Origin of the sequence: Halovibrio salipaludis, assembly GCF_002286965.1 — a bacterium.
Taxonomy (GTDB): domain Bacteria; phylum Pseudomonadota; class Gammaproteobacteria; order Pseudomonadales; family Oleiphilaceae; genus Halospina; species Halospina salipaludis.
This window is the reverse complement of record NZ_NSKD01000002.1, coordinates 1-57045: the sequence shown is the minus strand read 5'-3', so window position 1 is coordinate 57045 and position 57045 is coordinate 1. Positions and strand designations below refer to the sequence as shown.

Annotated in this window: 51 protein-coding genes, 2 tRNA genes and 3 pseudogenes (1 of these 56 only partly in view); 15 read left to right on the top strand and 41 right to left on the bottom strand. The window is 62.4% G+C overall.

The genetic code is table 11. The features are described 5' to 3' along the window. The 4 genes in view from CK501_RS05075 to sdhC are tightly spaced (at most 15 nt apart) and all read right to left on the bottom strand, a layout consistent with a single transcriptional unit that may run on beyond the window. Positions 1–294, bottom strand: the beginning of a protein-coding gene (locus tag CK501_RS05075; protein ID WP_095616668.1) for a succinate dehydrogenase iron-sulfur subunit. Its footprint begins 411 nt before the window's first position; 294 of the gene's 705 nt are visible here — the first part of the coding sequence; its start codon is at positions 292–294; its stop codon lies beyond the left edge, outside the window. Positions 295–309: 15 nt separating this feature from the next. Then, complete coding sequence (gene sdhA / locus CK501_RS05070; RefSeq protein ID WP_095616667.1) at positions 310–2082, bottom strand: succinate dehydrogenase flavoprotein subunit; 1773 nt, start codon at positions 2080–2082, stop codon at positions 310–312. A 3-nt stretch (positions 2083–2085) separates the two neighbouring features. Next, the gene (gene sdhD, locus CK501_RS05065; RefSeq protein ID WP_095616666.1) at positions 2086–2433 is read right to left on the bottom strand and encodes a succinate dehydrogenase, hydrophobic membrane anchor protein; all 348 of its coding nucleotides are present in this window, start codon (positions 2431–2433) and stop codon (positions 2086–2088) included. Then, complete coding sequence (gene sdhC, locus CK501_RS05060; protein WP_095616665.1) at positions 2427–2801, bottom strand: succinate dehydrogenase, cytochrome b556 subunit; 375 nt, start codon at positions 2799–2801, stop codon at positions 2427–2429. The genes sdhD and sdhC overlap by 7 nt, the downstream gene beginning before the upstream one ends. A 387-nt stretch (positions 2802–3188) precedes the next feature. On the opposite strand from sdhC, the gene gltA reads away from it, so the two are divergent. Next, entirely contained in the window at positions 3189–4463 is a 1275-nt protein-coding gene (gene gltA, locus CK501_RS05055) for a citrate synthase (RefSeq protein ID WP_095616664.1), read from the top strand. A 68-nt stretch (positions 4464–4531) separates the two neighbouring features. Then, on the top strand, positions 4532–5404 hold the full coding sequence (locus tag CK501_RS05050) for an NAD(P)-dependent oxidoreductase (protein ID WP_095616663.1): 873 nt from the start codon (positions 4532–4534) through the stop codon (positions 5402–5404). A 66-nt stretch (positions 5405–5470) separates the two neighbouring features. Here the strand turns inward: CK501_RS05050 and topA are convergent, their stop codons facing one another. The 3 genes from topA to fadB form a co-directional block, all read right to left on the bottom strand. Next, on the bottom strand, positions 5471–8164 hold the full coding sequence (topA, locus tag CK501_RS05045; RefSeq protein WP_095616662.1) for a type I DNA topoisomerase: 2694 nt from the start codon (positions 8162–8164) through the stop codon (positions 5471–5473). Between the two features lie 149 nt (positions 8165–8313). Then, on the bottom strand, positions 8314–9489 hold the full coding sequence (gene fadA, locus CK501_RS05040; RefSeq protein ID WP_095616661.1) for an acetyl-CoA C-acyltransferase FadA: 1176 nt from the start codon (positions 9487–9489) through the stop codon (positions 8314–8316). Between the two features lie 32 nt (positions 9490–9521). Next, complete coding sequence (fadB, locus tag CK501_RS05035; protein WP_095616660.1) at positions 9522–11669, bottom strand: fatty acid oxidation complex subunit alpha FadB; 2148 nt, start codon at positions 11667–11669, stop codon at positions 9522–9524. Between the two features lie 241 nt (positions 11670–11910). Here fadB and CK501_RS05030 point away from each other — a divergent pair, with 241 nt between their 5' ends. Together CK501_RS05030 and CK501_RS05025 are read left to right on the top strand one after the other, a co-directional pair. Continuing rightward, positions 11911–12774 (top strand): hypothetical protein, encoded by an 864-nt coding sequence (locus CK501_RS05030; RefSeq protein ID WP_095616659.1) that lies wholly within the window; start codon positions 11911–11913, stop codon positions 12772–12774. 23 nt (positions 12775–12797) lie between these two features. Continuing rightward, positions 12798–13232: a universal stress protein gene (locus CK501_RS05025; RefSeq protein ID WP_095616658.1), complete on the top strand. Its 435-nt coding sequence runs from the start codon at positions 12798–12800 to the stop codon at positions 13230–13232. On the opposite strand, the gene CK501_RS17220 is transcribed toward CK501_RS05025, so the two are convergent. The 5 genes and pseudogenes from CK501_RS17220 to CK501_RS05010 all read right to left on the bottom strand — a co-directional run bounded on the left by CK501_RS17220 (position 13233) and on the right by CK501_RS05010 (position 16295). Then, the gene (locus CK501_RS17220) at positions 13233–13640 is read right to left on the bottom strand and encodes a hypothetical protein (RefSeq protein ID WP_408607570.1); all 408 of its coding nucleotides are present in this window, start codon (positions 13638–13640) and stop codon (positions 13233–13235) included. A gap of 150 nt (positions 13641–13790) precedes the next feature. Next, positions 13791–14318, bottom strand: a pseudogene (locus CK501_RS17215) (ATP-binding cassette domain-containing protein); the annotation flags it as partial. Beyond that, positions 14304–15137 (bottom strand): annotated as a pseudogene (locus CK501_RS17210) (ABC-F family ATP-binding cassette domain-containing protein); the annotation flags it as partial. The pseudogenes CK501_RS17210 and CK501_RS17215, both read right to left, overlap by 15 nt. Positions 15138–15178: 41 nt before the next feature. After that, positions 15179–16111, bottom strand: a complete 933-nt coding sequence (locus CK501_RS05015; protein WP_095616657.1) for a chemotaxis protein — start codon at positions 16109–16111, stop codon at positions 15179–15181. A gap of 108 nt (positions 16112–16219) precedes the next feature. Continuing rightward, positions 16220–16295, bottom strand: a tRNA-Gly gene (locus CK501_RS05010). Between the two features lie 318 nt (positions 16296–16613). On the opposite strand from CK501_RS05010, the gene CK501_RS05005 reads away from it, so the two are divergent. After that, entirely contained in the window at positions 16614–17624 is a 1011-nt protein-coding gene (locus CK501_RS05005; protein ID WP_095617147.1) for a zinc-dependent alcohol dehydrogenase family protein, read from the top strand. Between the two features lies 1 nt (position 17625). Here the strand turns inward: CK501_RS05005 and CK501_RS05000 are convergent, their stop codons facing one another. The 5 genes from CK501_RS05000 to CK501_RS04980 all read right to left on the bottom strand — a co-directional run bounded on the left by CK501_RS05000 (position 17626) and on the right by CK501_RS04980 (position 22266). Next, positions 17626–18729, bottom strand: a complete 1104-nt coding sequence (locus tag CK501_RS05000; RefSeq protein ID WP_095616656.1) for a sulfate/molybdate ABC transporter ATP-binding protein — start codon at positions 18727–18729, stop codon at positions 17626–17628. A 9-nt stretch (positions 18730–18738) separates the two neighbouring features. Then, positions 18739–19566 carry a sulfate ABC transporter permease subunit CysW gene (cysW, locus tag CK501_RS04995; RefSeq protein ID WP_095616655.1) on the bottom strand — a complete coding sequence of 276 codons (828 nt, stop codon included), beginning with the start codon at positions 19564–19566 and terminating at the stop codon, positions 18739–18741. Then, positions 19563–20438, bottom strand: coding sequence for a sulfate ABC transporter permease subunit CysT (gene cysT / locus CK501_RS04990; RefSeq protein WP_095616654.1), 876 nt, complete (start codon positions 20436–20438; stop codon positions 19563–19565). Before cysT ends, cysW begins: the two co-directional genes overlap by 4 nt. Before the next feature lie 17 nt (positions 20439–20455). Beyond that, positions 20456–21487, bottom strand: coding sequence for a thiosulfate ABC transporter substrate-binding protein CysP (gene cysP / locus CK501_RS04985; protein WP_095616653.1), 1032 nt, complete (start codon positions 21485–21487; stop codon positions 20456–20458). 176 nt (positions 21488–21663) lie between these two features. Beyond that, positions 21664–22266 (bottom strand): DUF924 family protein, encoded by a 603-nt coding sequence (locus tag CK501_RS04980; RefSeq protein WP_095616652.1) that lies wholly within the window; start codon positions 22264–22266, stop codon positions 21664–21666. Between the two features lie 129 nt (positions 22267–22395). Between CK501_RS04980 and CK501_RS04975 the strand changes: the two genes are divergently transcribed. The 6 genes from CK501_RS04975 (at position 22396) to pta (ending at position 29915) form a co-directional block, all read left to right on the top strand. Continuing rightward, positions 22396–23295 (top strand): TIGR01777 family oxidoreductase, encoded by a 900-nt coding sequence (locus tag CK501_RS04975; RefSeq protein ID WP_095616651.1) that lies wholly within the window; start codon positions 22396–22398, stop codon positions 23293–23295. After that, on the top strand, positions 23292–23894 hold the full coding sequence (locus tag CK501_RS04970) for a hypothetical protein (RefSeq protein ID WP_095616650.1): 603 nt from the start codon (positions 23292–23294) through the stop codon (positions 23892–23894). Before CK501_RS04975 ends, CK501_RS04970 begins: the two co-directional genes overlap by 4 nt. Positions 23895–23946: 52 nt before the next feature. After that, a tRNA-Glu gene (locus CK501_RS04965) sits at positions 23947–24021 on the top strand. Between the two features lie 144 nt (positions 24022–24165). Next, positions 24166–26568, top strand: coding sequence for a bifunctional diguanylate cyclase/phosphodiesterase (locus tag CK501_RS04960; protein WP_095616649.1), 2403 nt, complete (start codon positions 24166–24168; stop codon positions 26566–26568). 9 nt (positions 26569–26577) lie between these two features. Then, positions 26578–27780, top strand: coding sequence for an acetate/propionate family kinase (locus CK501_RS04955; RefSeq protein ID WP_095616648.1), 1203 nt, complete (start codon positions 26578–26580; stop codon positions 27778–27780). Next, positions 27780–29915, top strand: coding sequence for a phosphate acetyltransferase (pta, locus tag CK501_RS04950; protein WP_095616647.1), 2136 nt, complete (start codon positions 27780–27782; stop codon positions 29913–29915). Before CK501_RS04955 ends, pta begins: the two co-directional genes overlap by 1 nt. Before the next feature lie 6 nt (positions 29916–29921). Here the strand turns inward: pta and der are convergent, their stop codons facing one another. From der to trmJ, 13 genes are all read right to left on the bottom strand, one after another. Continuing rightward, positions 29922–31349: a ribosome biogenesis GTPase Der gene (gene der, locus CK501_RS04945; RefSeq protein ID WP_095616646.1), complete on the bottom strand. Its 1428-nt coding sequence runs from the start codon at positions 31347–31349 to the stop codon at positions 29922–29924. A gap of 5 nt (positions 31350–31354) precedes the next feature. Next, positions 31355–32518, bottom strand: coding sequence for an outer membrane protein assembly factor BamB (gene bamB / locus CK501_RS04940; protein ID WP_095616645.1), 1164 nt, complete (start codon positions 32516–32518; stop codon positions 31355–31357). Next, positions 32518–33165: a YfgM family protein gene (locus tag CK501_RS04935; protein ID WP_095616644.1), complete on the bottom strand. Its 648-nt coding sequence runs from the start codon at positions 33163–33165 to the stop codon at positions 32518–32520. Before CK501_RS04935 ends, bamB begins: the two co-directional genes overlap by 1 nt. Positions 33166–33169: 4 nt before the next feature. Continuing rightward, a complete protein-coding gene (hisS, locus tag CK501_RS04930) occupies positions 33170–34441 on the bottom strand; it encodes a histidine--tRNA ligase (RefSeq protein ID WP_233128848.1) in 1272 nt (423 codons plus the stop codon). A 66-nt stretch (positions 34442–34507) separates the two neighbouring features. After that, a complete protein-coding gene (ispG, locus tag CK501_RS04925; RefSeq protein ID WP_095616642.1) occupies positions 34508–35626 on the bottom strand; it encodes a flavodoxin-dependent (E)-4-hydroxy-3-methylbut-2-enyl-diphosphate synthase in 1119 nt (372 codons plus the stop codon). Positions 35627–35667: 41 nt separating this feature from the next. Beyond that, positions 35668–36624 carry a RodZ domain-containing protein gene (locus CK501_RS04920; RefSeq protein WP_158223049.1) on the bottom strand — a complete coding sequence of 319 codons (957 nt, stop codon included), beginning with the start codon at positions 36622–36624 and terminating at the stop codon, positions 35668–35670. Beyond that, a complete protein-coding gene (gene pilW, locus CK501_RS04915) occupies positions 36617–37417 on the bottom strand; it encodes a type IV pilus biogenesis/stability protein PilW (protein ID WP_158223048.1) in 801 nt (266 codons plus the stop codon). The genes CK501_RS04920 and pilW overlap by 8 nt, the downstream gene beginning before the upstream one ends. A gap of 30 nt (positions 37418–37447) precedes the next feature. Further along, complete coding sequence (rlmN, locus tag CK501_RS04910; protein ID WP_095616639.1) at positions 37448–38575, bottom strand: 23S rRNA (adenine(2503)-C(2))-methyltransferase RlmN; 1128 nt, start codon at positions 38573–38575, stop codon at positions 37448–37450. Positions 38576–38605: 30 nt separating this feature from the next. After that, positions 38606–39037 (bottom strand): nucleoside-diphosphate kinase, encoded by a 432-nt coding sequence (gene ndk / locus CK501_RS04905; RefSeq protein WP_095616638.1) that lies wholly within the window; start codon positions 39035–39037, stop codon positions 38606–38608. A 68-nt stretch (positions 39038–39105) separates the two neighbouring features. Next, positions 39106–40281: an IscS subfamily cysteine desulfurase gene (locus tag CK501_RS04900; protein ID WP_095616637.1), complete on the bottom strand. Its 1176-nt coding sequence runs from the start codon at positions 40279–40281 to the stop codon at positions 39106–39108. Positions 40282–40322: 41 nt separating this feature from the next. After that, positions 40323–40808, bottom strand: a complete 486-nt coding sequence (locus tag CK501_RS04895; RefSeq protein ID WP_095616636.1) for an Rrf2 family transcriptional regulator — start codon at positions 40806–40808, stop codon at positions 40323–40325. Between the two features lie 60 nt (positions 40809–40868). Then, a complete protein-coding gene (gene cysE, locus CK501_RS04890; protein WP_095616635.1) occupies positions 40869–41675 on the bottom strand; it encodes a serine O-acetyltransferase in 807 nt (268 codons plus the stop codon). Further along, positions 41668–42462 carry a tRNA (cytosine(32)/uridine(32)-2'-O)-methyltransferase TrmJ gene (gene trmJ, locus CK501_RS04885; RefSeq protein WP_095616634.1) on the bottom strand — a complete coding sequence of 265 codons (795 nt, stop codon included), beginning with the start codon at positions 42460–42462 and terminating at the stop codon, positions 41668–41670. Before trmJ ends, cysE begins: the two co-directional genes overlap by 8 nt. Positions 42463–42646: 184 nt before the next feature. On the opposite strand from trmJ, the gene CK501_RS04880 reads away from it, so the two are divergent. Beyond that, the gene (locus CK501_RS04880) at positions 42647–43450 is read left to right on the top strand and encodes an inositol monophosphatase family protein (RefSeq protein WP_095616633.1); all 804 of its coding nucleotides are present in this window, start codon (positions 42647–42649) and stop codon (positions 43448–43450) included. Positions 43451–43463: 13 nt separating this feature from the next. Here the strand turns inward: CK501_RS04880 and secF are convergent, their stop codons facing one another. The 5 genes from secF to queA are packed head-to-tail and all read right to left on the bottom strand — an operon-like array spanning position 43464 to position 48841. Continuing rightward, positions 43464–44420 (bottom strand): protein translocase subunit SecF, encoded by a 957-nt coding sequence (secF, locus tag CK501_RS04875; protein ID WP_095616632.1) that lies wholly within the window; start codon positions 44418–44420, stop codon positions 43464–43466. 10 nt (positions 44421–44430) lie between these two features. Beyond that, complete coding sequence (gene secD / locus CK501_RS04870) at positions 44431–46284, bottom strand: protein translocase subunit SecD (protein WP_095616631.1); 1854 nt, start codon at positions 46282–46284, stop codon at positions 44431–44433. 27 nt (positions 46285–46311) lie between these two features. After that, complete coding sequence (gene yajC, locus CK501_RS04865) at positions 46312–46668, bottom strand: preprotein translocase subunit YajC (protein WP_077531782.1); 357 nt, start codon at positions 46666–46668, stop codon at positions 46312–46314. Then, positions 46668–47771: a tRNA guanosine(34) transglycosylase Tgt gene (tgt, locus tag CK501_RS04860; protein ID WP_095617146.1), complete on the bottom strand. Its 1104-nt coding sequence runs from the start codon at positions 47769–47771 to the stop codon at positions 46668–46670. The genes yajC and tgt overlap by 1 nt, the downstream gene beginning before the upstream one ends. Positions 47772–47785: 14 nt before the next feature. Continuing rightward, positions 47786–48841, bottom strand: coding sequence for a tRNA preQ1(34) S-adenosylmethionine ribosyltransferase-isomerase QueA (gene queA, locus CK501_RS04855; protein ID WP_095616630.1), 1056 nt, complete (start codon positions 48839–48841; stop codon positions 47786–47788). A 218-nt stretch (positions 48842–49059) separates the two neighbouring features. Here queA and CK501_RS16860 point away from each other — a divergent pair, with 218 nt between their 5' ends. Beyond that, entirely contained in the window at positions 49060–49779 is a 720-nt protein-coding gene (locus tag CK501_RS16860; RefSeq protein WP_095616629.1) for a THxN family PEP-CTERM protein, read from the top strand. A 10-nt stretch (positions 49780–49789) separates the two neighbouring features. Here the strand turns inward: CK501_RS16860 and CK501_RS04845 are convergent, their stop codons facing one another. Next, positions 49790–50791 carry an HDOD domain-containing protein gene (locus tag CK501_RS04845; protein ID WP_095616628.1) on the bottom strand — a complete coding sequence of 334 codons (1002 nt, stop codon included), beginning with the start codon at positions 50789–50791 and terminating at the stop codon, positions 49790–49792. Between the two features lie 164 nt (positions 50792–50955). Here CK501_RS04845 and CK501_RS04840 point away from each other — a divergent pair, with 164 nt between their 5' ends. Then, on the top strand, positions 50956–52488 hold the full coding sequence (locus tag CK501_RS04840; RefSeq protein ID WP_158223047.1) for a BCCT family transporter: 1533 nt from the start codon (positions 50956–50958) through the stop codon (positions 52486–52488). A 28-nt stretch (positions 52489–52516) separates the two neighbouring features. Here the strand turns inward: CK501_RS04840 and CK501_RS04835 are convergent, their stop codons facing one another. The 5 genes from CK501_RS04835 to CK501_RS04815 all read right to left on the bottom strand — a co-directional run bounded on the left by CK501_RS04835 (position 52517) and on the right by CK501_RS04815 (position 56792). Beyond that, positions 52517–53119 (bottom strand): DUF2231 domain-containing protein, encoded by a 603-nt coding sequence (locus CK501_RS04835; protein WP_095616626.1) that lies wholly within the window; start codon positions 53117–53119, stop codon positions 52517–52519. After that, entirely contained in the window at positions 53116–55404 is a 2289-nt protein-coding gene (locus CK501_RS04830) for a heavy metal translocating P-type ATPase (RefSeq protein ID WP_095616625.1), read from the bottom strand. Before CK501_RS04830 ends, CK501_RS04835 begins: the two co-directional genes overlap by 4 nt. A 37-nt stretch (positions 55405–55441) precedes the next feature. Further along, entirely contained in the window at positions 55442–55651 is a 210-nt protein-coding gene (locus CK501_RS04825; protein WP_095616624.1) for a hypothetical protein, read from the bottom strand. Next, positions 55648–56037 carry a hypothetical protein gene (locus CK501_RS04820; RefSeq protein ID WP_095616623.1) on the bottom strand — a complete coding sequence of 130 codons (390 nt, stop codon included), beginning with the start codon at positions 56035–56037 and terminating at the stop codon, positions 55648–55650. Before CK501_RS04820 ends, CK501_RS04825 begins: the two co-directional genes overlap by 4 nt. A gap of 107 nt (positions 56038–56144) precedes the next feature. Further along, a complete protein-coding gene (locus CK501_RS04815; protein ID WP_233128847.1) occupies positions 56145–56792 on the bottom strand; it encodes a DMT family transporter in 648 nt (215 codons plus the stop codon). 75 nt (positions 56793–56867) lie between these two features. On the opposite strand from CK501_RS04815, the pseudogene CK501_RS16915 reads away from it, so the two are divergent. Further along, positions 56868–57045, top strand: a pseudogene (locus CK501_RS16915) (IS5/IS1182 family transposase); the annotation flags it as partial.

Below are 57045 nucleotides of genomic sequence, written 5' to 3'. Positions count from 1 at the left end.
CCGTACCACGGGCAGCCCCGGCAGTGGGCGCAGTACCAGCTTGTTATTCTTAACAACTTCCGACACCGGCGTGACGCATGCCAGCCGGTTCATGCCGTTGATATTCATCCCGTCCGAGCCGCAGACGCCCTCACGGCAGGAACGACGGAATGCCACACTGACATCATCCTCCTTGATCATGTGCAGCACGTCGAGAACCATCAGATCCTTGCCTTCCGGAAGCTCAACTTCGACGTCCTGCATGTACGGCACATTGTCCGTTTCAGGATTGTATCGATAGAGACTGACCAGCATCACAACACCTCTTTATTAGTACTTCCGGACTGTCGGCGGGAACGCATCCATCGAGCGCGGCGCAAAGTTGACCTCACGCTGCCCCAACCGCTTTTCAAGCGGGAAGTAGATGGAGTGCTTCAGCCACTGTTCATCATCACGCTCGGTGTAGTCGTTCCGGGCGTGGGCGCCACGGCTTTCACGCCGCTCAATGGCTGATACCGCCGTTGCATACGCAACCTCGTAGAGGTTCTCCAGTTCCAGCGCTTCGACACGGGCGGTGTTGAAGGCGTTGCTGGTGTCCTCGAGTTTCGTGTTGCGGATCTTTTCGCCGATCTCATCCAGAATTCTGAGGCCTTTCTCCATGGGTTCGCCATCGCGGAAAACCCCGAAGTAAAGCTGCATGGTGTCCTGGAGTTCCTTCTTGACATCGTAGACACGCTCGGTGCCCTCGCCGCTGTTGAGGCGATCCAGACGCGCCATGGCGCGCTCGATGTCGCTTTCACTCGCCTCCATGGCGTCGCCGCCCTCGCGCAGCTGCTTTTCGATCTGCAGGCCCGCGGCACGGCCGAACACCACCAGGTCCAGCAGGGAGTTACCACCCAGGCGGTTGGCACCGTGCACGGATACCGATGCCGCCTCGCCGCAGGCAAAGAGCCCTTCGATGGGCTGGTCATTGCCACTGGCGTCCTGGGTCATCACCTGACCGCCGATGTTGGTCGGCAGACCGCCCATCATGTAGTGGCAGGTCGGCACCACCGGAATCGGCTCCTTCACCGGATCCGCGTGCGCGAAGGTCCGGGAGAGCTCCAGAATGCCCGGCAGGCGCAGGTTCAGCGTCTCCTCCCCGAGATGGTCGAGCTTGAGGTAGACATGGTCCTTGTTGGGGCCACAACCACGGCCTTCCAGAATCTCCAGAACCATGGACCGGGCCACAACATCACGCCCGGCCAGATCCTTGGCGTTCGGGGCATAGCGTTCCATGAAGCGCTCGCCCTCCGAATTCACCAGATAACCGCCCTCACCGCGGCAGCCCTCGGTCACCAGGGTGCCCGCGCCATGGATACCAGTGGGGTGGAACTGCCACATCTCCATATCCTGAACTGGAATACCGGCCCGCAGGGCCATGCCCACACCGTCACCGGTATTGATCAGGGCATTGGTGGTGGAGGCGTAGATGCGGCCGGCACCACCGGTTGCCAGTACCGTGGCCTTGGACTTGATGTAGACGACTTCGCCGGTCTCCATCTCGATGGCGATGACACCCACCACCTGCCCATCCTGGTTCTTCACCAGGTCCACGGCATACCACTCATTCAGGAAGGTGGTACCGCCCTGAAGGTTCGCCTGGTAGAGGGTGTGAAGCAGTGCGTGGCCGGTACGGTCCGCTGCCGCGCAGGTGCGCGCCGCCTGACCGCCCTTGCCGTATTCCTTGGACTGACCGCCGAAAGGCCGCTGGTAGATACGGCCGTTCTCGAAACGGGAGAACGGCAGCCCCATGTGCTCCAGCTCATAGACGGCGCGCGGGCCGACGGAACACATGTACTCGATGGCTTCCTGGTCCCCGATGTAGTCGGAGCCCTTGACGGTGTCATACATGTGCCAACGCCAGTCATCGTTCGGATCCGCACTGGCAATGGCACAGGTAATGCCACCCTGGGCGGAGACGGTATGCGACCGGGTCGGAAAGACTTTCGAGATGCATGCTGTGTTGATGCCGGACTGGGTCAGCTGCTGCGCGGCCCGCAGGCCGGAACCGCCGCCACCGATCACAAGTGCATCAAACGACATGGTTCTAAGATTGGACATGATTCAGAGCCCCCAGAGAATCTCGACACCCCAGACGAGGTAGACAAACATGATCAGCCCGCAGCCGGCCTGGATGACAAACCGCAGCGCTGTCGGCTTGATGTAATCGGTAGTGATCGTCCAGAGACCGACCCACGAGTGGATACCCAGTGAGATCAGCGCCAGCAGGCTGAAGATGCGCATCCACATCTGGTCGAACAGGCCGGCCCACTGTGCGTAGTCGAGATCGGACGACCCCAGTACAAACCCCGTAAGAAACAGGGTATACAGCGCCAGCACCACGGCTGATACACGCTGCATCAGCCAGTCATAGGCACCAGTGCGCCCGAGGTTGGTGACACTCTTTACCATATCCAGACTCCCAGCAGAACAATCAGTACGGCGGAGACCACAAAGGTGATCTTGGTGCTGAGTCGACCGCCCTCAAGCGTCTCCCCAACGCCCATATCCATGACCAGATGGCGGATCCCCGCCACCAGGTGGTAGGCAAGCGCCGACAGCGTGCCCCAGACCACCAGCTTGCTCAGCGGGTGCGCCATGAGCTCCGCCACGGCAGCGAACCCGGCCTCACCGGCCAGTGACTGGTCGAGGCCATAGAGAAGGAATGCAATCCCGACGAACGCCACAATACCGCTTATGCGGTGCAGGATTGAGGCAATGGCGGGAATGGGAAAGTGGATGGTGCTGATTTCTAGGTTAACCGGTCGTTTGGTCGTCACGGCTCCTGACCCCTGTCTGGTGCGCCGGGCGGTGTCGGTCGGTCCCGACAGCCGGGCACAGTGTGTTGGTGGATCATTGTTCTGATCAGCGGGCGGGTTAGAACCGCCGTCTCTGGCGGGCTCCCGTCTACGGGCTTGGAATTATAGAGACTGCCCCCGGTGATTACAAACCGGCAAGAGGAGCTCCAGCGGCCCACAGGTAACAGACAGATTGACAATTGGTAACATCGCCCTATATTTTCGCGAACCGCGAAGGCGTTAGAAGCGACCCCGCCGACTGGCCCACCCCGACGCCTGATCCGTGACGTCCGGGTCAATCTTCTGCGATACTTGGGTCCGCTGTGCGTCATCTCCAGCACTGGTTTGCTGAACTGACAGGAGAACACCATGTCCAACGAGAAAGCAACGCTTTCGGTCGGAGGCCGAACCCTGGAACTTCCGGTCTATTCCGGTACACAGGGTCCTGATGTGATTGATGTGAGAAATCTGGTCACGGAAGGCTGGTTCACCTACGACCCCGGGTTTGTTTCCACCGCCGCGTGCGAATCGAAGATCACCTTCATCGACGGGGCGAACGGGGTTCTCCTGCATCGCGGTTACCCCATCGAGCAGCTGGCCAACAACGCGGATTACCTCGAAGTCTGTTACCTGCTGCTCCACGGCGAACTCCCCACCGCCGAAGAAAACGAACGCTTCCGCCGCACCGTCAATAACCACACCATGATCCACGACCAGATGAGCCACTTCTTCAACGGGTTCCGCCGCGACGCGCACCCGATGGCCATCATGGTCGGCGTGGTCGGGGCGCTCTCCGCCTTCTACCACGACACCATGGACCTGACCGACGAACACGAACGCGAAGTGGCGGCCCACCGGCTGATCGCCAAGATGCCGACCATCGCGGCGATGTGCTACAAGTACTCCATCGGCCAGCCCTTCATGTATCCGCGCAACGATCTGGGCTATGCCGAGAACTTCCTGTACATGATGTTCGGCGTGCCCTGTGAGGAGTACAAGGTGAACCCGGTCCTGGCCAAGGCCATGGACAAGATCTTCATCCTGCACGCGGACCACGAACAGAACGCTTCCACCTCCACCGTCCGCCTGGCCGGCTCCACCGGCGCCAACCCCTTCGCGGTCATTGCGGCGGGCATCGCGGCCCTCTGGGGTCCGGCACACGGCGGTGCCAATGAGGCGGTCCTCAACATGCTCAACGAGATCGGCGACGAATCCAACGTCGAACGTTGCGTCGAGCGAGCCAAGGACAAGGACGACCCCTTCCGCCTGATGGGCTTCGGTCACCGGGTCTACAAGAACTTCGATCCGCGCGCCCGGGTTATGCGCGACACCGCACATGAGGTACTCCAGGAGCTGGGGCTTGAGAACGATCCGCTGCTGCGCATTGCCCAGCGTCTCGAGCAGATCGCGCTGGAAGACGAGTACTTCATTGAGCGCAAGCTCTACCCGAACGTCGACTTCTACTCCGGGATCATCCTCAAGGCCATCGGCATCCCGACCTCGATGTTCACAGTGATCTTCGCGCTCTCGCGCACGATTGGCTGGTTCTCCCACTGGAACGAGATGGTCAGCGGCAACTACCGCATCGGGCGGCCGCGCCAGCTCTACAGCGGCTATACCAAGCGCGACTATCCCAGCGAGTAACAGCACCCCCGAAAACCCGCTTCCGAGCGGGTTTTCTCGTTTCAGGAGACAGGAGGAGGCAGCGTCCCATGCAGATTGCTTTCATCGGACTCGGGGTCATGGGCTTTCCCATGGCCGGGCATCTGGCCCGGCATGACGGGTTCAGCGTACGGGTCTACAACCGCACGGGGGAAAAGGCACGGGCCTGGGCCCGCGATTACCCCGGCGAAACCGCAGAAGGTATTGCGCAGGCCGTGATGGATGCGGATGCCGTCGTTACCTGCGTGGGAGCAGACCCGGATCTGAGAGCGCTCTACACCGGCGAGCATGGCATCATCGCCAATGTCCCTGAGGGCGCGCTTCTGATCGACCACACCACGGCGTCAGCCAGTGTTACCCGGGAACTGGCGGAAGAGGCGGCCAAGGCCGGGCACAGCTGGGTGGACGCGCCGGTCTCCGGCGGCCAGAAGGGGGCCGAAAACGCCCAACTGACCATCATGTGCGGTGGCGAGCGTGGCGCCTTCGACCGGGCCCTGCCCGTGCTCAACTGCTACGGCAAGGCGGTGCATTACATGGGGGGAGCGGGTCATGGCCAGCTCACCAAGATGGTGAACCAGATCACCGTCGCGGGTCTTCTGCAGGGGCTCTCGGAAGGGCTTCATTTCGCCGAGGAGGCGGGGCTTGACCCGGCATCGGTTGTGCAGGCCATCAGTGGCGGTGCGGCCCAGTCCTGGCAGATGGATAACCGCGCCCAGACCATGATCGAGGGGGAATACAACCACGGCTTTGCAGTGGACTGGATGCGCAAGGATCTGGGCATCTGCATCGCGGAGGCGCGGAACAATGGCGCCAGCCTGCCAGTCGCCGCATTAGTCGACCAGTTCTACTCCGACGTGCAGAACCTGGGCGGTGGGCGCTGGGATACCTCGGCGCTTCTGGAGCGGTTGCGGGCAAACTCCTGACCTACTGCAGGAGCGGACTTGCCCGCGCTTCGCTCGAGCGCCCGCAAGCGGGCGCCTACGGCACCATCAACTGGCCTTTCGCTTGCCGCCCTGACCACCGGATTTCTTCTTCTCCTGGGGCTCCCACCGGCCGTTGCGGTAGTAGGCCTGCCATCCGGTCGCCTTACCGTCCTTTTCGGACGCCACATACTGCTCCTTGGTCTTACGGCTGTAGCGCACCGTTGTCGGGTTCCCCTCGGGGTCGCGCTCGGGCGCATCCAGTATGTAGGCGTACTTGGGATCCAACTCCGCCGCGTGCGGCTTGATCTCGCTCACCAGCGGCGGCCGCGTCTCGCGGTTCTTGGGGAACTGGCTGGCGGCCAGGAACAGGCCTGAGGCGCCATCCCTCAGTACATAGGTGTCGTCCACCTTCTGGCACTGCAGCTCCGGCATCGGGATCGGGTCCATCTTGGGGGGCGCCGGCTCGCCGTTGCGCAGCAGCTTACGGGTGTTCTTACACTCGGAGTTGGTGCAGTCGAAGTACTTCCCGAAACGCCCGCTCTTGAGCTGCATCTCGCTGCCACACTTGTCGCATTCCAGCGTCGGGCCCTCGTAGCCCTTGATGCGGAAGCTGCCATACTCCAGTTCCTGGCCGTCACAGTCGGGGCTGTTACCGCACACGTGCAGCTTGCGGCTCTCATCGATCAGGTAGCTGTCCATGGCCGTACCGCACTTCGGGCAACGGTGCTTCTCGCGCAGCAGGCGGGATTCGCCCTCGCCGTCGTCATCCTCATCCGCGCTGACCGCCTCGTCACCGGGAATCAGGTTGATGGTCTTCTTGCACCGCTCCTTGGGAGGCAGCGAGTAACCGGAGCACCCAAGGAAAACCCCGGTGCTGGCGACACGGATCTGCATGTGCCGGCCGCAGTCCGGGCATTCGATGTCCGTGTCCGTGGGCGCATTGGTGCGCATGCCACCATCCGTGGACTCCGCCTGCTGGAGCTGCTTCGAGAAGCGCTCGTAGAATTCATTGAGAACCTGTTTCCAGTCCTCCCTGCCCTCGGCAACCTCGTCGAGTTCCTCCTCCATGCGTGCCGTGAAATCGTAATCCAGCAGGTTGGAGAAGGATTCGTGCAGCCGGTCCGTAACAATGTCCCCCAGCTTTTCCGCATAGAAACGCCGGTTCTCCAGGCGCACATAGCCGCGCTCCTGGATGGTCGAGATAATGGAGGCATAGGTTGAGGGCCGTCCGATCCCACGCTTCTCAAGCTCCTTGACCAGCGACGCCTCGGTGTAGCGTGGTGTCGGCTTGGTAAAGTGCTGGCTCGGCGTGAGTTCGCTCAGGATCAGGCGATCGCCTTCGGCAATATCCGGAAGCACCACGTCCTGGTCCTTCTTCCCGGAGGACGGCGCCACCTTCTGGAAACCATCAAACCGGATGATCCGGCCCCGGGTCTTCAGCTGGTAATCTCCTGCGACCACGGTCACGGATGTGCTCAGGAACTCGGCGTCCGTCATCTGGCAGGCCACGAACTGGCGCCAGATCAGGTCGTACAGGCGTTCAGCATCCTTCTCCAGACCGCTGATATCCTGCGCCCGGCGCTTGACGTCGGAAGGCCGGATCGCCTCGTGCGCTTCCTGGGCACCCTCCCGGGAGGTGTAATAGCGCGGCTTCTCGGGCAGGTACTCATCACCGAAGCTGGCCTGGATATAGCCACGCGCGGACTGGATCGCATCCTGGCTCAGGTTGGTGGAATCGGTCCGCATGTAGGTAATGTAGCCGGCCTCGTACAGGCGCTGGGCCAGCGTCATGGTCTTCTTCACACTGAAACCGAGACGGTTACTCGCCGCCTGCTGCAGTGTGGAGGTGATGAACGGGGCCGAGGGCCGGGATTTGGTGGGCTTGTCTTCGCGCTTGGCCACGCGGAAGGCCTGCTCATCCTCCGCCAGGGCCCTCAGGCGCTCGACATGCTCATTGCTCTGCTGCTCGTTCGTGGGCCTGTAGGGCTTGTCGCCATACTTTGCCACCTCGAACGGAATGCCCACACTCTTCTGTTCGGGCGGTGTCAGCAGTGTATCCAGCTCCCAGTATTCCTCGGGTACAAAGGCACGGATCTCACGCTCGCGCTCGACGATGAGCCGAACCGCCACGGACTGGACGCGACCGGCGGAAAGACCACGCGCGATCTTGCTCCACAGCAGCGGCGAGACCATATAGCCCACCACACGATCCAGGAACCGGCGTGCCTGCTGTGCCTCAACCCGGTGAGTGTCCACGTCCGTGGGTTCGGAAAAGGCCCCCTGGATGGCACGCTTGGTGATCTCATTGAACACCACACGACGGTACTTGTCGTCGTCACCGCCAATGGCCTCCTTCAGGTGCCAGGCAATGGCCTCCCCCTCGCGGTCAAGGTCCGTGGCCAGGTAGACCGCATCGGCGTTGTTCGCCAGCCGCTGCAGTTCGCTGACCACCTTCTCCTTACCGGGGAGTATCTCGTAATGGGCTTCCCAGTCGTTCTCCGGGTCCACGCCCATACGACGGATCAGCTGATCATGGGCCTTCTGCTGCTTGTAGCGGGCCTTGGTCTCGGGATCCATCTTGCGTGTCTCCGCAGCCTGGCGGGCACGCTCCTTGGGGTCCGTTTTGCGGTTGCCGGAACCACTCACTGGAAGATCGCGGATATGTCCCACGCTGGACTTCACGATGTAGTCATCACCAAGGTACTTATTGATGGTCTTGGCCTTGGCGGGGGACTCCACGATTACCAGACTTTTACCCATAACAGCGAAATCTTCCTCAGAACAGTGTGGTGACCATGGCGCCGACCATGGACGTGGCGACAATATATAGGGATTGGGTCATGGCGGGTCAAGTGACCACAAACAAAAAGCCCGGCGCGTGGCCGGGCTCAAGAGGGCTTGGAAGCGGATCAGATCCGCTCGAAGACGGTGGCCGTCCCCTGCCCCAGGCCGACACACATGGTGGCGACACCCAGGGTACCCTCGTTCTGCTGCATGACGTTCAGCAGCGTGGTCGAGATGCGTGAACCGGAGCAGCCCAGCGGGTGGCCGAGTGCAATGGCGCCGCCGTGCAGGTTCACCTTGCTGTCCATCTCGTCCAGCAGCTTGAGGTCCTTCAGTACCGGCAGGGACTGCCCGGCAAAGGCTTCGTTCAGCTCCCAGAAGTCGATGTCCTCGACCTTCAGACCGGCCCGCTTGAGAGCCTTCTTGGTAGCCGGAACCGGACCATAGCCCATGATGGCCGGATCCACGCCCGCCACAGCGGTCGCACGGACCTTGGCGATGGGCTTGAGGCCCAGTGCCTTGGCCTTCTCGTAGGACATTACCAGCATGCTGGAAGCGCCGTCGGTCAGCTGGGAGGAGGTGCCCGCGGTGACGGTGCCATCCTTCGGATCAAACGCCGGCTTGAGCTCGGACAGCCCTTCCGCCGTGGTTTCCGGGCGGATGGTCTCATCCTGCTCGATCAGCTTGCGGTAACCGTTCTCGTCGTGACCTTCAACGGGCACGATTTCATTATCGAAACCGCCGTTTTCACGGGCCTGTGAGGCACGCTGGTGGGACCGTGCACCAAACTGGTCCTGCTGCTCCCGGGTAATGCCATGCATCTTCGCCAGCATTTCCGCGGTCAGGCCCATCATGTTGGACGCCTTGGCGGAATACTTGGAGGACGCCGGGTTGTGGTCAAAGCCGGACTCCATGGGAATGTGACCCATGTGCTCGACACCACCGATCACGAACACTTCCCCGTTCCCGGTCTGGACCGCCTGGCTGGCGGTATGCAGCGCACTCATGGAGGAGCCGCACAGGCGGTTTACGGTCTGTGCCGCCGCCTCGTGGGGAATGCGGGTCATCAGCGACATCTGGCGCGCGATGTTCAGGCCCTGCTCTTTGGTCTGGTTCACGCAGCCCCAGATGACATCCTCAACTTCCTTCGGGTCCAGTTTCGGATTGCGGTCAAACAGTGCTTCAACCAGCGCCGCGGACAGGTCCTCGGCGCGCACATTGCGGAAACAGCCATTCTTGGCACGGCCCATCGGCGTCCGCACGCAATCGACTATGACAACGTCTCTCGGATTAAGGCTCATAGATTTTCTCCGTTCGGAAATCTGTTCAACGATCAGCCATGGAACTTTTTGCCGGCCTTGGCCATTTCACGCATGCCATCGGTCGGGTGATAAAGCGGACCCAGGTCCTTGTACTTGTCTGCCATCTGGCAGAACGCGTCCAGGCCAATGTCGTCGATATAGCGCAGCGCACCACCACGGAAGGGCGGGAAGCCGATGCCATAGACCAGCCCCATGTCCGCCTCGGCGGCCGTACCCACGATGTTGTCTTCCAGGCACCGCACGGTCTCGATGCACAGCGGGATCATCATGCGCTCGATGATCTCGTCGTCGGTGAACTCCTGGCTGTTGTGAACAACCGGCTTGAGCAGATCATAGGTGGACTCATCCACAACCTTCTGCTGCTTGCCTTTCTTGTCCAGCTTGTACTGGTAGAAACCAACGTCCGACTTCTGCCCCAGCCGGTCCTTCTCGAACATCACATCGATGGCGCTCTTGTGCTCATCCTTCATGCGGTCCGGGAAGCCTTCAGCCATCACCTCATTGGCGTGCTTGGCGGTGTCCATGCCCACCACGTCCAGCAGGTAGGCCGGGCCCATGGGCCAGCCGAACTTCTCCATCACCTTGTCAACTTTCTGGAAGTCGGCGCCGTCGCGTACCAGGCGTGCAAAGCCGCCGAAGTACGGGAACAGGATCCGGTTAACCAGGAAGCCGGGGCAGTCGTTGACCACGATCGGGCTCTTGCCCATGGCACGGGCGTAGGCAACGGTAGTCGCGACCGCCTTGTCACTGGTCTTTTCGCCACGGATGACCTCAACCAGCGGCATCATGTGTACCGGGTTGAAGAAGTGCATGCCGCAGAAGTTCTCCGGGCGCTTGAGGTTCTTCGCCAGGCGGTCAATGGAGATGGTGGAGGTGTTGGAGGTCAGGATCTTGTCCTCGCCGATCACATCCTCGGTCTCACGCAGTACCGAATCCTTGACCTTGGGGTTCTCGACCACGGCCTCGACCACCAGATCCACATCCCCGAAATCGCCATAGTTCAGCGTGGGGTGGATGTTGTTGAGCACATCGCCCATCTGGTCGGCGCTCATCTTGCCCTTCTCAACGCGCTTGCTCAGCTGCTTCTTGGCCTCGTCCAGGCCCAGCTTGATGCCGTCGCGGTTGATGTCCTTCATCATGATGGGCGTGCCCTTGAGCGCGCTCTGGTAGGCAATGCCACCACCCATGATGCCGGCACCGAGAACGGCCGCCATTTTCACCTGGTTGGCCTGCTTCTCGTAGTCCTTGGCCTTCTTCTTCAGATCCTGATCGTTCAGGAAGATCTGGACCAGGGAGGCCGCAGTGCCGGTCTTGGCCATCTTGGCGAAGCCTTTGGCCTCAACCTCAACCGCCTTGTCACGGGTCATACCGGCATGCTTCTGCATGACCTTGACCGCTTCCACCGGTGACGGATAGTTCGGACCGGACTGGCCGGCGACATAGCCCTTGGACGTCTCAAACACCATCATGCTTTCCATGGAGTTGAGCTTGAGCTTGCCGGTCTTCTCCTCGCGACGCGCCTGGTAGTCCAGCTTGCCGCTGTTGGCTTCCTTCAGGATATCAACGGCGGCATCCACCAGCTGGTCGGACTTCACCACCGCATCCACGGCGTGCGCCTTGAGCGCCTTGTCCGCTTTCTGCTCGCCACCCATGCAGATCCACTCGATGGCGTTGTCCGCACCGATGAGGCGGCTGAGACGTACTGTCCCACCGAAACCGGGGAAGATGCCGAGCTTGACTTCCGGCAGCCCGACTTTCGCCTTCTCGTCCATAACACGGAAGTCCGTGGACAGGCACATCTCGAAACCGCCGCCCAGTGCCTGACCGTTGATCGCGGTCACGGTCGGGAAAGGAAGGTCCTCAATGCTGTTGAAGATCCGGTTGGCCTTGAGGCTGTTGTTGACGAGGTCCTCTTCCGGGCCCGCGAACAGCTCGGTGAATTCCGTGATGTCCGCGCCCACAATGAAGGTGTCCTTGGAGCTGGTAACCACCAGACCCTTGAGCTTCTTCTGCTTTTCGAGGGCCTCGGCCGCTTCGCCGAGCTCCCCGATGGTGAGCTGATTGAACTTATTGACAGACTCACCCGTCAGATCGAAGTCGAGCTGTGCAAAACCGCCTTCGATCTCTTTAACCGTGATGGCTTTACCTTCGTAAATCATCAACTGTTCTCCAGGTTGTGATTGGTACGTCGCTGGCCGTAGCGCGATCCAAATTCATACAGTCGTTTGAATCCGGCGCCAACGATGAAAAAAAACCGAGCGTTTGTCAATTTGTTTATTCACCGCCATCCTGCGACATGGCCCCCAGATGCGCCGCCCCGCGGATTGGAAGAATGTGAAAGCTTGCTACACTGTGGCCAGAATCCAGAACACAGACAACAAAGGCGGAGACCAACCCGACATGATGACAGGCACCCTTCGAACACGTCTGCTGACGAGCTTCCTTGCCCTGGCGCTTCTTGCGCTGGGCGCTCTGCCCGCCCACAGTCAGCAGGCGGACGGCAGCAGCGAGGCGGAAAACGAAACCGAAGCCATGGCGGAGCAGCTGCTCGACCGGATTCACCGCTTCCGTCTGCGCAACTTCATGGCCCTGAACGACTACTACAACTACAGCATGGATCCGGAGGAGGAACTGGTTTCCGAGATCAACGATAACATGGAACGCTCGGACGCCCTGCTCGGCGAGATCGGCGACCTGGCCGGCGAGTCGCTCACCGGCTCCGAACTTGAGGATCTGCGCGGCGCCTATACAAGCTTCGAGGACCAGATGGACACCAACATCGAGGACGTTCGCGGCTCTGGTTACCCTGACCTGCGGCTTCTGTCGGACATGGCCAACCAGGCGCAGAACCTGAGCGTGCTGTCAGAAAAGCTCTATGACCAGGTGGCCGGCCAGGAAGCCACCCCCACCGTTACCGACCTGGAGCTCGCCCGGGAAGCCTCCATCACCATGGCCCTGATGGTCACACGCTACTCCGCACGGTCCTCATCGTCCGTGTCCCAGGTCTTCCAGGGTGCCGATTCGGATCAATCACTGGACGAGCTGGCCCGGAAGTTCGAGGACAGCCTGGAGGAGCTCCGCAAGCGCGTAGGGGACAACCAGCAGATCGACGCCACCCTTTCGGACGTCAACAGCAAGTGGCGCTTCATCCGTGGCTCCTACATCGAATATGATGAACAGAACGTGGCGTTCGTGATCAACCGCTATTCCACCAGCATCATCGAGAGTCTGGAGCAGACCATTGAACGCCTCAAATCAGCCTGAAGACCCACGGAGGAGCACCCACCATGAGTGACTATCAACGCATCCTGGTTGCCATCGACCTTACCGAGGAGGCACCGGAAGTGCTGGGCAAGGCGAAGCGGCTGGCGGAGAGCAACGCCGCAACCCTGGATCTGCTGCATGTGGTGGAACCCGTGGGCTACGCCTATGGCGGCGATCTGCCCCTGGATCTCAGTGACCTGCAGCAGCAGCTTGAGGACAATGCGCGCAGCAAGCTGGATGCGTATGGGGATGAGCACGGCGTTGGCCCCGACAACCGGCACGTGGTGGTTGGCCGACCCGGATCGGAAGTACGCAGGCAGGCGGAGGAACGGGGTTGCGACCTGATCGTGATCGGCAGCCATGGCCGTCACGGTATCCAGCTGTTGCTGGGCTCCACCGCGAACTCCGTGCTGCACGGCTCACCCTGCGACGTGCTGGCGGTACGCATCGGCGGCTGATCAGCCGCTGGCCATCTCCTCCAGTTCCACCCAGCGCTCCATGGCGGACTCAAGTTCGGACTCCTGCTCCGAGAGTTCGCCAAGCGTCTTCTGAACCGTATCATTATCCTGCTGATAGAAATCCGGCTCCGACACCTGCTCGTGCAGCTCCGCGATACGTGCCTCCAGGTCCCGGATACGCTGTGGCAGCTGCTCCAGTTCCAGCTTGTATTTGTAGCTGAGCTTATTCCCTCCAGACCCTGAACCGGAACCCGATGTTGGCGCCGCGCGACTGCCCGAGGACTGACTTGTCCCTGCACCGGAGTCGCTGCGGCGCCCGCTTCCACTTCCGGATACTGCGGGCTGTTCCGCCGGGAACTGACCGCCCTCACGGCGCCAGTCACTGAAGCCACCAATGGTCTCGTGCACACCACCAAGACCGTCCAGGAACAGCACGCTCCCGGCGACATGGTCGAGGAACTCCCGGTCGTGGCTGATCACGATCACGGTTCCCTTGAACTCCACCAGCTGGGCTTCGAGAAGCTCGAGTGTATCCACGTCCAGGTCGTTGGTGGGCTCGTCGAGCACCAGAATGTTGGCGGGCTGGCTGAACAGCTTCGCCAGCAGCAGACGCGCCCGCTCACCACCCGACAGCATCCGCACCTGGGTGCGTGCCCGCTCCGGTGTGAACAGGAAATCCTGCAGATAGCCCATGACATGACGGCTGCGCCCATTCACCTCAACGGTCTCACGACCCTCACTGAGGTTCTCGAAGGCGGTCTTTTCCGGATCCAGTTTGCCGCGCAGCTGGTCGAAGTAGGCCACTTCCTGGCGCGTGCCGCGGCGGATCTGGCCTTCGGTGGGCTCGAGATCGCCGAGCAGGAGCTTGAGCAGCGTTGTCTTGCCCGAGCCGTTCTCGCCGATCACGCCGATCTTGTCACCCCGCAGCAGCATGAAATCCAGGTTGTGGATCAGCGGCTGTTCCGCGTTCCAGGCAAAGCCGGCCTGCTGGGCCTCGGCGATCAGCTTACCGGAACGCCCGGCATCCTCCACCTCGATCTTCGCCTTGCCGGAGCGTTCACGGCGCTGGCGGCGCTCGGCCCGCATCGCCTCCAGCTCTTTCACCCGGCCCTGGTTGCGGGTACGGCGAGCCTTCACACCCTGACGGATCCAGCGCTCCTCCTGGGCCAGCTTGCGGTCAAACTCCGCACGCTGGCGCTCTTCATCCGCCAGCGCCTTGTCCTTGGCGTCCAGGTACTGGCCATAGTTCCCCGGCCATGACGTCAGTGCCCCGCGGTCCAGCTCGATGATGCGGGTGGCCATGGCCCGGATGAAGGCACGGTCGTGACTCACGAACAGAACCGCCCCCTGGAACTGGGCCAGCGCGCCTTCAAGCCACTGGATGGCGGGCACATCCAGATGGTTGGTGGGCTCGTCCAGCAGCAGCAGATCGGGGTCGGTGACCATGGCCTTTGCCAGCAGCACACGGCGCTGCCAGCCGCCCGAGAGCGTATCCAGGCGCGCTTCCGGATTGATCCGGTACTGCTCCAGAACCGTGCGGATGCGCTGGTCATAGAGCCAGCCGTCCAGGGCCTCAAGCCGTTCCTGGACCTTCTGCATCTGCTGCAGGTCATCCTCGTTGCTGGCGGTCATGGAAAGTTCATTGAACCGCTCCAGGAGTCGCCCTGTCTCCGGAAATGCCTGGGCCACCACCTGATAGGCGGTCAGATCCCGCTTCTCGGGCAGCTCCTGGGGCAGCTCGGCCACCCGCATGCCCTCGGGCACGGACACCTCGCCGGCGTCCGGCTCCAGCTCGCCGGTCACCAGGCGCAGCAGTGTGGATTTCCCTTCGCCGTTACGCCCGAGCAGCGCCACGCGTTCGCCACGCTCAATGCGCAGGTTCGCGCCGTCCAGAAGGGGTTGCATGCCAAAGGCGAGCTGGATGGAATCCAGTGTGAGAACGGTACTCATGAATTAGTGTCAGACACCTTGCGCAGATAGTTCTGGACAAGCTCCGCCAGTTCATCAGGGCGGAACTTGGAAAGAAAGTCGTCACAGCCCACACGGTCCACCATGGCCTGGTTGAAATCCCCGCTCAGCGAGGTGTGCAGAGCCACATGGAGATGCTTGAGCCGTGAATCCTCACGGATCTCGGTGGTCAGGCGGTAACCGTCCATTTCGGGCATTTCAGCGTCGGTGATCACCATCAACAGCTGGTCGATCCCGCCGTTCTGGGCCATGGCCTGAAGCCGCGCGAGCCCCTCGGCCCCATTGCCCGCCGTCACCACCTCGATCCCGAGCTGCTCGATGGTATCACGCGCCTGGTTCAGCGCCACCGGGGAATCATCGACCACCAGAATCCGTTTGCCCCGGGCCGATGCCACAACCTCTTCATCCACCAGCCCTTCGGAAAGCGAGGTCGTATAGGGCACGATCTCGGACAGCACCTTTTCCACATCAATGATCTCGACCAGCTTGTCGTCGTGGCGGGTGATCGCGGTCAGGTAATGCCCCCGCCCCGTGGTTTTCGGCGGCGATTCAATCTCTTCCCAGTTCATGTTCAGGATCCGCTCGACCCCGCCGATCAGAAACGCCTGGGTCCGGCGGTTGTACTCGGTGATGATCAGGCTTGCGTCGTCGCTGACCTCCTGGGGTTTCATGCCGATGGCCGCCCCCAGGTTGATCACCGGAACCGTGGTACCACGAAGATGGGTTACACCCTCCACGACCGGATGCCGTTGCGGAATCGCAGTGAGTTTCGGCATGCGGATGACTTCACGGACCTTGAACACATTGATCGCAAACAGCTGGCGGCCATGGAGCCGGAACAGCAGCAGTTCCAGCCGGTTGCGCCCGACCAGGCGCGTGCGCTGATCCACGTTATCGAGCAGTCCCGCCATAGGAGCCTCCGAAGGGCAAGGAATTCTCCGCACAGTGTAGCTCAGTGAACGCAGCGGAGGGCCGGAAACACAGAAGCCCGGCACTGGGCCGGGCTTCTGTGGGGAATCTGGAGCGGGAAACGAGATTCGAACTCGCGACATCCACCTTGGCAAGGTGGTGCTCTACCAGCTGAGCTATTCCCGCTTTGTCTGCCGGAAGCTGTGTTGCCCCCAACAACGGCTGTGTATTGTACTCATGCGCAGCCGGGCGTCAATAGATCTTTTCAGATTATCCGCCCACAAACGATGCCCTCTTTCATTTCGAACCCCGACCTTTCAGGCCTGAAGACCGGGCTGTTTCCCGAGCCGGCATCACTGCCCACAATCCGCTGTTTTCACGGATGAAGTCCGGTAACCGGAAAATGGCATGAAGCGTGCGTACTGAAAACGCTGGATCAGTGGCGCAGGCGGCACAACAACCTGTATGACCGCTCCATTCATTCACGACACGGGAACCACCACCATGAAACAGATCCGCCTCGGGTCATCATTCGGCACGGACAACCTTGAAGTCCACACCTGCGACATCCCTGCACCTGGCCATGGCGAGGTGCTGATCCGTATCAGGGCGGCATCGCTCAATTACCGCGACTGGGAGGTCATCAATGGCCAGTATCACACCGTCTATGGGCCTGGCCTGGTCCCGCTCTCCGATGGCGCCGGCGAGGTTGTGGACACAGGGCCGGGTGTCAGCGCCCTGCGTGCCGGCGACCCCGTTATTGCCAGTTTCTGGCAGGGCTGGCACTCGGGGCCACTGGCCGACTCACTGCACGCGGAAACACTCGGCGGCCCACTGGATGGCATGCTGAGCGAATACCGGGTTCTGCCACAACAGGGTCTGGTCAAAGCCCCTTCACATCTTGATTTCGCCCAGGCTGCCACCCTCCCCTGCGCCGGGGTTACCGCCTGGCAGGCGCTGGTCACTGAAGGCGGGATCCAGGCGGGGGATCGGGTACTGGTGCAGGGCACCGGCGGTGTCTCGATGTTTGCCCTCCAGATCGCGCGGATGCACGGCGCCCAGGTCATTGTCCTGTCCTCAAGCGATGCCAAGCTCGCACTCGCCCGCCACCATGGAGCCACAGCCACCATCAACTACCACAGCACGCCGGACTGGGCCGATGCGGTCACCGCTGCAACGAACGGTCATGGGGTCGATCACATCCTCGAGGTGGGCGGCCCCGGAACCTTCGCGCAGTCACTATCAGCCCTGGCCGTCGGCGGCCAGATCAATGTGATCGGATACCTGGGCGGGAAACAGGGGCAGATCAACCCGCTACAGATCCTTCAGGCGCACGCCAGGGTGCGCGGTATCGCGGCGGGGCCCACCAGCACACTGGAGCACCTCTGCATCGCCATTGAGCACAACGGAATCACACCGATCATCGACCGTGAGTTCGACGGGATGGCGTACGCGCAGGCCCTGAACCACCTGACTTCCGCTCAACACGTCGGCAAGATCGTACTGAACCTATGAACTACCCGGCCGAGTCATACCAGCTCAGGGTCTTCGGCTCACTCAGGTGATCGCAGAACAGGTGGCCCACATCCGGCACCGCGTAGCAGCGGTCGCCGCGCCCGGGCTGGCGGGCATTGAACGCGCTGTGGGTGATACCCACTTCCCAGAGTTCCTCGGATTCCCAGCCATCCGGCCTGAGTTCGACGCGCACCTCGGCGCCGATCACATTGATCGCCTCGATCCGGAAGGGCAGATGGGCGTTCTGTGAGGGCTCCTGCGTCAGGCGTACTTCGTGGGGGCGCAGGTAGAGCTCCGCGTCATCGTCATCACAGCTCTCGGGCAGCCTTACCCAGGCCTCTCCCTGGCGCAGCACGCCCCCGGAAATCGCACCGGGAAGCGCGTTGACCTGCCCCAGAAAATTGAACACAAAGCGGCTGTCCGGCTGCGAATAGAGCTCCAGCGGGGAATCCACCTGCTCCACACTCCCCTGACGCATCACAACGACCTGGTCAGAGAGCTCCAGCGCCTCTTCCTGGTCATGGGTGACGAACACACTGGTGAAATGCAGCTCGTCATGCAGCGAGCGCAGCCACCGCCGGAGCTCCTTGCGGACCTTCGCATCCAGCGCGCCGAAGGGTTCATCCAGCAGAAGAATCTCGGGGCGCTTGGCCATGGCCCTTGCCAGAGCAATACGCTGCTTCTGGCCACCCGAGAGCTGGGCGGGATAACGCCCGGCCAGGTGATCGAGCTGGACCATTTCCAGCAGCTCACGTACCCGCCTGCGGATCTCCGGTTTCGAGGGCCGTTCCCGGCGCGGCATCACCTTCAGTCCGAAGGCCACATTCTCGGATACGGTCATGTGGCGGAAGAGCGCATAGTGCTGGAACACGAAGCCGACGCGCCGCTCACGCACATGCAGCCCGGTCACATCCTCGCCGCTGAACAGAATGCGCCCCCGGTCCGGATTCTCGAGCCCGGCAATGCTGCGCAGCAGCGTCGTCTTACCGGACCCGGATGGCCCCAGCAACGCCGTAAGCTGACCATCAGGAATCGTCAGGTCGATGTCGCGCAGCGCCTGGAACTGTCCGAAAGACTTGTTGATCCCGTCGATTTCGATCGTCATCAGAACTCCTCAGACCCGACTCTGACGCCATTCCGCAATGGTTTTGACGGCCAGCGTGATCAATGCGATGCCGGCCAGAAGCGAGGCCGCGGTGAACGCCCCCACAATGTTGTGATCCTGGTAAAGCAGCTCAACATGCAACGGCAGTGTGTTGGTCTCGCCACGGATGCTGCCGGAGACCACGGACACGGCCCCGAACTCACCCACGGCCCGGGCATTGGTGAGAATCACCCCGTAGAGCAGCGCCCAGCGGATGTTGGGCAGCGTGACACGCCGGAACAGCTGCCAGCCACTGGCGCCCAGTACCACCGCAGCCTCCTCCTCATCCCGGCCCTGCTGCTGCATCAGGGGGATCAGTTCCCGGGCAACGAAGGGACAGGTCACGAAAACCGTCACCATTACGATGCCGGGCCAGGCAAACATCAGTTCCACGTCATACTGCCCGAGCCACTGCCCTGCCCAGCCGTTGCTGCCATAGAGCAGCAGATACAGCAGACCGGCAACCACCGGCGACACCGCAAAGGGAATGTCGATCAGGGATATGAGCAGCCGGCGCCCCGGAAAACTGAAGCGCGTCACCAGCCACGCCAGAAACACCCCGAACACGGTATTCAGTGGTACGGTCAGCAGCGCCACAAACAGGGTCAGACCGATGGCATGAAGCGTGTACTCATCCAGGATGTTACCGATGTAGCCGGCCCACCCCTGTGCGAATGCCTGGGTAAAGATCACCACCAGCGGCATGAACAGAAACAGGACGGTCAGGACCACGGCCAGCCCGATCAGGGTCCGGCGGATCAGGGGCCCATCGCCGACGCGGTGATGCTTCGAACTCATCCCCGGCCTCCGTGCAGACGCTTCAGGTAACGCCCCTGCCAGACGTTGATGGCCAGCAGCAACAGCAGCGACACGCCCATGACAACCGACGCAATCGCGCTGGCCGCCGCAAAGTCATATTCCTCAAGGCGCACGAAGACCATCAGACTGATCACCTCGCTCACATAGGGCGAGTTACCCGCAATGAACACAACGGCACCATACTCCCCGAGGCTGCGTGCGAACGAGAGACCACCCCCGGTCACCAGCGCCGGCCACAGCACCGGGAACAGAATGCGGCGGAAGACAGTCCAGTCGGAGGCACCCAGGCTGACCGCTGCCTCCTCGTCCTCAGCCGGCAGCTCCTCGAGTACCGGCTGAACCGTGCGTACCACAAAGGGCACGCTGGTAAAGGCCATCGCCACGACAATCCCCAGCGGCGTGTAGGCAACCTCGATACCGAACTCCGACAGGACGCGACCGTACCAGCCGCTCTCCGCGAAAAGGGTCGCCAGGGTAATGCCGGCCACCGCCGTCGGCAGGGCGAACGGCAGGTCCATGATGGCATCCAGAAGGCGCTTGCCCGGGAACTCATAGCGCACCAGCACCCAGGCCATCAGCAGACCGAACACACAGTTGAACAGCGAGGCTGCAAGCGCCGCCAGAACAGTGACCTTATAGGAAGCCACCACCCGAGGGTCGGTCACAACAAACCAGAACTGCTCCCAGCCCATGCCCGCGGTGTGGATCACCAGCCCGGAGATCGGCAGAAGCAGTACCAGACTGATGAAAAACAGCGTAATGCCGAGGCTCAGCCCGAACCCCGGCAATACACGTCTGGAAACGGGCACGCCCGGGCGTCGGGGGCGGGCCGATGGGTTGGTGTCAGCCATGGATCAGACGGGCACTCCTAGCGGCGCTGAAGCTGGTCCAGCTTGCCACCACTGGAGAAATGCGTCTCCATGGCATTCTCCCAGTCGCCGGCAATCTCCTGGATGGGCATCAGCTTCACTTCCGGGAACTGATCCGCTACTTCCTCTTTCACCGTCTCGTTGTGCACCCGGTAATTGAAGCCCGCCAGCATGCGCTGGGCCTCTTTGGAATACAGGTGCTCCAGATAGGCCCTGGCAACTTTCCCGTTGCCCTTCTTCTCAATATTCTCATCAATCCAGGCGACCGGGAACTCGGCCAGGAAGCTCACCTCCGGAACCACCACCTCCAGGTTCTCGTCCGGGTTGAGCTCCGGGATGTTCATCGCTTCGGACTCGAATGTCAGCAGCACGTCTCCAAGGCCGCGCTCCACGAAGGTGGTGGTGGCGCTGCGGCCACCGGAGTCGAACACCTTCACATGCCCCAGGAGGTCACTCATGAAGGTATCGATCCGATCCTGGTTCTCGCCGAACTCATCCTGGGCATACCCCAGGGCGGCCAGATAGGAATAACGGCCGTTGCCGGAGGTCTTGGGGTTCGGCATGATCAGTTCCACATCCTCACGCACCAGGTCATCCCAGTTCTCGATGTTCTTCGGATTCCCCTCCCGGACCACGAACGCCATGGTGGAGTAGTACGGTGAACTGTTGTTGGGCAGCCGTGACGCCCAGTCTTCCGGTATCAGGTTGCCGCGCTCAGCGAGAATGTTCACGTCAGTGACCTGATTGTAGGTCACCACATCCGCATCCATGCCCTGCAGAATGGAGCGGGCCTGTTTGGACGAGCCGGAATGCGACTGTTTGATATTGACCGTCTCGCCGGTTTTCTCCTCCCAGTGCTCGGCGAAGAGCTTGTTGTACTCGGCGAAGAGTTCGCGGGCGATGTCATAGGACGAGTTCAGGAGCTCCCGGTCCTGAGCCGAGGCCGGGCCAGCCAGCAGGAGAGCAATCGCAAGCACACTGAACCAGAGCCCCACGCGGGCCTTCAGGGTCACTACGGAATCATTGGGCATCGTCGGAAAACTCCCGGTTGGTCCTGAATAAAGGATATTCAAAAACGATATATTAAGCGGTTTCAGTCAGCGCGCAGAGAATAAGTGACAGCGCCTCAATCAACAATGGCCTGCATAGATGATTTTCGATTTTCATTGGAACCGGCGGTTATAGCACGGCCTGCAGGCGGTACCGGCTACTGGCCAAAGGTGGCGCCCTCTTCCAGGAACGCTGCTTCGGCTGCCGTACTCCGGCGGCCCAGTACCTGGTTGCGGTGCGGGAAGCGCCCGAAACGCTCAACGATCTCCGCATGTTCGCGCGCACTCCGGTGGAATGCGCTCAGCACATCCCGCAGGCGCCCCTCCGCGGTTTTCTCCAGCTGCTCGTAGAGGGCAACCCCTTCGCGCTGGATCTCACGGTTCTCGGCGTGCTGGTACGGCATATAGAAGAATGCCCGCTGGATCCTGGGGAGCGCGAGCTCGCGCCCCTGCGCCACCCCTTCACGTGCCAGGCGCTGGGCCAGGGGATCATTTCGGAAGGCCATGGCGGTACGGCGGTAGATGTTGCGCGAGAACTGATCCAGAAGCAGGACCTCGGCAAGGGCGCCGCCAGGCTCGTTACGCCAGTGATCAAGCCCCTCCTCGGAGGCCAGCAGGACCATGGAGGAAAAACGTCGCCGCATGGCCCGATCGAAACGCCGACTCTCGGTGAACCACTGTTCACGGTACGCTTTCCCGGGCACCCCCTCGTCATCGAGGGGGCCGAACCAGAAATCCAGAATATAGGGCCATTCGAACATAACAGGAGGATATCAGCGTACAGCAGGCGCGGCCATGTGGGATTCGTGAACCTTTTCCTGGCCTGCCGCCCCTGCCGATGCCACCATTGAGACCGGTTCAGCATGGATTGAACACAGCGGGAGTACCCTATGAACCAGCACATCCTGATCACCGGCGGCACCGGCTTCATCGGTCAGCTGCTCTGCCACCAGCTCCACTGCGAAGGCCGCAGCCTGACGGTGCTGAGCCGCCGGGAGGAGGCCGAAGTCCAGCGTCTCTGCGGCCGGGTCCAGGTGATCCACAGCCTGGATGAAGTGGCGACCATCCCAACCATTGATGCCGTGATCAACCTCGCGGGTGAAGGCATCGCCGAGAAACGCTGGACGCAGCAGCGCAAACAGACCCTCTGGGACAGCCGCATCACCTTTACGGATGAACTGGTGTCACAGCTGCAGCGCCGTGACGCCCTCCCGGCGGCTATGATTTCGGGGTCTGCCGTGGGCTACTACGGGGACCAGGGCGAAGCGGATGTCACCGAGGCCACGGAACCCCGTGACGAATTCACGCACCGCCTCTGTGCCGCGTGGGAGGCATCCGCCACCCGCCTGAGCGGCGAGACCCGCGTCTGTCTCTCACGTACCGGACTTGTCATCGGCCGTGACGGTGGCTTCCTGCAGCAGATGTTGCCCCTGTTCCGCCTTGGCCTGGGCGGGCGCCTGGGCAATGGCCGCCAGTACATGCCCTGGATCCACCGGCAGGACATGGTTCAGGGGCTGATCCATCTGCTTGATTCTCCCGAGCTCAGTGGCCCCTTCAACCTGACGGCCCCGGAACCTGTCACCAATGCCGAGTTCACCCGGGCGCTGGCACAGGTCCTGAATCGCCCCGCCTGCCTGCCGGTACCCCCGGTGGCGCTCAGGCTGGCACTCGGGGAAATGGCACGCCTGCTGCTCACCGGCCAGAAGGCACGACCGGCGCGGCTGCTGGAATCGGGGTTCGTGTTCCAGTACCCCGCTGTTGAACAGGCGCTGGCCGAGGCGGTGGGATGACCCGTGCGGGCCAGCTCATTCTGGTGGGGCTGCTGGTTGCCCTTGCCCTGCCGGTCACCGCTGAGCGCGCGAACAGCGGAGCGGCCTTCGACGGAGCCAGCTATCAGGCCTGTGGCCAGATAGCCAGCCAGTACATCACCTCCGTACAGCTCATGGAACAGGGGCTGTCCCCGACCATTCTGAGGGATACCCTGCCCGGGCTGAGCGATGCCGGTGCCCGGCGTATAGACCAGCTGCACAGAGCGCTGGATGAGGACGGTGCCGCCGGCACCTATTCCAACATCCATGCCCGCTTTGCCCGCTGCGCCCGCCAGGTGCATGAAACACGCGGGGCCCCCGAGCCCGGAACCCGGGAGGACCTGTTCTACCGCTGTGCCGGTGAGAACAAGATCCGTTATGAAATCGCCCTGGCCGCCTTCGCCGGCGGCACGCTGGAGGAAGTGCGCGGACAGCTGTCACCCCGCCACAGGCCGGTCGCGGAAGCCCTGTTCGAGCGCTACCGCGAGACGGATGCCGCCACGGTACTGCGCGGGATCGGAACAACCTTCAAGGCCTGCCTCCGGGGTCCGGCCACCCAGTCCGATTCAGATAACGGTTGACAGCCCGCGCCGGCTTCCCTAAAGTGCGCTCCCTGTAACGCATTGGCGTCACGTCCCGTTCGTCTAGTGGTTAGGACACTGCCCTTTCACGGCAGTAACAGGGGTTCGAGTCCCCTACGGGACGCCATTTTTTCCCTCCGCTATTCCGTCATTCGCTTCTCAGGGCTTGTCCACAGCGCCGCTGGCTCATGCGACGATTCATACCCTTGCTGCTATAGTGTTAACGTCCGGCAATCCAACCCCGACCAAACCGGAATCGAGCAGCCGCCACATGCATAATCCCCTGTCCTGGTCCCGGAGTCCCATTATCCGTTCGCCTCTGTCTCTGCGACTGCTGGGGCTGATGGTGCTTTGCAGCTCGATTTTCACGCTGGTCGCCGCGGCTGCTCAGATCTGGGTCAGCTACCGATCCGATGTCGCCAACATCGAACAGCGGCTCAGCGTCATCGAGGCGGGCTACCGCAACAGCCTTGCCAGCAGTGCCTGGGCCATCGACCAGGAACTGATCGGGGTGCAGCTGGAGGGCATCACCAGCCTGCCGGACATTGCCCATGCCAAGGTTGAACTGGAGCCTGAAGGGGTCATCCGCGCCGGAAGCATTCCGGAGAACAACAGCACCGCGACCCACGAATTCGAGCTCGACTATGACGGGGAACACCTCGGGCATGTGACCGTCACGGCCAGTCTCCAAGGGGCCTGGGCCAACCTCAGACGCAACGTCCGTGTCATCCTCACCACCCAGTCGCTCCGCACCTTTTTCCTGTCGCTGCTGCTGCTTTGGATCTTCCACTATTTTGTGGCGCGCCATCTCACCACCATGGCCAATTACGCACGCCGGTTCACACTGCAGAACCTGAACGAGCCCCTGGTACTGGAGCGTCATTCCCGGCCACCCCGACGCCAGGACGAGCTCGATCATGTCACTGAAGCCATCAACAGCATGCGTGAGCGCCTGCGTGAAGACCTGGAACGCCAGAAGGCGGACGAAGCGGAAATCCGCAAACTCTCCATGGCCCTGGAACAGAGCCCCTCATCGGTGATCATCTGCGACCGCACCTGGCAGATCGAATACGCCAACAACAAGTTCCTGCAGCTCACCGGCCTGCGCATGGAGGACATTATCGGCCACCATCCGGCCTTCCTCACTGCGGACACCCTCAGCGAGGAGGAAAACCGCGAGCTGTGGAACAACGTCCGCCTGCAGGTCCAGCGGGTAGGCGTCTGGCAGGGCGAAATGCAGCGCACGCGGGACAACGGCGAGCGTTTCTGGGAACAGGTGGTGGTCACCCCCATCCGCAGTGACGGCGAGCACCCGTCCCATTACCTGATCCTCGGTGAGGACATCAGCATCCGCAAACGCTATGAACAACAGCTTCTGCGCCAGGCCAACTACGACATCCTCACCGGCCTGCCCAACCGGATGCTGGCGCTCGACCGCCTCAAGCTCGCCCTGGCGCAGGCACGGCGGGACCAGACCATGGTGGGCGTCATGTTCCTGGACCTGGACAACTTCAAACACGTTAACGACACCATGGGCCATGATGCTGGCGACAACATGCTCATTGAGGCCTCACGACGGATTTCCGCCTGCCTGCGCGGCACCAGCACTGTTGCACGCCTCGGTGGCGATGAGTTTCTGGTCATCCTGCCTACACTGGCCTCGCCCGGGGCCACTGAACAGGTGGCTGAACGCATCCTCCAGACCTTCGTACCGCCCTTCCACATTGCCGGTCAGGAGGTTTTTGTAAGCACCAGCATCGGTATCGCCATCTATCCCGGTGATGGTGAGAACAGCACCAACCTGCTGCAGAACGCGGACGCCGCGATGTACGAGGCCAAGAACCGGGGCAAAAGCGCCTTCCAGCGCTTCGCACCGGAGATGAAGGAAGTCTCCCAGGAGCGCCTCCAGACGGAGAGCCTGCTCCGGCGAGCACTGGAAATGCAGGAATTCGAGCTGCGCTTCCAGCCGATACTGCGGCTCGGGGACAGCCGCATCATGGGAGCTGAGGCCCTGTTGCGCTGGAACAACCCCACCCTCGGCATGGTGCCCCCGGACCGCTTCATTCCGCTGGCCGAGGAAACCGGGCTCATCATCGCCATCGGCCGCTGGGTGATCCGTGAGGCATGCCGGACGGTCAGCCGCTGGCAGAAGCAGACGGGTGACCCCGTGATCATGGCGGTGAACGTGTCGCCCCGCCAGTTCCGGGATCCGCATTTCGTGGAAACGGTCAGTGCCGCGTTGCAGGAAACCGGCCTGGAAGGCCAGTATCTTGAGCTGGAGATCACCGAGCGGCTGATCCTGGACAACAACCTGGAAACGGACCGCGTACTCCGCGAGCTCGACGCCATGGGCGTGCGCCTGTCCGTGGATGACTTCGGAACCGGCTATTCCGCCCTCGGCTATCTCAAGAACTACCCCTTCGATACGCTCAAGATCGACAAATCCTTTGTGGGCGATCTGAACCGTGATTCCGACGATACCGCCCTGGTAAGCGCCATCATCAACATGGCCCACAGCCTGGGGCTGAAGGTGGTCGCCGAGGGTGTTGAACACCAGGACCAGCTGGAATTCCTTGGCACGGAACGCTGTGACTACGCCCAGGGTTTCCTGTTCACCCATCCGCTCAATGAGCGCGAGTTCCTGCTCTGGTGCAGCAACCACGTGGACGGTTAGGATGCCGACATGGATCAACAGCACCTGCTCATCATCAATGCCGGCAGTTCCTCTCTGAAACTGACCCTGGCAACCGCCCCTGACTACCGCATCCTGGCCGCCTTCCTGGCGGAGCGGCTGGGCACGGACACCCCCACCCTGAACCAGAAGGCACCGCAGAACGCCAGTGAATCGCTCGCCGCCGGCAGCGGTCACCACGAGGCGCTGGAAGCCTGCCTGGCGCGCCTGAATGATCAGGGCCTGCTCACCCGTGCCCCGGACGCTGTGGGCCACCGCGTGGTGCATGGCGGCGAGGCCTTTACGGACTCGGCACTGATCGATGACCAGGTCACCGCCGCCATCGATGCCTGCAGCACACTCGCACCGCTTCACAATCCGGCCAACCTTGCCGGCATCCGCGCCACGCAGGCCCTGTATCCCGATTGCCCCCAGGTGGCCGTGTTCGACACCGCCTTCCATCAGTCACTGCCGGAAGCAGCGTATCATTACGCCGTGCCCCGGGCCCTTTACCGGGATCACGGGGTTCGGCGTTACGGCTTCCACGGCACCAGCCACCGCTGGATCCTGCAGCAGGCCGCAGGATGGCTGGAGCAGCCGGCCGAGGGCACATCCATAATCTCGGCCCACCTGGGCAATGGCTGCAGTGTCACGGCTGTCCGGGATGGCCGGAGCGTGGACACCAGCATGGGCCTCACGCCCCTGGAGGGTCTGGTCATGGGCACCCGCAGCGGCGACGTCGATCCCGGCCTGTTCGACTTCCTGCTGCGCCGCGGCTACGGCGCCGAGGCCATACACGACATGCTCAACCGCGAGAGCGGCCTGCTCGGACTTTCCGGAGTCAGCCACGACATGCGGACCCTCACGGAGGCGGCTGAAGACGGCCATGAACAGGCCGATCTGGCCGTCAACGTCTTCTGCTTCCGGCTGGCGCGCTACATCGGTGCCATGATGGCCTCACTGGACCGGCTGGACGCGCTGGTCTTCACCGGCGGCATTGGCGAGAACAGCCCCCTGGTGCGGCAACGGACTCTGGCACACCTGGGGATTTTCGGACTGACCCTGGATGGGGACTCCAACCGCCATCCAGAACCGGCTGAGGCCGCTGGCATCCACGCCTCCGGTACGCCGCCGGTACTGGTGATCCCCACGGACGAGGAACAGATGATCGCCCTCGACACACACCGCCTGACCACCGGCAGGAGGAGCCCCTGATGGCCCAGAACCTGTTCATAGCCCCGACCGACCTCCACTCCGGACTCACCTCCGTATGCCTGGGCCTGGTGCGGGCACTGGACCGCCTCGGGCTGCGCGTAGGGTTCTTCAAACCGGTGGCCCAGAGCGCCATGGGCCAGGATTCCGACGCCTCCGTCCATTTCATCCGCGCCCGCACGAACCTTGAGCCCTCCACGCCGGTGTCCCTGCGCCACGCCCAGGAACGGATCAACCAGGGCCGTTCCGGCGAGCTCATGGAGGACATCGTCAGCCGCTATCACGAATCCTGCGAGGACTGCGATGTTGTGATCGTCGAGGGGCTGGTGCCGGACAGCCAGGAGAGCTACACCCAGCGGCTGAATGTGGAAATGGCCCGCAACCTGGACGCACAGGTGATCCTGGTAAGCGCCCCCGGTGAACGTGGGCCAACGGAACTGGGCGAACGCCTGACCTTCAACAGCCGCATCTTCTCCGAATCCGGGTCAACGCCCGTTATCGGCGCCATCCTGAACCGACTCGGTGAGCCCACCGGCCACAGCCTGCCGTTGGCCACGGACGACACGGAACCGGATCCGGTGCCCGACTGGGCCAGCGAATGTCCGCCACTGCGGGACGGCCACCTGAGACTCATTGGCGCCATTCCCTGGCGCCCGCAGCTGGTGGAACCCCGGGTCAGCGACATAGCCCGGGAACTGGACGCGGCCCGCCTGCACGGTGGCGACATGGACCAGCGTCGGGTGCGCCGCGTCAGCATCGCTTCCCGCACCATTCCCAATATGGTGAACACACTCAGGCCGGGCACGCTGCTGGTCACCCCGGGTGACCGTGAAGACATCATCGTCGCGGCCGCTTTGGCGGCACTCTCCGGCATTCCGCTAGCGGGACTGGTCCTGACCGGCGGCCTCAGGCCCAGTGACCAGACCCTGACCTTCTGCCGTTCGGCGCTGGAAACCGGGCTGCCGATCATGACCTCCACCATGGACACCTATCACACCACCCATTGCCTGGCGTCCATGAGTATTGCCGTGCCCGTGGATGACGCCGAGCGCATTGAAAAGGTCATGGAGACCACAGCCGAGGCCATCGATGCCGAATGGCTGCGTGACCAGCTGGCGGTGGACCGTGAGCCCCGCCTGTCCCCACCGGCGTTCCGCTACCTTCTGACCCGCCGTGCGCGCGAGGCCGGCAAGCGCATCATCCTGCCGGAAGGCGATGAACCGAGAACCCTGCAGGCCGCCGCGCGCTGCCAGGAAAAGGGCATTGCCGAATGCGTGCTGGTGGGCAAACCGGACCGTATCCATTCAGTGGCCCATTCCCGGGACATCACCCTGCCGCACAGCATCCACATCATCGACCCGGACGAGGTGCGTGACAGCTATGTGGACAGCATGGTCGAACTGCGCCGGCACAAGGGCATGAAGCCCGACATGGCCCGCGCGCTGCTGGAGGACAACGTGATGCTGGCCACCCTGATGGTAGCGCTGGATGAGATGGACGGACTCGTCTCCGGGGCGGTGCATACAACCGCCAACACCATCCGCCCTGCCCTGCAGCTGATCAAGACCCACGAGGCGGCCCGGATCGTCTCCTCGGTGTTCTTCATGTGCCTGCCCGACCAAGTGAGGGTCTACGGCGACTGTGCCGTGAACCCGGACCCGGACGCCGAGGAGCTGGCGGACATCGCCATCCAGAGCGCGGACTCCGCCACGACTTTCGGGATCACGCCCCGCGTGGCCATGATCAGCTACAGCACGGGCAGTTCCGGCAGCGGGGATGATGTGGAGAAGGTGCGCCAGGCCACCGCCATCGCCAGCAAGCGCCGCCCGGAACTGCTGATCGACGGGCCACTCCAGTACGATGCCGCCGCCATTGAGAGTGTCGCCCGCAGCAAGGCGCCCGACAGCCCGGTAGCGGGGCGGGCCACCGTCTTCGTATTCCCGGACCTTAACACCGGCAACACCACTTACAAGGCGGTACAGCGCAGCGCCAACGTGGTGAGCATCGGCCCCATGCTGCAGGGCCTGCGCAAGCCGGTGAACGATCTCTCAAGGGGGGCGCTGGTGGAGGACATCGTCTTCACCATCGCGCTGACGGCGATACAGGCGAAGCAGGTGGAGGATCAGGGGCTGGCCTGAAGCGCGTCAGCCCCGTTTCTTGCGGCGCTTGCTCTGCTTCTCGTTCTTCTTCACGTGCTGCATCAGGCGCGCTTTCTTCTGCTTCTGGCGCTTGTTGAGCGTGTTCTTGCGGCCCTCGAAGGGGTTATCCGGCGCACGGAACTCAAAGCGGATGGGCGTAGCCTCGACCTTCAGAACCCGACGGTAGGTATTCTCCAGGTATCGCTGGTAATCCCTGGGCACGGCATCCGCTTGGGTACCGTGGACCACGATCCGCGGCGGACAGGACCCACCCTGGTGGGCATAGCGCAGCTTGATGCGGTGGCCCCGCACAATGGGCGGCGGATGCTGGGCAACGGCATCCTGCAGGATGCGGGTCAGATGATTGGTGGACCACTTGGCCATGGCGGAGTCGTAGCCCGCATCGATGGAGTCGTAGAGATCCCCCACACCTGTGCCGTGCAGGGCCGAGATGAAGTGCATCCGGGCATAGTCGAGAAAACCCAGCCGCCACTTCAGGTGCTCCTTCAGCCAGCGCCGGTCCTCGGGATCCATGCCATCCCATTTATTGACCGCCACCACCACGGCACGACCGGCGTCCAGGGCAAAGCCGATCAGGTGCATGTCCTGGTCCACGAGCCCTTCACGGGCATCGATCATCGCGATCACCACGTGGGCTTTCTCGATGGACTGGAGTGTTTTCACCACCGAGAACTTCTCGACCTTCTCCTTGACCTGGCGCCGCCGGCGCACACCGGCGGTATCGATCAGGGTGTAGTCGCGATCCCGACGGCTGAAGGGAATCCGGATGCTGTCCCGTGTGGTGCCGGGTTCGTCATAGACCACAACCCGGTCCTCGCCGAGGATGCGATTGACCAGCGTGGACTTGCCCACGTTCGGCCGGCCGATGATCCCGACCTGGATGCGCCCGTCCTCTTCCGCCTCTTCGGCCTCCTCTTCCAGGGCTTCGGCATCGCCGAGCACATCGTCCAGGAGACGGCGGATGCCCCGGTTATGGGCGGCGGAAATCCGGTGAAGGGGATCAAAACCAAGGCCGTGGAACTCCGCGGACGCCTGATCCTCGTCCTGGCCGTCGGTCTTGTTGACGACCAGGTGCGCCGTCACGCCCTGCCGGCGGAGCCGGTCGATAATGTACTCGTCACCGGGAGTAAGCCCGGCACGGCCATCGACCACCAGCAGCACCTCGTCGGCTTCCTCGATGGCCGCCTCGGCCTGGTCCGCCATCAGCTGGTCCACGCCCTCGTCATCGCCGGCAAGACCACCGGTATCAATGGCAATGAAACGGTGGCCGTGATGACGGCCCTCGCCGTACTGGCGATCCCGGGTCAGGCCCGAAAAGTCCGCGACCAGGGCATCCCGACTGCGTGTAAGCTGGTTGAACAGTGTGGACTTGCCCACATTGGGGCGGCCGACAACGGCGATTACGGGCGTCATGGACTTCAGCGGTCACCTTCCCGTACGTGGTAGGAGGCCAGCCAGCCTCCGTTACCGAAGACAATCACACGGTCACGGAAGCGGATGGGATCGGTCCGCAGGCCTTCGTCGTCAACGAGAACACGGCTGTCGATTGTGCCGTCAGCGGCATCAACCGCATACAGATAGCCCTCGAAATCCCCCACAACGGCATGGTTGCCGAGCGCCACGGGTGCCGTCGGCTGACGCCAGGCCAGCTCACGGTGGCGCCAGAGTTCACTGCGGGAAGCCCGCTCAAAACCCACCAGGGTCCCGTCGGCACCGGCAGCCACAACCTGCTCCTGAGTGACAGCGGGCGCCTCCAGACTGGACAGCTCACGACTCCAGCGTTCCTCGCCGGAGCGCAGCTCCAGTGCCGTGACACTGCCCTGATAGGCACTCACATAGACCGTGTCGTCAACCACATGGGGCGATGAATCCACATCCACCAACCGCTCAAGCTCGGTTCTGCCCGCCGGCTGGGCCAGTCTCTGCTCCCACTGGACTGCGCCACTGCGCACATCCAGTGCCACAACCCGACCGTTATCAAAGCCGGCGATGACACGGCTGCCATCAATCCAGGGCGTGGCATTACCGCGGAAGCTGAGCACCGGCATGTTGCTGTCGTACTGCCAGCGCCGGTTGCCATTGGACTGGCTGAACGCCAGAAGCTCGCCGTCGATGGTCTGCACGACCACATAGCGCCCGTTACTCTGCGGCGGCACCAGGGCTTCGTTGGGCAGCGAGGTGCGCCACTGCTCCTTCCCTTCATGGGAGAGCGCGATCAGCTCACCATTACGGGTCACGACATAGAGATGATCCGCGTCCACTCCCACACCGCCAAGAAGGCGCTCATCCAGCTTTTCCCACCAGTCACGACGGCCATTGCGGGCGTTGTAGGCCGTGATGTAGCCGTTCTGCGTGGCGGCGTAGACCGTTTCCTCGTGGATCCCGGGGGAGAGGAAGAGATACTGGCCGTCCATGCCCTCTCCTACGCGCCGGCTCCAGATCTCGCGGATCTCAGCGTCACCACTGACCCCGGGGACGGGAGCCGGCTGTTCCCGGGGTTCGGAACTGCTGCACCCGGCCAGCACCACACCGGCCAGAATAAAGGTCATCAGGCAGCGCCACGCTGCGGCAGGTGCCCGCATCAACCCTCCTCCGTTACGGCAAGGTCACTGAGTTTGATTTCAAGAAGACGATCATTCACATCCTCACCATGCGAATCGCGCGCTGCCTGATAGGCCTTGCGCGCGGCGTCCTCGTTCCCCGCAGCGTGGTGGGCATCCCCCCTGAGCTCATGAAACAGGGGAGCGAACTCCCCGGCATCATCAAGGCCTTCCAGCGTCGAGATAGCGGCCTCGGACTCACCGCTGGCCAGCTGTGCCCTGGCCAGGCGCAGACGGATCACGCGCGGCAGCGGCTGCCCTCCTGCCCGCTCCAGTGCCCATTCCAGTTCCTCAACCGCGTCTTCAGGGCGGGATTCCTCCATATAGACGCTGGCTGCGACCATGGCGGAGAACACCGTATAGGGGCTGCCCGGCTGGCTGTCCTTAAGGTTGTCCAGAGCGTATTCCATGGTGGAAAGCCGCTCTTCGGTCTCCTTATCCGACTGCAATGTGCTGATCACGCTGTCAAAGCCCTGGCGGGCTTCCGCGCGGGCCGCTGCTTCACGCGCCTCCCAGTACTGCCAGCCGGCTATACCCAGAACCACGATGGCAATGCCCATCAGCACGCTGGAACCGTTCTGCTTCCACCAGCGCTTGAACGCTTCCCACTGTTCGTCTTCTTCGGCCACTTTCTTATTCTCCCTGTTCGTTCGCTTTGTCACCGAGGTGGGCCTGACAGGCGGCTACCAGCTCGGACTGCGCAATCCGCTGCTGCTCGGTGTTTGCCAGGTCTTTCACGCTGACCTCACCGGCCGCGGCTTCATCCGCACCAAGGATCACGGCCAGCTTTGCACCGGAGGCGTCGGCCTTTTTCATACGGCTCTTGAAACCACCGCCACCGCAGTGGCTGACCACCCGGCGTGCCGGCAGTGCATCCCGCAGGCGCTCCGCAAGGCCGAATGCCTGGCCCGCGAGGCTGTCATCCATGCCCATGACATAGATATCGGCATTGCCGTTGACCCATTCCGGGATCAGCCCTTCGGTTTCGAGCAGCAGGATCAGCCGCTCCATTCCCATGGCAAACCCGATCGCCGGCGTCGAGCGCCCACCGAGCTGCTCCACCAGACCGTCATAACGGCCGCCAGCACAGACAGTGCCCTGGGCCCCCAGCGCGTCGGTGACCCACTCGAACACGGTTTTACCATAGTAGTCCAGCCCCCGGACCAGGCCAGCGTTCACGCTGTAGGCAAGGCCGGCCGCATCCAGACGCTCGCACAGCAACCGGAAATGCTCCCGGCTTTCCTCCCCGATATAGTCCGCCAGTACCGGGGCGTCCTCGAGGATGCGCTGGGTTTCAACGACTTTCGAGTCAAGAATCCGTAACGGGTTGGTGGCGAGACGCCGCTGGCTGTCCTCGTCCAGTTGCTCACGATGGCCTTCAAGATAGGCGGTGAGCGCCTCGCGGTAGCGTTGCCGGTCCTCAGCGGTGCCCAGGGAGTTGATCTCCAAGCGCACCTGATCCGCCAGGCCCAGTGCCTGCCAGATACGGGAGGTCATCAGAAGCAGCTCAGCGTCAATATCCGGCCCTTCCATCCCGAAGGCTTCCACGCCGATCTGGTGGAACTGGCGGTAACGTCCCTTCTGGGGCCGTTCATGGCGGAACATGGGTCCGGTGTACCAGAGGCGCTGCTGCTGGTTGAACAGCAGACCGTGCTGCTCCGCTGCCCGGACACAGCCGGCGGTACCCTCCGGTCTCAGGGTCAGGCTGTCGCCATTGCGGTCTTCAAAGGTGTACATCTCCTTCTCGACGATGTCGGTGACCTCGCCGATGGAGCGGCTGAACAGCTCGGTTTTCTCCACGATGGGCATCCGGATCTCGCGATACCCATAGGCGCTTAGCACCCCCCCGAGGGCGCGCTCCACATACTGCCAGACCGGTGACTGGTCCGGCAGTATGTCGTTCATTCCACGAATTGCCTGTATTCTGGCCAAGGTTCTCCCCTGTTCGGTCGCGTGGTTGCCCGCCCGCGATCAGCCCTTGGCGATGATGGCGTCTTCTTCCGCCTTCTTGCGCGCCGCCCGCTCGCGGATCTCGCGCTCCAGGTCATCCACCAGGGAGGCCTTGTCGATCTTGCGATCCTTGTCCCCGTCCTGGTACATCAGGTGCTGGGGGGTACCGCCGGTGATTCCGATGTCCGCTTCCTTTGCCTCACCTGGCCCGTTCACGATGCAGCCGATCACGGCCACATCCATGGAGGTGTTCACATCCTCCAGACGGGATTCCAGCTCATTCATGGTGCCGATCACATCAAAGTTCTGGCGCGAGCAACTCGGGCAGGCGATGAAGTTGATCCCGCGCGTGCGCAGGCGCAGACTCTTGAGGATATCAAAGCCGACCTTGATCTCCTCCACCGGGTCCGCCGCCAGCGAGATGCGGATGGTATCACCGATCCCTTCCGCCAGCAGCATCCCCAGACCCACGGACGATTTCACAGCGCCGGAACGCAGGCCACCCGCCTCTGTGATCCCCAGGTGAAGGGGTTGTTCGATCTTGTCCGCAATCAGCCGGTAAGCCTGAACAGCCATGATCACATCGGATGCCTTGAGGCTGACCTTGAAATCCTTGAAGTCATACCGGTCGAGGATCTCGATATGGCGCATGGCGGATTCCACCATGGCCTCGGAGGTGGGTTCGCCGTACTTGCGCTGCAGATCCTTTTCCAGGGAGCCGGCGTTGACGCCGATACGGATCGGGATGCCGTGATCCTTGGCCGCATTGATCACGGCACTGACCCGCTCTTCCTTCCCGATGTTGCCGGGATTGATGCGCAGGCAATCCACGCCCAGCTCCGCCACGCGCAGCGCAATCTTATAGTCGAAATGGATGTCCGCCACCAGCGGCACATTCACGGCAGCGCGGATCTTTGCAAAGGCCTCGGCGGAATCCATGTCCGGAACCGATACCCGGACGATGTCGGCACCAGCCTCCTCCAGACCACGGATCTGCGCCACCGTCCCCTCGACGTCGAGGGTATCGGTATTGGTCATGCTCTGAACGGCTATGGGCGCATCGCCCCCCACGGGAACCGACCCCACATGGATCTGGCGGGATGGCCTGCGCTTGATGGGAGACTCTTCGTTCTTAAGCATCGTTCTGGACCTGCCATTCTCTGCGGCTGCCCCTGATGGGCTCAGCCATTGGCTGTATCAAGTACAAACTGTGTGCGTCCCGCATTCACCGGGTACTGCTCCAGATCCACCGCTTCACCCATGAAACGGACCGAAGCGACGGCATCAACATTGCCGAGGAGTACCTCAAAGGGTGCGGGGCCCTCATAATCAACCGTCTCGCCCTCCTGGGCAAGAGTGACCACAACCCGTTCCCCGTTGCCGTTAACCACCTCAACCCAGCAGGCGCCATCAAACGTAATGGTCAGCGAGGACTGGCGGCCACCTGCCTGTCCAGCGGCATCCATCCGGCTTCCCCCATTGGGCGGGGCTGCCCCCGGGCTCTCAACCTGGGCAACCGGGGTTGAGAATGCAGGGTCGGTATCCATCCCGGCCTCGCTGCTCCCCGCCTCCGTGGTATCGCCCTCATCCGTTGCGCTCGCGGGCTCAGGCTCGGAGTCGGACCCGGATTCAGCATCTGCCTCTGAGCCGGAATCCGCATCCGGCACCTCGAACTCCACCTCACCCACTGCCTCCACGGCGGAATCGACCACCCAGGGCCCGTACTCGTAGAGCACCCAGCCAAGCAGCAGCACTGCCAGAGCCGCGATGGTCATCCCCCCGATACGGCGCCTGCGGATTTTCTTCTGGCGTATGATTTCCGTCGGACTGGGTTCCTGCTGCGCCTCCTGCCTCTCACGGTAGGGCTCGAGCTCCCGGTCCAGCCGGGCAATCAGATCATCCCCATCCTGTTCCGTAAGGCGTGCATAGGTCCGGACATACCCCTTGAGGAAAAGGTCCGCGGGCATGGCCTCGTAATCGCTTTCCTCAATGGCCTGGATAATCGATGGTCTCAGATGCAGCTGATCCGCCACATCCTGACGATCCATTCCGTGGTGCTCGCGGGCGGTTCGCAGCTGCTCGCCCACGAGCCGTGTTGTCGGCCCGTTACTGTTCTCCGCGCTGCCCTCTTCACTCATCGGTGACCATGGTCCTGTATTGCTGGTATTCCTCGGAATCCGGGAAACGTTCACGCAGCTGCTCCGCAAGCCCGGAAGCCTTTCGATCATCGCCTGACTCCCTCGCCAGACGGATCCCTGCCAGCAGGGACTCGGGCGTATGGGAAAGCTCCCGGGAACGCTCGATGCGCATGGTCAGTTGGCGGTACAGAGGGCGGGCTTCCGCGTAGCGACCGGCATCGATCAGTGAGGTTACAGCACCGATGTGGGCTGACGTACTGCCCCGCTGCAGCTGCATGGCGCGCTTGTAGGCGTCCGCTGCCTCGTCATGGCGCTCAAGCCGGCTCGCGGTCCGTGCCAGATTCACGAAAACCCCGGCACGACTGTCGTAATCGGTATCCTCGGAAGCCTTCCGGAACTGCTCCAGGGCTTCCTCGTAGCGGCCACGGTTATAGAGAAAAACCCCGAAATGGGAACGGCCCCGGGTGTACTCAGGCTCCAGGTCCAGTGCCCGACGGAAGCGTTCCTCCGCCAGGTCGTATTCACCCTCTTCCTGATTGATCAGTGCCTTGGCGGCGATGGCGGGGGCGCTTTCCTCATTGATCTCAAGCGCACGGTCCAGATGACGGCGGGCCCGGTCATAGCGATCGTTCTGGATGTAGGCCAACCCCAGACGCACGTAATCCTCTTCCGCCTTCTCAGGATCTCCTGAGGCGAAGGTCCCCTGGCGCTGCGAGACACAGCCCGCCGCGAGAATGCACAGCATCAGAATCGCGGTGATCCGCATCGCGTCAGCCTTCGGTCGCACTGGCATGGAGTCAGTCATCCTCCGAATCGTTTCCCTTCAGCTCACCTCCTGGTGAACCGGAATGTAACGCTCACTGCGGCGGGTGCGGTCCTCGAACTGACCGACCAGCTGGCCGCAGGCGGCGTCAATATCATCGCCACGTGTTGTACGCACCGTTGTAATATAGCCGGCCTGGTTCATTATGTCCTGAAACCGCTTCACCGCATTCCCGCTCGGGCGACGGTAATCGCTCTCCGGAAAGGGATTGAACGGGATCAGGTTGACCTTGCACGGCACGTCCACCAGCAGATCCGCAAGCTGCGACGCATGCTCCGGCTGATCGTTGACGCCCTCAATCAGCGTGTACTCAATCGTTGCCCGGCGCCGGTCCCCGAGCCCCGACAGGTATTGCTTGGTCGCCGACAGCAGCCGCTCGATCGGGTACTTGCGATTCAGCGGCACCAGTTCGTTACGCAGCTCATCATTGGGCGCATGGAGCGAAATGGCAAGTGACACATCGGAAACCTCGCCCAGTTTCTCCAGTGCCGGAATCACCCCGGAAGTACTCACGGTTACCCGGCGCTTGGAGATGCCATAGGCCCAGTCATCCATCATCAGGTCCATGGCATCGACAACGTTGTCGAAGTTCAGCAGCGGTTCACCCATGCCCATCATGACCACATTGGTGATGGGCCGCTCCTTCGTGCGATCGAAGGGCATGAAGGTTCGCAGCGCCGCCCAGACCTGACCGATGATCTCGGCCGCGGAGAGATTGCGGTTGAAGCCACGCTTGCCGGTGGAACAGAAACTGCAGTCAAGGCTGCACCCGACCTGGGAGGAGACACACAGGGTGCCGCGCTCGCCATCGGGAATCAGCACCGTCTCGATGCTGTTGCCCTCGGCCATGCGCATGACCCACTTGCGTGTGCCGTCGCTCGAGGTTTCATCAAGAAGCACCTCCGGCCCCCGGATCTCGGCGATCTCCGCCAGCCGTGCGCGGAGCGTCTTGCTGACGTTGGTCATGGCCTCAAAGTCATCCACCCCATAATGGTGGATCCACTTCATGACCTGCCCGGCGCGGAACTTCTTCTCGCCGATGTCGACGAAGAACTGCTCCACCTTGTGCCGCGGCAGGCCAAGCAGGTTGACCTTCTCAGCTGAACTCTGGGTGCCGGTGTTGCTCATGCTCGCATACCTTCTCTGTCCACGCTGCTCTTACAGGGTGCGCGGGCAGATCTCGCTGTCGTTGAAGAAATAGGCGATCTCGCGCTCGGCGGATTCCGGCGAATCAGAGCCGTGAACCGCGTTGGCGTCGATCGAATCGGCGTAATCCGCCCGGATGGTGCCTGCTTCCGCTTCCTTGGGGTTGGTCGCGCCCATCAGTTCACGGTTACGGGCGATGGCGTTCTCGCCTTCCAGTACCTGGACAATAACCGGGCCGGAGGTCATGAAGCCCACCAGATCCGGGAAGAACGAACGCTCACGGTGCTCGGCGTAGAACCCTTCAGCCTGTTCCTGGGTCATGTGGATCATGCGGGCTGCCACAATCTGCAGGCCGGCTTTCTCGAAACGGCTCTCAATCTCGCCGATCAGGTTGCGGGACACGGCATCCGGCTTGATGATCGACAGGGTGCGCTCAATAGCCATGGGATGAAACTCCTGTTATCGGTAATCGGTGGAATCCGGGCGGAATTATACGCACCTCAGGCGTAAAGTCACACCGTCGCACGCCGCGCGGCACTGCGTTCGCGCAGCTTCTGCACCGCCTCTGTGATGCGTTCGGCGGCTGTGTCGATTTCAGCATCCGTACTGAAACGGCCCATGGAGAAACGCAGCGACCCCTGAGCTTTCTCCGGCGGCAGGCCAATCCCCTGAAGCACATAGGAAGGCTCGGTTGTCGCTGAGGCACAGGCGGAACCGGAGGAAACGGCAATTCCCCTGAGGGCCAGCAGCAGGGATTCGCCATCCACGCCGTCAAAGCCGATATTGAGGATGCCGGGCACGCGCTCAGTTTCCGGGCCATGCACCCGGACACCCTCCAGCCCCTGCAGCCCCGCGATGAAGCGTGAGCGCAGTGCCTCAAGCCTTTCGGCCTCCGCCTCGCCTTCCTCCAGCGCCAGGCTGAAGGCATGGCCCATGGCCGCGATCTGATGGGTTGCCAGGGTTCCTGAGCGCAGACCACGCTCATGGCCGCCGCCATGCATCTGGGCCTCGATGGTGACATCCGGCGACCGCCGCACGTAGAGCGCGCCAATCCCCTTCGGGCCGTAAACCTTGTGGGCGGAGAGTGCCATCAGGTCCACCGGCATCCGGGCGACATCAAGCGCCATCTTGCCTGACGCCTGGGCCGCGTCCACATGGAACAGGACACCCCGTTCACGCAGCAGGCTCCCGATGGCCGCGATCGGGTTGATGCTGCCCAGCTCGTTGTTCACCGCCATCAGCGACACGAGGATGGTGTCTTCCCTGAGCGCCGCCTCGACCTGCTCCGCTGCAATACAGCCGTACTCATCCGGCTCCAGCCAGGTGACCTCAAACCCCTTTTCCTCCAGCCACTGGAAACAGTCCACCACCGCCTTGTGCTCAATGATGGACGTCACCACATGGCCGCCCCTGGCCTGATTCGCCAGCGCCGCGCCCTTGATGGCCAGGTTGTCGGATTCGGTGGCGCCCGAGGTCCAGACGATCTCCCGGCTGTCCGCGCCAATAAGCCCGGCCACCCGGGCGCGCGCCTGCTCAACCGCTGCTTCGGCCTGCCAGCCCACGGCATGGGAACGGGAAGCCGGATTGCCGAAGATGCCGTCCGGTGTCAGGTACTGCTGAAGCGTCTCCGCCACACGCGGGTCAACGGGCGTGGTGGCGGCATAGTCAAGATAGATGGTCTGTGTCATGGGATTGTTTCGCTGTTGGGAACCGTCCGTGCGGCAACCGCTCAGGCACTGGCGGGGCGGGTGTCGCCCGCAATCACTGCGGTTTCGCGCTGGCGCTGATCCTGGCGCTGCGCCACCGCCTGGATCTCCGGCTTATCCCGGAGTTCCGCCAGACTGATCCGACTGAGAAAACGGTGGATCTCATCCCCGAGATCCGCCCAGAGGTGATGGGTCAGGCACATCTCGCCATTCTGGCAGTCGCCGGCGCGATTGCAGCGGGTGGTATCCAGCGACTCGTTGACCGCGTCCACCACGTCCGCCACGAAGATCGCATCCTCCGCCGCCGTCAGCCGGTAACCCCCTCCTGGCCCACGCACACTCGTGACCAGGTCGCTGCGGCGCAGTCTGGCGAAAAGCTGTTCCAGATAGGACAGCGATATGCCCTGACGCTGCGAGATGTCCGCAAGGGAGACCGGCCCATTCCCGGAATGGATGGCCAGATCAAGCATCGCGGTAACAGCGTAGCGCCCTTTGGTGGTCAGCTTCATGATCGGAATCCGGTTGCGCTGACAGATAGGCTTTGATTATCAATTAACCAAGTAAAACAGTCAAGTATTTGAACCCGACTCGCTCTCATCAGCCGCCCTGTCCTGGCCCTCAGCCGGTACGTCACCACAGTCGAAGTCCATCGGCAGTGGGGGCATCTCCGTGGAGCCACGATAGCTGTCCATCTGCTTCAGCGCCCTGCACATGGACTCGATACGCTCGTCCACCACATGCATGTGGTCCAGCATGCTGCGGATGGAGCGGGCGATGGGGTCCGGCATATCCTCGCTGAGCCCGTAGGCATCGAAACCGATCTTCTGCTCCATGGCCTTGCGGCGCCCTTCCTCAGGCTCTTCCTTCTTGGTCACGATGCGTCCGGGAATGCCCACCACTGTGGCGCCTTCAGGGACCTCCTTGGTGACGACCGCGTTTGATCCCACCTTGGCATGGCGACCGATGGTAAAGGGCCCCAGGATCTTGGCGCCGGCCCCCACGACCACGCCATCATCCAGGGTGGGATGGCGCTTGCCGTGGTTCCAGCTGGTTCCCCCCAGGGTTACGCCCTGGTAGAGAGTGACATCGTCACCGATGATCGTCGTCTCACCGATGACCACGCCCATGCCATGATCAATAAAGAATCGCCGGCCAATGGTCGCCCCGGGATGGATCTCAACACCCGTGAGCCAGCGGGCGAAGGTGGAGATGGTGCGCGCCAGCCACTTGAAGCCCCACTGCCAGAGCCGGTGATTCATGCGGTGGAAAAGCAGCGCATGCAGGCCGGGATAGTTGGTCAGCACCTCGAACGCATTGCGGGCCGCGGGATCACGGTGAAAAACGCTCTGGATGTCCTCGCGCAGATGGTCAAACATGATTGCCCCTGTTCCGGGAACGGGCCAGCTTATCAACGCTGGTCAGGATTCCCCTGAGTATGTTCATTTCCATGCGGTCCGGATGAGCCCTCTGGAACAGCCGACGCATCCTGACCATCAATTGTCGCGGACGCTCCGGGTCGTGAAAACCGGTGGTCGTCAGCGTCTGCTCCAGGTGCGCCAGCAGGCGCTCCATGTCCGCGGCAGTGGCCGGCAGCTCATCCCAGCCGTCATCCGCCGGACTATGGGTGCTCTGCCATTGCGGCGCGGCAGACTCCGGCACGTCGAACAGGCTCTGCATGCGCACCTCATAGAGCATCACCTGCACCGCCATGGCCAGATTCAGGGAACTGAATTCCGGATTCGCAGGCACCTGCACATGGTAATGGCAACGCCGCAGCTCCTCATTCGAAAGCCCGTTATCCTCGCGCCCGAAAACCAGGGCCACTGGCCCCTGCCGGCGTTGCTCCAGCACCCGGCTACCGCAGTCACGCGGATTGAGAATCGGCCAGGTCAGGCTGCGTGAGCGCGCACTGGCACCGATCACCTCCACACAGTCTGCAACGGCCTCATCAAGGTCCGATACAACCCGGGCGTTCGCAAGCACATCATCCGCCCCGGAGGCCCTGGCGCTGGCCTTTTCATCCGGAAAGGAAACCGGCGATACCAGGGCCAGCTCCGAGACTCCCATGTTCTTCATGGCCCGGGCCACGGCACCAATGTTGCCCGGATGGGAAGGTTCGACCAGCACCACCCGGAGCCCTTCAAGGGAAGGATAGTCCGACATTCCGCTTTCCACCCGCCGGGCGGGCACCTGTTACCAATGATGGGCGCATATTAGCACGCACGGCGGATCAGCGGCAGACGGCTCGCGGGTTTCCCTGACGCCGGACCCCGCCCGGCAATCGTCTTGGCTGGCGTTTTCTGGTATAGTTCGCCGCCCATCCGAATCGGACCCCATTGGTAACCTGATGCAGCCAGCAATCAAGATGGCCTTGCGCGCGGCAAGGCAGAACAGCGATTTCCTCAAGGACCAGCAGGCCCGCCTGGACGCCGACAGCAAGGCGCCAGAGGCGGTGGTGCGCACCGTGCACGCCATTGAGCACCGCATCCATGAACGTACCGAGGAACTGCTTCGCCGTTCCTACAAGGACCACTGGATCGCCCCCGCGGGCGATGTGGAGGCGGGTGACTGGGCCCAGAGCTGGCACGTTTTCCCCATTCTGGGAGAGCGCAACTTCGCGCGTGGGCTGCCGGAATTCGCAACGGCCCTGCTCCAGAAGATCAACGACCGGCCTGAGAACCTCGTGGTCCTGTGCCCGCTCACCGGCGAGGAATACGCCTTCAGCAGGGGCTACGGGGCGGTGCTCAACAGCCAGCGCATCCGGGCCCGCTCCACCCAGCAGCTCGCCCAGACCCTGATCAGCTGCAACCTGTTCAACCGCCGCAGCAGTGGCGAGGACAGTGGCGTCTGGCTGGACGTGGCGGGATCACTGGTGCGCGAGGGCGCGGACCTGCACTACAACGGCTGCAGTGTTCTGGACATGGCAAGGGTTGCGGGTGGTTATCTGGACGCGGCCGTTCTGGCCACCGACCTGCGGCACGAGCAGGTGATGGCCAGCCTCATCAGCCAGGAGGCCGGGGCCGTGGGTGGTGATCTCCGGGGCAACCCCCTCGGCCGCAAGGCCGGCGAGCTGGTGATTGCCAACAACCTGCTGTTCCGTGAGATCCTGCAGCAGGCCCAGCCCTACCGGCAGCGCATGACAGGCGCCTGAAAGGCGCCCGCATTCACTCCATGCGCTTGAGCCAGTCCGGCGGTTCCTCTTCTTCCGGCTGGCTGCCCTCCGCACCTTCCTTCTTCGGCACGTAGAGATCATCCCGGTTCACGTTCAGGGTCACCAGCATGTTCGCCGCGACATAGATCGACGAATAGGTACCCACCAGAACACCGATGAACAGGGCCAGCGCAAAGTTACGGATCATTTCGCCGCCAAAGACCAGCAGTGACAGGAGCACGACCAGTGTGGTCGCGGACGTGACAATGGTCCGCAGCAGCACCTGATTGAGAGAGGTATTGATGATCTCTTCAGGGCCACCCTTGAGGATGCGGCGAAAGTTCTCCCGGATGCGGTCGGACACGATGATGGTGTCGTTGAGCGAGTAACCGATCACCGCCAGAAGGGCCGCCAGCACGGTCAGGTCAAAGGTGAGCTGGAAGATCGAGAAGACACCGAGCACAATCAGCACGTCGTGCACCAGCGGCACCACGGACGCGAGACCGAACTTGAGCTGGAAACGCATGGCGACATAGATCAGCACCACGAAGAACGCCAGAAGCAGCGCGATACCGCCCTGTTCACGCAGCTCCTCGCCCACCTGGCCCCCGACATACTCGGAGCGCTCCAGGGTCAGGTCCGCGCTCCCGCTGAGCGCGGACACCACCTGATCTCCCACGGTGTCGTCGAACTGGGCCGGAAGCCGGACGAGCACCGCGGTATCCGAGCCAAAATTCTGCACCATGGCATTCTCGTAGCCCGCGGACGCCAGCTGGCTGCGCACCTCCGGCAGAGCCGGTGCCTCGGCATACTCCAGCTCAACCAGGCTGCCGCCGGTGAAGTCCAGACCCAGCGCCAGCCCCTTGGTACCAAGGCTGACAGCCGAGCCCAGAACGAGAATGATCGAGAGGGCGGCGGCAATCCGCCGGAAGCCCATGAAATCGATCGTGCGTTTGCTGGTTTCACTCATTCGATCACCCTCAGATTGACAGTGCCTTGAGGTCACTGCGCCCGCCAATGGTGACATTGACGATGGCGCGGCTGACCATGAGGGCCGTGAACATGGATGTCAGGATGCCGATCAGAAGGGTGACGGCAAAACCTTTCACCGGCCCGGTCCCCACGGCGAACAGAATGCCGGCGACCAGGAAGGTGGTGACGTTGGCATCAAAGATGGACACGAAAGCCCTGCTGAAGCCCGCGTTGATGGCGGACTGGACCGGCAGCCCTTCCCGCAGTTCCTCCTTGATGCGCTCGAAGATCAGCACGTTGGCGTCCACCGCCATGCCGACCGTCAGCACAATGCCCGCGATACCCGGCAGCGTGAGCGTTGCCCCGAGCACTGACATGGCACCCACCAGCAGCGTCAGGTTCACCGTGAGCGCGATGTTCGCAAGCAGGCCGAAGGCCTTGTAGATCACCAGCATCGTCAGCGCAACCAGAATGAAGCCGAGGATCACCGAATTGATGCCCGACTCAATATTCTGCTGACCCAGACTCGGGCCGATGGTGCGCTCTTCCACGAAGTAGATGGGCGCCGCCAGCGCACCCGCACGCAGCAGCAGAGCCAACTCAGAGGCTTCCGCCACATTCTCAAGACCGGTCACCCGGAAGTTGCTGCCCAGGGTGCTGCGGATGGTCGCCAGACTGATGATGCTGCGCTCGGTCTCGCGCACGCGCTCGGTGACCGTCTCACCGTCCACCTGACGCTCAACCTCCTCGCTGCTGTGCTCAATGAAGAGCACGCCCAGCTGGCGCCCCACGGCATCCCGGGTCACATCCTGCATCATGCTGCCACCGGGCCCATCCAGGGTGATGTTGACCTGGGGCTGACCGTTCTCGTCGAACGACTGGTTGGCATCGGCAACGTTGTCACCGGTAATGATGACATCACGCTCAAGCTCCGCCGTGCGGTTGGGATTGTTGCGGAACGGGAAGGTTTCCGTGCGTGCGGAGGAGGCGTCCGAGCGTGCTTCAAGCCGGAATTCCAGGTTGGCGGTGGAGCCCAGAACCCGTTTGGCTTCAGCGGTGTCCTGCACCCCCGGAAGCTGCACCACAATCCGGTCACTGCCCTGCTGCTGGATCAGCGGCTCGGCCACGCCCAGCTCGTTCACCCGGTTGCGCAGCGTGGTCAGGTTCTGGTTGAGGGCATAGTCCCGGATCTCGGATGCCGACTGCTGGTTCAGCGTCAGCTCCAGGATGTAATCCTCACCGTCGGAGCGGGTATTGCTGCGGAACTGATCGTACTCCGAACTCACCAGCGAGGCGGCGTCATCCCGCGCGGATTCGCTTGGGAAGACAAATTCAAGCTGCCCCTCTTCGGCATCACCGCCACGGTAGCGGATCCGCTCCTCGCGCAGCTGGCGCTTGATCTCGCTGGCGTAGACATCCAGCCGCCGATCAACGGCCGCCTCCATGTCCACCTGCATCAGGAAGTGGACACCACCGCGCAGATCCAGCCCCAGATTCATCGGCGTCGCGCCAATGGACCGCAGCCAGTCCGGCGTGGTGGCCGCCAGGCTCAGCGCAGAGACGTATTCGGAACCCAGCGCCTCCTGGAGCCGGGAGCGTGCACGCAGCTGCGCATCACTGGAGTCAAAGCGCAGCATGACCGCGCCGTCATCCATCGACGGATCCCGGTAGTCGATATCCGCCTCGTCCAGGGCCTCCTGAGCCCGGTCCAACAGCGTTTCATCAACGCTGACGGAGGCACTTGAGCCACTGATCTGGACCGCGTAATCGTCCGGAAACAGATTCGGAAGCGCGTAAATGATACCGAGAAGAACCACTGCCGATACCAGCAGGTTCTTCCAGAGAGGATACTTGTTAAGCATCGGTGATCCTTGTGCGGAACCGGGAGATCAGATGTCCTTGAGCGTTCCCTTGGGCAGAGCCTGGGTCACAGCCTGGCGCTGGACCTTCACCTCAACACCGTCGGCAATCTCCACCACCATGTAGTCGTCGGTCAGGCGTGAGATCCGGCCTGCCAGACCACCACCGGTCACCACTTCATCACCTTTGTCGAGGCCTTCCACCAGCGCCTTGTGCTCCTTGGCACGCTTGGACTGGGGGCGCCAGATCAGGAAATAGAAGATCAGGATAAAGCCGCCGAAGAGGACGACCTGGGAAATCATACCCGGCCCGCCCTGGGGCGCGGCAACGGCGACCGCCGGCATAAGGGCCAGCAGAAGAACCATAAGCGAACGAACGCTGAACATCATCGGGCTACTCCGCGTAACTGATAGAACCTGTCAATGAAGGTCGCCAATGTACCTGCTTGGATAGCCTCACGCAATCCAGCCATAAGCGCCTGGTAGTAATGGAGGTTGTGAATGGAGGCGAGCTGGGCACCCAGCATCTCCCCGCAGCGGTCCAGGTGATGCAGATACCCCCGGGAGAAATGGCGGCATGTGTAGCAATCGCACATGGAGTCCACCGGCCCGGTATCATACCGGTGACGGGCATTGCGGATGCGCACGACGCCCTCATGGGTGAACAGGTGGCCGTTGCGTGCGTTGCGCGTGGGCATCACGCAGTCGAACATGTCCACGCCACGGCTGACCGCCTCTACGATGTCCTCCGGGCGCCCCACCCCCATCAGGTAGCGGGGGGCGCCAGAGGGCATGGCCGGCTCCAGCGCCTCCAGGATCCGGTGCATCTCCTCGCGCGGTTCGCCCACGGACAGTCCACCAATGGCGTAGCCCTCGAAGCCGATGTTTTTCAGTCCTTCCAGGGACTCCCGGCGCAGACTTTCATACATCCCACCCTGGACAATGCCGAACAGCGCTGAAGGACTGTCACCATGAGCCTCCCGGCTGCGCTCCGCCCACCGGAGCGACAGATTCATCGAGCGCCGGGCCTCTTCCTCCGTCGCCGGGTAAGGCGTGCACTCGTCGAAAATCATGACGATGTCCGACCCCAGCGCCCGCTGCACCTGCATCGACTTCTCGGGTGTCAGCTCCACCGGCGAGCCGTTGACCGGGGACTTGAACGTCACGCCCGCTTCCGTGGTCCTGGTCATCTCCGAGAGGCTGAATACCTGGAAACCGCCGGAGTCCGTGAGCATCGGGCGCTGCCAGCCGGCAAAATCATGCAGGTCGCCATGGGCCTCGATCACCTCGGTCCCCGGGCGCAGCATCAGGTGGAAGGTATTGCCCAGTATGATCTCGGCACCGGTCGCTTCCAGGTCCCGCGGCAGCATGCCCTTGACGGTACCGTAGGTGCCCACGGGCATGAAGGCGGGGGTCTCGACGGTGCCGCGCGGGAACGTCAGCCGGCCCCGCCGTGCCACGCCATCATTGGCCAGGTGTTCAAATGCCATGAACGACTGTTGGCTCATGCGGAGACCTCCGGCGCAACAGCCTCTGGATGGGGAAAGACCAGCATGGCATCGCCATAGCTGAAGAAGCGGTAACGTTCGTCAATCGCCGCCTGATAGGCATCCAGCACGCTGTCGCGCCCGGCAAACGCACTGACCAGCATGATGAGTGTGGACTCCGGCAGGTGGAAGTTGGTGACCATGGCATCGACGCTGCGGAAGCGGTACCCCGGGTAGATGAAGATCCGCGTCTCGCCGGCGAAGGGGGCGAGCCCCCCTTCCTGAGAGGCGGACTCCAGGGCCCGGACCGCTGTGGTGCCCACGGCAACCACACGCCCACCCCGTTGCCTGGTGCGCGTCACCGCATCCACAGCCTCCTGTTCCACGGACAGCCACTCCTGATGCATGTGATGCTCACGGATGTCCTCGCTGCGTACCGGCTGGAAAGTGCCCGCGCCCACATGGAGCGTGACGAAGGTGCGTTCGATGCCCCTGGCCGCCAGCTCATCCATGATGGCATCGGTGAAATGCAGGCCGGCCGTGGGGGCCGCCACAGCCCCGGGCTTCTCGCCGAAGACGGTCTGGTAGCGCTCCTCATCCGTCATCTCGTCCGGCCGGTCGATGTAGGGCGGCAACGGCATGTGTCCCACGGCTTCCAGCACCGTCATCACATCCGCATCCGGGAAATGCACCCGGAACAGCCCCTCCGGCGTGTGCTCCTCAACCACTACCCGGTGCCCGCCTTCTAGGGTTATCTCACCCCCCGGGGACGGTGTTCTGGATACCTTCAGATGAACCAGGGCCCGGTCCGGATCCAGCACCCGTTCCACCAACATCTCCACTTTTCCGCCAGAGGCTTTCTGCCCGTAAACCCGTGCCGGAATCACTCGGGTGTCGTTGAACACCAGCAGATCGCCGGGCTCCAGAAGATCCGGCAGCTCCCGGAAGCTGTGATGGGACACCGCCCCATCCGTTCCATCCAGACGCAGCAGCCGGCTTGCCTCACGCTCGGCAAGCGGGTAGCGGGCAATGAGTTCATCAGGCAGTTCAAAGTGGAAATCGGAGCGTTTCATCGCACGGAAGGCCCAAGCGGTTAGTTCTGGGCGCGAATGGTACCGGAGCCATGGTCGGTGGGGAAGCACAGCTATCCAGTGTCAGTATTTTTTACAGATTTCAGAACTGTTGCAGACCAGGCGTTCTGCAACAGACTGTTAACCCATCGGTTTTATTTCATGGCATTACTGTTGCTTAATGCCCGCAACAGGGAATCCAATGATCAGGAAACAAAACCATGACACCGTTCAGCTCCGTCCGACTCGCTCTCGCAACCTCTCTCCTGCTGCTCGCAGGCCAGACCATGGCGTTTCCGGTGGATCTTGACTCCGTCTCCGGCCAATGGAACGACCCGATTGGCGGGCAAAATGTTACTGGCATGGGCACCGGGGAAATCCGCTGGGGCTATAACCACGACGGGGAACGCAGTGGCTACGGTTTTGAAGGCGCTCCGGACCTGCCAACCACCATCAACAGTGGCGACGCGTTCACCCTGGGCACCATGACCCACTTCAATTACGCGATCGAGTCAGGCACCGCCATCAACGGCGTGTCACTGGACGTCATGGCGGATTTCTCGGGGCTGGGCGATGCCTCCGTTACCGGTCCTTACCGGTTCAGTTTCACTCATGAGGAAACCCCCAATACCGGTTGCGGCTTGTTTTACTTGGTGTGTGCGGTGTTCTTCCCTGAGAAAAATCATGTTGATGACATCGTCTACCTCGATGAAACAATCACAAGCTCAGGCTTCCAGCTGGGCGACAGGGTGTATTCCATGGAGCTCCTGGGCTTCGACAACTACAAAGAGCACTTCAAGACCTCTGAGAAAGAGAAAACCTCGATTGACCTTCTCGCGCGCCTGAATGTCAGGCAGGTGCAGGTCCCTGAGCCTGGAACCCTGGCCCTCCTCGGGCTGGGTCTGGCGGGACTGGGTATGGCCAGGCGGCGTCAGCGCTGATCCACCACGACTAGGCGCGTCGCAGATCAGTCAGGACATGCTCCAGCCGGCGTTGATCCAGCCCGGTCAATGCCACCAGCTCCTTCTGGAGCAGTGTCCTGCAACCGGCCTGGCGGAGCGTTTCATGGGTGCCCAGGACCATCCCCCGGGAAAGGGTTGAGGCCTGCAGGCCCAGCGGCGAATCATGCAGCTCCCTGAGCTCGTCGCGATAGGAGGCGGGCAACTCCCAGGCCGACACCAGACGCTCCAGCATGGCCCCCCTTTGCTCCTCAAGCACGCTGACGAGAAGCCCCGCGCTGACAGCGTGATCGCCGGACTGGGCTCCCGCGATGGATTCCAGCTCCCGGTACAGCGTCAGATAGGCAAGCCCCGGGATAAGGCCGAGCATGAACAGATCCGGGCCGCCTCCGGGCTCCTGGTGGGCAAGGCGGTCACAGGCATTGGCGCAGAGCAGCCCCCACTGCCAGACATTGCGCGCAAAGCCGGCTTCGACCCGGGAGGCTGCCTGCATGACCGGGCGCATGACCGCCTCGGAAATCGCCCGCCGCACCCCCTCGAACCCTACAAGAAGAACCGCCTGTTCGACCGATTCAATGGGACGCTGGCCACTGTTGGCCGTGTTGAGATTCACCACACGCAGCAGCTCATCGGTCAGGGCCGGCTCATCCTCAATGATGGTGGCAATATCGCGGTGGGTCTGGCGTTCATCGCCAAGTGCGCGGATCAGTTTCGGCAGGACCCGGGGCTGGCGGGGAATCCGCGACAGTCTCCGCTCACGGACCCTGAGCCTCAGCTCCGCCAGCATGGCCTGTTCCGGAACCGTGGGCCCGGACTCCGGGGTTGTGGAACGCCCTACCAGCCACGCATGCAACCGCGCCACTTCACCGGCGGTATCCGCCTCAGTGGCTTGTATTTCATCACTGCCTTCCCGACGACAGGTCTCTCCCCGGGCTTTTCCCTTACTGCCATTGCCCGAAAGGAACGACAGCAGTGACTGAATCATCCGGTCCATGAACTACCCCTGTCCATGCTGGTGTGCTTCCTCTCGCGGCAGTGTACCAGCTGTGGCACGACACTGCTTATGAGCATCCAGACCACAGCGGCGGATGCCGCGCAGCACAGCTCAGATGCTAGGATACGCAGCCACTGCTACTGACCGACCACGGAGACCGACTGTTGAACCGACTCCGCCGCTTCCGCCTCTTCATTGTGTCCGCCACGGCCATCATCGCACTGCTGGCGTTTGCGACCCTGCAGCAGGAGCTGGCCCGGAGCGTGTTCTCGGGGCTTCAGGACTGGTTCTCCCACAACACTGGCTGGCTACTCATTCTGATCATGAATGCCGCGCTGCTGTTCGCGGTCTATCTGATTTTCAGCCCCCTGGCGCACATCCGCCTGGGTGGCAAGGACGCCAGGCCGGAGTTCAGCCGGCTGGACTGGTTCGGCATGCTGTTCGCCGCCGGCATGGGTATCGGGCTGCTGTTCTACAGTGTTTCAGAGCCGCTCCAGCACTATGCAACCTTCAGCCCTCACATGGACACCAACGCCGACACGGCCCAGCTGGCCATGGAAACCACCTTCCTCCACTGGGGGCTGCACCCCTGGGCCATCTATGCGCTGGTGGGCCTGACACTGGGCTACTTCCACTTCAACGCCAACCATCCATTATGCTTTGAGGCGCCGCTCAAGGAACTGGTCAGCCGCAAGCGGGCACGACGCATCGGGGGATTCGCCAACTTCGCCGCTGTGATCGGCACCGTGTTCGGCGTCTGCACTTCCCTGGGGCTGGGAACCAGCCAGGCGGCCGCCGGTATCGCCCAGCTCACCGGCTATGAATCCGGCCTCTGGCTGCAGATGCTGCTCATCGCGCTCGTGTGCGCGGTAGCACTGGTCTCGGTACTCACTGGCCTCAGCAGCGGCGTGCGGCGCCTGAGCAAGATCAACCTGCTGTTGGCCGGCGCCCTGATGCTGTTTGTGCTCGTGGCCGGTGAGACCGTGTTCGTGCTCAAAGCCCTGGGACAGCATGTTGGGGGTTACTTCAACGACCTGCTGACGCTGTCGACCTGGAACGAAACCTACCAGGGCACGGACTGGCAGTCCTCCTGGACGGTGTTCTACTGGAGCTGGTGGATCTCCTGGTCGCCCTTCGTGGGCATGTTCATCGCCCGGGTTTCGCGGGGCAGGACGATCCGTGAGTACCTGCTGGGTGTGCTGCTGGTACCGTCATTCTTCAACTTCATCTGGATGACGGTGTTCGGCGCCAATGCCCTGCACCTGGAACTGTTCCAGAACGCGGACTTCGTAAAGACAGTAACGCAGGCGCCCAATTCCAGCCTGTACAACTTCCTCGAGTTCCTGCCGCTGAGTACCGCCACCATCGGCATCGCGATCCTCGTGGTTCTGGTGTTCTTTGTCACCTCGGCGGATTCGGGCTCTCTGGTGGTGGCCACCCTCACCTCCAATGGCCGGGACCCCAGCTGGCAGCAGCGTCTGTTCTGGATGGCGGCCATCGGGCTGGTCACGGCGGTGCTTCTGCGGGCAGGCGGACTGAATGCCCTGCAGTCGGCCACCATTGCCAGTGGTCTGCCGTTCGGGCTTCTGCTGCTGACGTTTATTCCGGCACTGCTGATCGCCCTGCGTCGGCCCTATGAGGAGCAACGGGTGCATGTGCGGATTCCCAGGGAACCTCCCCGGGAAGACCGCGCATAACGGGCCGGCTGGTCACCGGCGCGTTTCTTTAATGCTCGTGATCGTGCCCACTATGACCCTCGGGCACAGCTTCAGCTTCCGGCTTGCCCGTCGTGGTTTCAGGTTTGTCAGCCCCGGATTCGGAGGTCGCTGATTGGGCCTCGCGCTCATCGAGCTTTTCCTCAATCCGCGACATCATGACCCCTTCAGGCAAACGCTGTACGCCAAGCCCATGACGATAGACATTTTCCGCACCAAGATACCCGGTTGCAGCCACTGAGACCGCCCCCCCGATCAGGACCAGTAGCAGAAGGGCGGACCCCCCGGCGCTGCGTTGGCGGTCCAACCACGCGATAAGGGCCCCAATTACAAACCAGCCCGCCGTCACCCAAGCCGCAAGCTTATGGCGCTGCATCGCCTCATGGCCCGCGCCATCATGGGCAACCGAGCTATAGGCCCAGTACCCCGTGAGCAGGGTGGGCACCAGCAGCACCACGCCAATAACCAGGTTCCAGCGTGCCGCGCTGGTCAGCGACGGCCCGAAGGGTTCGGGCGCAAACCGACCGGCCAGGAACAGCACCGTGGCCAGGCTGAGAAGCGCGATTGGAAAGTGCACCCAGATCGGGTGCCAGTTGGGCACGATCTCGATCATGCGGCCCCCTGATCCCGGGATTCCACCCGCGCAAACCGATGCCGTCGCAGCAGGATCGAGTTACCGATCACCGAGAGCGAGCTGGCCGTCATGGCAACCACACCGATCATCGGATGCAGCAACCCGGCAGCAGCGATTGGAATCGCGGCCACGTTATAGCCACTGGCCCAGATCAGGTTCTGTACGATCTTGCGGAAGGTGGCCCGGGACAGATCCATGGCTTCCACCACCCCGGTCAACTGCCCGCTGACCAGGGTGATGTCCGCCGCCTCGATGGCCACGTCGGCGCCGGCGCCAATGGCGATGCCCACATCCGCCTGGGTCAGGGCCGGCGCATCATTGATGCCATCGCCGACCATGGCCACATGGGGGCCAAAGCGGTCCTGGAACTCCCGAATGGCATCGACCTTGCCATCCGGAAGAACCCCCGCCTGCACCTCGTCGATGCCGACTTCCCGGGCCACGGCCTGGGCGGCACGCTCATTGTCACCGGTGATCATGACCACGTGCAGCCCCATTCCGTGCATCCCCTCGATGGCACGGGCGGATTCCGGCTTGATGGCATCGGCCACGGCAACCAGGCCCGCGGCCTGCCCGTCCGTGGCCACGATCACCACGGTCCGGCCGTCCGCTTCGAGACGGGCCAGAGACTCTTCCAGCGCCTCCAGTCCGATCACCCCATGCTCCGCCAGAAGCTTCTGGTTACCGATCAGGATCGTCTGCCCGGCAACGGTGCCCTGAACCCCACGGGCCCCGACGGAGCTGAAGCCCGAAACGTCCTCGGGCTCCAGGCCCCGTTCACGGCCACCCGCGACGATGGCCTGGGCAATCGGATGTTCCGAGGCGTTTTCCACGGACTGGGCCAGGGACAGCACCTGCTCCTCGCTGAAGCCATTACCCGCGACCACATCCTTCAACACCGGCTCGCCCCGGGTGATGGTGCCCGTTTTATCCAGCACGATAACCTTCAGGTCCTTCACCGCCTGGATGGCCTCTCCGGAGCGGATCAGGATCCCGCGCTCCGCGCCCAGGCCGGAGCCCACCATCAGCGCCGTGGGCGTGGCCAGGCCCAGGGCACAGGGGCAGGCAATGACCAGCACCGCAATGGCCGCGAGCAGGGCCAGGATAATACCGGTGGCGTCGGGGTCGACCCAGGGCAGGAAGCCCTCGCCCCAGTCGAGGATCGGGCGCAGCGCCTCCGGCATCAGGAACCAGGCGCCAAAGGCCAACAGCGCAATAATGAGAACAGCGGGCACAAAACGCCCGGTCATGCGGTCCGCGAACTCCTGGATGGGGACGCTGGTCCCCTGGGCTTCCTCCACCATGCGCACCACCTGGGACAGGAAGGTCTCGTCACCCAGACGATTGGCCCTGACCCGAAGCCGCCCTTCCTTGTTGATGGTGGCTCCGATCACCGAATCCCCAACCTGCTTCTGGACGGGTACCGACTCCCCGGTGGCAATGGATTCGTCCACGTGGCTCTCGCCATCAATCACTTCGCCGTCGGTGGGAATTTTCTCGCCCGGGCGCACCACCATGATGTCGCCTTTCTGCAGCGACTGGACCTCGACTTCCACTTCCTGGCCATCACGCTCAACCCGGGCGGTCTTGGCGCCCATGGCGATAAGCCGGCGGATGGCGTCGGAGGCCCGCCCCTTGGCGCGGGCTTCCAGGTAGCGCCCCACCAGGTGGAAGGTCATGATGGTGGCCGCCATCTCGATAAAGGAGGTCATGGGGTAGACAAAACCCACAAGCCCCAGGAAATAGGGAGGCAGGCTGCCCATGGAGATCAGCACGTCCATGTTCGCCTGGCGATTTTTGATCGCACGCCAGGAGGCACTATGGGTAGCGGCGCCCCCAAAGAGGAACACCACCGGGAATGCGAGCACTGCGATAATCGCCAGATAGCCCGGTATCGGCTGCCACAGCATGTGCGGCATCATCAGGATCATGATTAGCGCGGTGGGAATAGCCGCTATCCACAGGTTCTTCTTGGCCTGACTGAGATAGGCCTCTTCCAGGGCGGCATCGTCACGCTCGCCACGTTCGTCCTCACGACGTACGTCCGCCACATCATAGCCGGCGTTCTCAACCGTCTGCCGGAGGGTCTGCGGATCCGGTCCGTCTTCAGCCACTGTCACGACAACCCGGTGGTTGGCAATATTGGTGGAGACCGCTTCGATACCGGCCAATCGCTCAATACTGGACGAGACAATCCCCGCGCAGTGATTGCTACCCATGCCGGGCACGCTCAGTTCCACCCGGTTCGCCTGGGCCGTTGTCATGCGTCATACCCTCCTGTGATTGAGGCTGCCCTCGCCGTCAGTCCTGCTTCTGCGCAGGCCACTGTGAAAAGGCCAGAAAATAAATGAACGCCAGGTTCACCAGCGGAATCAGGATCAAAAGCCCCAGGGGACCGGGATACCCCGTCCGGGTGCACAGCTTCCAGAACGGGATCACCAGCAGGGCCCCGACCAGGATCATCCAGATGCCCCCAAAGGCATGCATACCGGAGTCCATCGAGCCCATCATGAGTCGTCCCCTTCCTTCACCTGATCACGCATCATCATCTGCTCCATTATGCCCTGCATCATCTGCATGTGGTTCTCCATCCGCTCCATGCGCTGATCCATATCCATGTCCTTCTTCCCGTCCATGCCCTTGTGCATCTTCTTCATGCCCTGCATCTGGGCCTGCATGGCCTCATGGTGTTTCTGCATCAGCTCGCGGCGTTTCTCCAGATCCTCGGTCTCGCGCATCTGCTGCATATGTTCCTGCATGGCTTCCATGTGCTTGCCGTCGCCCATCATCATGCCACCCGAGCCATGCCCCTTGCCGCCCTCGTGATGCTTGCTCTCGCCCATCACCGGGGCAGCGAATGCCAGTGCCAGAATGGCGATCATCATTGTGTTGCGCATCGTCTTTCTCCTTTTCAACAAGTTTACCGTTGTACTGAAACACAGGCAGCTGACACGAACCTGAAACCGTTACCAGTATAACTTCACCTTCAGGGTAGTGGCCTTCATCACCAGCCATGCTCTTCTGGCCGTGAGGGGTTTGTTGCGACCAGCTGTATGCTCAGAAGCGTTATCAGAATACCAATAGTCTGTATCAGACCCAGCCTTTCCTCGAAAAATAATCCGCCCATGAGCAGACCGAAGGCGGGCGTCAGGAAGTTGAACGTATTCAGTCGGTTAAGCGAGGCCCGTGACAGCAAGTGGTACCAAAGGGCGGACACAAGTGCCGTGCCAAATACAGCGAGACCACCCAGGCTGACCAGGAACTGGAACGTCCAGGCAATCTCCCGGCCCTCCCCGAAAACCTGTGCACTCGCCGCCAGGGCCACTGCGCCGATAAGCAACTGCAACCCAGTGACCATCAGTACATCAGCCCGCCCCGCCCAGATTTTCAGCAGCACATTCCCAGCGGCCGTTCCCACGGCACCGAGTGTGATCCAAAGAAGGCCCTCTGTGCTGGCCAGTGGGTTCGGGCCCGACAGGCTGGGCAACGACATCACCACCACTCCCGCAAACCCCAGAAAAAGACCAGTACCAATACGCGGAGTGAACCGCTCAGACAGGAAGACCATGGCCAATGCAGCAGCAATCAATGGCTGGGTATTCGCCAGAACGGTGGCCAGCCCGGGTGAGACCTTGCCACCGCCCAGAAACATACCGCCTAGGAGTCTGCGCGGTAGAAACCGCCTTCTGGCATAATAACCCGAAATTCTTCTCTTGCAGGAAGCCCGATGGGAACGACGTTCCGCCCGTATTCGCCCGACCAGGACTTGCTCCTTCCGCCCAGCCTGAAAGAGTGGCTGCCTGAGGGGCATCTGGCGTATTTCATCAGTGATGTTGTCGAAGAGCTGCACCTCAGTGATTTTTATGCGCGCTATGAAGGCGACGGGCGACGCAAATCGCCGTTCG

Bases quoted from the DNA above. Each gene is read 5' to 3' on its own strand.
- sdhA (WP_095616667.1), bottom strand. From the start codon at position 2,082: ATGTCCAATCTTAGAACCATGTCGTTTGATGCACTTGTGATCGGTGGC.
- sdhD (WP_095616666.1), bottom strand. From the start codon at position 2,433: ATGGTAAAGAGTGTCACCAACCTCGGGCGCACTGGTGCCTATGACTGG.
- gltA (WP_095616664.1), top strand. From the start codon at position 3,189: ATGTCCAACGAGAAAGCAACGCTTTCGGTCGGAGGCCGAACCCTGGAA.
- CK501_RS05050 (WP_095616663.1), top strand. From the start codon at position 4,532: ATGCAGATTGCTTTCATCGGACTCGGGGTCATGGGCTTTCCCATGGCC.
- topA (WP_095616662.1), bottom strand. From the start codon at position 8,164: ATGGGTAAAAGTCTGGTAATCGTGGAGTCCCCCGCCAAGGCCAAGACC.
- fadA (WP_095616661.1), bottom strand. From the start codon at position 9,489: ATGAGCCTTAATCCGAGAGACGTTGTCATAGTCGATTGCGTGCGGACG.
- fadB (WP_095616660.1), bottom strand. From the start codon at position 11,669: ATGATTTACGAAGGTAAAGCCATCACGGTTAAAGAGATCGAAGGCGGT.
- CK501_RS05030 (WP_095616659.1), top strand. From the start codon at position 11,911: ATGATGACAGGCACCCTTCGAACACGTCTGCTGACGAGCTTCCTTGCC.
- CK501_RS05025 (WP_095616658.1), top strand. From the start codon at position 12,798: ATGAGTGACTATCAACGCATCCTGGTTGCCATCGACCTTACCGAGGAG.
- CK501_RS05015 (WP_095616657.1), bottom strand. From the start codon at position 16,111: ATGGCGGGACTGCTCGATAACGTGGATCAGCGCACGCGCCTGGTCGGG.
- CK501_RS05005 (WP_095617147.1), top strand. From the start codon at position 16,614: ATGAAACAGATCCGCCTCGGGTCATCATTCGGCACGGACAACCTTGAA.
- CK501_RS05000 (WP_095616656.1), bottom strand. From the start codon at position 18,729: ATGACGATCGAAATCGACGGGATCAACAAGTCTTTCGGACAGTTCCAG.
- cysW (WP_095616655.1), bottom strand. From the start codon at position 19,566: ATGAGTTCGAAGCATCACCGCGTCGGCGATGGGCCCCTGATCCGCCGG.
- cysT (WP_095616654.1), bottom strand. From the start codon at position 20,438: ATGGCTGACACCAACCCATCGGCCCGCCCCCGACGCCCGGGCGTGCCC.
- cysP (WP_095616653.1), bottom strand. From the start codon at position 21,487: ATGCCCAATGATTCCGTAGTGACCCTGAAGGCCCGCGTGGGGCTCTGG.
- CK501_RS04980 (WP_095616652.1), bottom strand. From the start codon at position 22,266: ATGTTCGAATGGCCCTATATTCTGGATTTCTGGTTCGGCCCCCTCGAT.
- CK501_RS04975 (WP_095616651.1), top strand. From the start codon at position 22,396: ATGAACCAGCACATCCTGATCACCGGCGGCACCGGCTTCATCGGTCAG.
- CK501_RS04970 (WP_095616650.1), top strand. From the start codon at position 23,292: ATGACCCGTGCGGGCCAGCTCATTCTGGTGGGGCTGCTGGTTGCCCTT.
- CK501_RS04960 (WP_095616649.1), top strand. From the start codon at position 24,166: ATGCATAATCCCCTGTCCTGGTCCCGGAGTCCCATTATCCGTTCGCCT.
- CK501_RS04955 (WP_095616648.1), top strand. From the start codon at position 26,578: ATGGATCAACAGCACCTGCTCATCATCAATGCCGGCAGTTCCTCTCTG.
- pta (WP_095616647.1), top strand. From the start codon at position 27,780: ATGGCCCAGAACCTGTTCATAGCCCCGACCGACCTCCACTCCGGACTC.
- der (WP_095616646.1), bottom strand. From the start codon at position 31,349: ATGACGCCCGTAATCGCCGTTGTCGGCCGCCCCAATGTGGGCAAGTCC.
- bamB (WP_095616645.1), bottom strand. From the start codon at position 32,518: ATGCGGGCACCTGCCGCAGCGTGGCGCTGCCTGATGACCTTTATTCTG.
- hisS (WP_233128848.1), bottom strand. From the start codon at position 34,441: ATGAACGACATACTGCCGGACCAGTCACCGGTCTGGCAGTATGTGGAG.
- ispG (WP_095616642.1), bottom strand. From the start codon at position 35,626: ATGCTTAAGAACGAAGAGTCTCCCATCAAGCGCAGGCCATCCCGCCAG.
- CK501_RS04920 (WP_158223049.1), bottom strand. From the start codon at position 36,624: ATGAGTGAAGAGGGCAGCGCGGAGAACAGTAACGGGCCGACAACACGG.
- pilW (WP_158223048.1), bottom strand. From the start codon at position 37,417: ATGCCAGTGCGACCGAAGGCTGACGCGATGCGGATCACCGCGATTCTG.
- rlmN (WP_095616639.1), bottom strand. From the start codon at position 38,575: ATGAGCAACACCGGCACCCAGAGTTCAGCTGAGAAGGTCAACCTGCTT.
- ndk (WP_095616638.1), bottom strand. From the start codon at position 39,037: ATGGCTATTGAGCGCACCCTGTCGATCATCAAGCCGGATGCCGTGTCC.
- CK501_RS04900 (WP_095616637.1), bottom strand. From the start codon at position 40,281: ATGACACAGACCATCTATCTTGACTATGCCGCCACCACGCCCGTTGAC.
- CK501_RS04895 (WP_095616636.1), bottom strand. From the start codon at position 40,808: ATGAAGCTGACCACCAAAGGGCGCTACGCTGTTACCGCGATGCTTGAT.
- cysE (WP_095616635.1), bottom strand. From the start codon at position 41,675: ATGTTTGACCATCTGCGCGAGGACATCCAGAGCGTTTTTCACCGTGAT.
- trmJ (WP_095616634.1), bottom strand. From the start codon at position 42,462: ATGTCGGACTATCCTTCCCTTGAAGGGCTCCGGGTGGTGCTGGTCGAA.
- CK501_RS04880 (WP_095616633.1), top strand. From the start codon at position 42,647: ATGCAGCCAGCAATCAAGATGGCCTTGCGCGCGGCAAGGCAGAACAGC.
- secF (WP_095616632.1), bottom strand. From the start codon at position 44,420: ATGAGTGAAACCAGCAAACGCACGATCGATTTCATGGGCTTCCGGCGG.
- secD (WP_095616631.1), bottom strand. From the start codon at position 46,284: ATGCTTAACAAGTATCCTCTCTGGAAGAACCTGCTGGTATCGGCAGTG.
- yajC (WP_077531782.1), bottom strand. From the start codon at position 46,668: ATGTTCAGCGTTCGTTCGCTTATGGTTCTTCTGCTGGCCCTTATGCCG.
- tgt (WP_095617146.1), bottom strand. From the start codon at position 47,771: ATGGCATTTGAACACCTGGCCAATGATGGCGTGGCACGGCGGGGCCGG.
- queA (WP_095616630.1), bottom strand. From the start codon at position 48,841: ATGAAACGCTCCGATTTCCACTTTGAACTGCCTGATGAACTCATTGCC.
- CK501_RS16860 (WP_095616629.1), top strand. From the start codon at position 49,060: ATGACACCGTTCAGCTCCGTCCGACTCGCTCTCGCAACCTCTCTCCTG.
- CK501_RS04845 (WP_095616628.1), bottom strand. From the start codon at position 50,791: ATGGACCGGATGATTCAGTCACTGCTGTCGTTCCTTTCGGGCAATGGC.
- CK501_RS04835 (WP_095616626.1), bottom strand. From the start codon at position 53,119: ATGATCGAGATCGTGCCCAACTGGCACCCGATCTGGGTGCACTTTCCA.
- CK501_RS04830 (WP_095616625.1), bottom strand. From the start codon at position 55,404: ATGACAACGGCCCAGGCGAACCGGGTGGAACTGAGCGTGCCCGGCATG.
- CK501_RS04825 (WP_095616624.1), bottom strand. From the start codon at position 55,651: ATGATGGGCTCGATGGACTCCGGTATGCATGCCTTTGGGGGCATCTGG.
- CK501_RS04820 (WP_095616623.1), bottom strand. From the start codon at position 56,037: ATGCGCAACACAATGATGATCGCCATTCTGGCACTGGCATTCGCTGCC.
- CK501_RS04815 (WP_233128847.1), bottom strand. From the start codon at position 56,792: ATGTTTCTGGGCGGTGGCAAGGTCTCACCCGGGCTGGCCACCGTTCTG.